Raw genomic sequence first — 57,671 nt, forward strand, 5'->3', positions numbered from 1 at the left:
GCACGGGTGAGAAGAAGTGCATGCCGATGACGTTCTCCGGGCGCGTCGCAGCCCGCGCAATCTCTGTGATGGGAATCGAAGACGTATTCGACGCGAAGATGCAGTCCTCGCGGGCTACTGCTTCAAACTCGCGCAGCACTTGATGTTTGATGGTCAGGTCTTCGAATACCGCTTCGATCACCAGGTCTACAGTGCGAAAGCCAGTATAGTCGGTTGTGCCGGAGATCAGATTCAGTCGCTGCTCGGCGGCGCGCGCGTCGAGTATTTTCTTCTGGCGCTTTTCGGAGAAGTAGTCGTAGCATGCTTTCAAGCCGCGTCCCAAGCTGGCGTGATCTTTATCTTTCATGCGCACGGGGATGCCTTTCTCAGCGGCCACCATGGCGATGCCGGAGCCCATGAAGCCGCTGCCGAGCACGCCCAGTTTGTTGACTTCACGCGGTCGGATGTTGGCATGGCTGACGCCTGTATCTTTCTTGGCCGCCGTGATGGCGAAGAAAAGATTCATGAGCTGTCGCGCGACGGGCGAAACGGCCAGTTGGCCAAACAGGCTGGACTCAATTTCCAGTCCTTTTTCCAGTGTGGTGGCGATGCCGCGTTTGACGGCCTCCAGCGCTTTGAGCGGAGCTGGGTAGTGTCCGTGCGTTGTCTTCAGCACCAACGCGCGCGCTCGGTTGAACAGGAGAGAGCGTCCAAGAGGATTTTTTTCGAGCAACAGATTGATCACCGGATGGCCGCCGACCTTGCGTTTGGGTCGCCAGCCTGACGCCAGTTGCAAGGCGCGTTGACGCGCGGCAATGAGGAGCGTTTCTTTCGGCACGACTTCGTCCACGAGGCCGATGCGTCGAGCTTTCTGTGGGTAGACGTTTTTGCCGGTGAGGATGATGTCGAGCGCGGCCTGAATGCCTATGAGTCGCGGCAATCGCTGTGTGCCGCCGGCGCCGGGCAGCAAGCCCAACTTCACTTCGGGCAGGCCCAGCACTGTCGCGGGATCATCGGTGGCGATGCGATAGTGGCAGCCCAGCGCCAGCTCCAATCCGCCGCCCAGGCATGAGCCGTGAATGGCCGCCACGATGGGCACGCGGGCGTTTTCAAATCGGCTGACGAACTCTTGACCGCGACGACTCATGGCCGCGGCTTGGCCTGCCGTCTGGAAAGTCAGAAAATCGTTAATGTCGGCGCCGGCGATGAAATTATCCGGCTTGTTGCTGATGAGCACGACGGCTTTGAGGGCCGGCTCCTGCTCGATGCGTGTTAACAGGGCTTGGACCTCGTCAACCAGCGAGAGCGAGAGCGTGTTGACCTTCTCGTCAGGCTTATCAATGCGCACAATGCCGACGCCATGCTCATCAATCTCGAATGAAAACGTTTGTGTCATTGTCGGTCCTCATCGTTATTCATGACCACAACAAAACATCATTGCACGGGGCGGTGAGTCAGCCAAGCATTCTCAGTTGCCGAGGCGTGAGCAGCCACTGAAGGGTGGCGCACCGGCCATGCCTCAAGCTGTTCACCGTCAGCTTGCATAGGCCGCCCTTCTTCATGGTGAGCTGCAGCCGCTCATCGCCGACCAGCAAGGTGGAGATGAAACTGCTCAGGTACGGCTCATGGCCGACAAGCAAAATACTATCGGCTGATTTGCCGTGACGGCTCAGTTCCGCGACCAGCTCAGCCGGATCACCGGCCGGTGTCAGCGCCGTTGTGGTGATCAGTTTATCTTGCGCGTCGAACACTGTGGCGACGATCTCCGCCGTATGTCTGGCTCGCTGATATGGGCTTGTCAGAATCAGATCAAACGACAGTCCGAGGGCTTTCATGCCGTGAGCTGCCTGGACCATTTTCTTTTCGCCCTCAGGCGTCAGCGGCCGGTCGCTATCCCGATAGCCGGGCGTGCCGCGTTCAACGGCAATCGCGTGTCGGAGAATATACAGCTCCATACTCACACCGTTGCCTTCTTGGACCGTGATTCAGTTGAGATACGCAGATACTGGTGATTCCAAAACTGGAACAGCTCGTCGGCTGATTGCACATAGGTTTCAATCAACTGCGCGCGTCGCTGGGCCAGCCATTGCTCCACGGCCGGCAACGTCAGTTTTTCTTTTCGCAGAAACGCTGTCAGGTTGGCGGTCAGCACTTCGATATCCTGAACATCTCCCATCATCGTTTGATAGTCGTGCATGTGTTTGAGCCGATCCTGTGTCACATCCACCAGCAAGGGTTGGAGCACTTCGACCATGTAGCGAAATCGTTTGAAGGCCACGCGCGTGCGATGAATGGTGGCCGAATCGGCTGGGTCAACAGCCCGTCGTCGCTCGACGACCTTGGCGAACGCGCGTTCGACAGCGTTGATAATGGCCACAAACGGATCGTCTGATGGAGCCGGATGGCGCGCCATCTGGCGCAACTGTTTTTGCAGCGTTTTGACCGATTTTTCCAGCCGCGCGAGGCCCAGCTTTTTGACTTGCTTGCCAAGTCGTTTGATCAATTGCCGCTCGCGTCGCGCCAATTCGTCATGGAATCGCTCAAGTTCAGGGAAGTCAGCTTGCAGGGATTGGATCGAGAGCAACTGCACCTGCGTATCTCGGAGTGAATCGAACATATCGAGCCGTCGCTTCAGCGCGCGGCGCGTTCGTTTGAGCCGAGCGTCGGCAATGAGATGACTCACCAGATCAAGCAGCGACATCAATCGGCGCGTGGCCACACGCAAGTCGTGAACGGCCTCTTCGGAGAACTTCTTCTGGCATCGGCGCACCTGCCGCTCATATTTGCGCCAACGTGTCGAGAGCGCGTTGACCAGCAGGTCAACGAGCTCAGCAGCACGTTGATGGGTTGGCTCCAGAAGTTGCATCGTCAAACCTCTAGCCCGTCATTTGAGCACCAGTTTTTGCATTGCCTCAATGGCGCGTTCGATTTTGCGCAGGTCCTTACGGCGGCCTTTTTCTGGTCGTACCGAGAGCTGGTCTAAGATGGCCGTGAGTTCTTGCAGCGTCGCTCGACTGAGCGTTGATCGCCCGCTGGCGCCGGCGACGAGGTCAATGATTTCCAAAAGATCATGTTCGACATTGGTCAAATATGTCTGCACCGTCTCTTGGGTCATCGAGCGCAAGTGGTGGAGTCGAGCCAAGCACTCTTTTTGCTGATCGGTCAACTTTTCGGGCGGCCTCTTGGCGACAGCCGTTTGCGTGCCTGATGGGTTTTTTGATTTCATGAGCCGGCTCCTTGACTGGCTTCAACCAGGTGCGGATTCAGCATGATTTCAATCTTCGCTTGCAGTTCGTTGGCGACGGCACGGATGGAGCGATTCCCGTTGATGGTGTCGAAGTGGTAGATGGTGCGCATGGCGCGGAGTTCACGCTGAATTTGACGTTGATACCGGATGAAGCATTCGTACATGTCGCCTGAACGCCGGATGTCCATGCCCGACTCCCAATAATCCAGTGTGGCGTTTTTGCGAAAGTTTCGCTCAGCCAGAATTTTGGGCGAGACCTCCAAGTAGAAGACGGCGTCGGGCACGAGCGCAATGCTGTAGACATCGCGAATCCATTCAGGATGAGCGCCACGCACAATGGCGCGCGCCATCAGCGTGTAGATGTAGCGGTCGGCCAACACGACAAATCCCGAACGCAACGCCGGGATGATGGTGTGTTCCAATTGATCGGCGAAGTCGGTGGCGTAAAACAGGCACAGCGTCAGCGGCGATAGGATATTGCCTTGCATCGCTTCTTCCAGTTCCGCTTCCACCAGCCGCGAGCGTTTCAATCCAACTTCCGATGTGGCGTAGCCGAGTCGTTCCAGCCAGTCGCGCAGCAGGGCAATTTGCGTCGAGCGGCCCGAACCGTCTGCGCCTTCGATCACAATCAACGTGCCTTTCAACTGCTCGACGTTCACGCCGGGGATGCCGGTGCCATAGAAACGTTTCGGCGTCATCGCGGTATCCTCCATTTATAGCGAGGCAGGTCAATGCGCTGTTGCACGATCTGTCGCACGTCGCGGTGTTCCAGCTCAGGCGCGCGATTGGCGTCAATGATCACAAAGTTGAACTCCTCGGCCATGTGCCAGTACTCTTGATAGATTTTTTCCTGAAATAGCTTGAAGCTTTCATACGGGTCAGGGGACAGATTCATATCCATGCCGGCCTCATAGTATTTCAACTGAGGACGTCCTTCCAGAATGCGGCTCAGCGCGACATCCATCGGCACATGAAAGAAGAACGTCAGGTCGGGATGGCGGGCAAAACTATAGAGCTTGCGCAGCCATTGGCGGTCGCAGCCACGCGCCGCATCGCGCGCAAACGCCGTGTAGATGTAGCGATCGGCCAGCACAATGTAGCCGGCGTGCAATAACGGTAGAATCTGTCGCTCATATCGGTCGGCAAAGTCGGTGCAATGAATCAGCGAGAACGTGGTCGGCGTGAGCAAATGCCGTTTCTTCCCTTTGGTGGTCGCTTTTTTCACCAACGTGGACGAATTCCATTCGGTGAAAAAAACCTTGTAGCCCTCCAATTCCAGCCAGCGTTTGAGCAGATAGATTTGCGTGGACTTGCCCGAGCCATCAATCCCTTCGACAGCGATCAGTTTTCCTGGCATGTCACTACGTGACGAGCTGAGACGCATAAGCCGCTCCTTTAGTCTTCGACGACAAACTTCACACCGAATACTTCTTCAAGCAACGTCGCTTTTCGTTGCAGAGCCCATTTCTCCAACAGCATATCACCCTCGCCGTGGAGGCGCATGATGAGTTTGGGTTTTTTGTATTCGAGGGTGAACTGATGGACTTTGCCGGCGTGTTCAGTATCCAGCGCGTCGGCAATGCGCAAGAGCGCGGCCAGCTTGCAAACAACGACGCGGTCCTTCGCCGACAGATTGCGATAGGGTTCATGCTTAAGCGTGGGAAACGCCTTGCGATGATAACGGGCGACGTTGGCCACAATGGCGCGTTGCGCATACGTCAATCCGAGCAACGGCGTGGCCATCAGCAAATAGTATGAGTGCTTGTTATGGCCCACGATGTGCACGAACTGCCCGATGTCGTGCAACAGCGCGGCGACCTCTAGCAGCAGGCGACTCTCTTCGTCCAGACGATGCAACGACTCGGTGGCATCGAACAACCGCGCGGCAAAGTTGGCCACCGTCGTAGCATGTGATTCATCAAAGGCGTATTTTTGACCTAGCCGTCGGGCTGCTGCCAGCACCTGTTCGCGGTGCAAATTCCGACGACCATTGCGCACATCCTGAGCGATGTCGAGCAGTAAACCATCTTTCAGGCCCACATGCGGGATCATCACCTCAGCGACGCCGGCTTGTTTGAGGATCTTCTGTAACACAATCGCAGCCGGCATGATCACGTCAGCGCGGTCGGGACGCAAGCGCAGGGTGCGCATTCGCTCTTCGTAGCTCAGACTTTGTAGTTGCTTGATGATGGCATCCAGTTCATCATCCGTGATGAGGGTATTCTGCTGGCGATTGAGCAACGTCTGCCGCAGATCACCCAGCGTTTCAATGTTGCCGCCCGTGCCAACGCACACGTCAATTTTCTGCTGACCGATTTCTTTTCTCAAGCGGCGTCGGGTCGCATCTACGTACTCGCGCACCAGCGTGTTGAATTGTCGCTGCCCGCGCTGCTTTTCTTCCAGCTTTTGCAGCAAGCGCACCGTGCCCATATTGAAGCTTTCTGTGGCGATGATCTGCCCATTAGCGGCAAGTGTCACCTCTACGCTACCGCCGCCAATATCAACCAGCATGGCCAGTTTGTTTTTGAGATTGAGAGCTTCATTCACCGCCAGATGAATCAGTCGCGCTTCCTCCTCTGGATCAATGACCTGAACCTCAATGCCTGAAGCCTGCGTCAGGCGATCAATGACAATGTCGCGATTGAAGGCTTCGCGCATGGCGCTGGTGGCCACAGCGCGGACCCGCTGGACGTTGTGCGCGTCAATAACCTTGCGGAATCGAACGAAAGCTTCGATCGCCCGCTCCAGCGTTGGTTCACCGATCAGTCCTTGCGTGAACACATCCTGACCCAGTCGAACAGGCTCACGCAAACTTTCCAACAGTTGCAGACCCCGGCTTCCGTTGACGCTTCCAACGACCAGCCGCATGGCATTTGAACCGACGTCAATCGCAGCAATGGTTGGCATGGATGCCCAAATATAGCATAAATTGTGTTAAATCGGTGTTACACGAACAGGCCTCAAATCCCAAAGACCAGACGGCAAACATCAGAGCTCAGAGAGAATTGAGGGGCTGGCAGCTTCCTGTTTGAACATTTACATCGTTTTAACAACACCTTAATTGGATCGTTACATCCGCCGATTAGAATGCAAACCTTAGGGCAAAGCCTGTGAGGGTCAGCAAACACATCGAAGGTGAAACTGATGTATGAAAATTTCCGTGACGCAGACTGAAGCCGGCTTACAAGTCAGGTTGTATAGCGACTCAGCGCATTTTGCCGTGGCACTGGAGACGATGAAGTCTCACATTCCCCGTCATCATCGGCGCTTTGACGCTGCGCAAAGATGCTGGATGATTGATCCTCAGGGTCAAGGCCGATTGGAATCATGGCTCAGTTGGATGCGGCGCGAGCTGAAGGCTGAGGTAGTTTATCGTAGCCCACACCATCGTTCTGACTCGCTCGATCAGCGCTCGTCCCTGACGCCGGCTTACGCAACCTTGCATTTGTTGCCGACCGCCCCACCGGAACTTGTCAAAGCTGCATACCATTGCCTTGCCAGGATCAATCATCCGGACGTGGGCGGTGATACTAAATCCATGCAGCAGATCAACATCGCTTACGCCCATATCAAGCAGCATGGCATGAATCCTGACCGCACGACATCACGTTGAGGTATATGACGGGAATTTACACATCCGTAACATGGAATTCATCAGGCTGTAACATTCGCGCCATAGAATGAGCGCCTTAGGAGATTCCAAAGACTCAGGAGGATAGTCAGGTGAACAAGCAACGCATCGTTTATAGCCTTCTTCTGCTAGGGCTGGTCGTGTTTCCCTGTCGTGCGCAAAACACGTTGGTTGGTGATATGCCGGCTAAGGGCAGCGCCACCGGAACGCTGGAGGGTGTGGTGCTGGATGTTTCCAACGGCCAAAAGCTGCCTCGCGTGGATATTGAAGTAGTAGGTCAGGGCGTAGTCGGGCAGACCGACCTGGATGGGTACTTCAGTGTGAAGCTTCAGCCGGGCACGTATCAGATTCGTGCCTCACGAACCGGTTATCAAAGTCAGACGATAGAGTCGGTGGAAGTCACCGCTCGACAGGTGGCCAGCGTGGAATTTGCCTTGAGTCCTCAAGGACAGGTCTTAGGCGAGGTGGTCGTGACAGCGGCCGCTAGTATAGCGGCCAGCGAAATCGTCATGCTGGCTGAACGAAAGGCGGCCACAACCATTAACGATGCAATCAGCGCCCGAGAAATCAAGGCGGATACCAGTTCGCATGCCGCAGGCGTGTTGCAACGCATGCCGGGCATCACAGTCGCTCAAGATAAATATGTCTTCGTGCGCGGTCTGAACGAACGGTATAGCAACACGGTATTGAACGATGCGATGCTGCCTACAACGGAGCCAGACCGGCGCGTCGTGCCGATGGATTTGATCCCAACGTCGCTGCTGGATAATGTGAAAGTCCTCAAGTCATTCACTCCTGATCAGCCCGGTGAATTCTCTGGCGGTCTCGTCAAAATTCAGGCAACCGAGTTTCCCAGCACTGGCACGCTGAAGGTCTCCGCGTCCTACGGATTCAATTCACAAACGACATTCGATGACATTCAAACCTACCCCGGCGACCGCCTCGATTGGCTCGGTTTCGGCACGGGTCGGCGCCGATTGCCGGCGATCATTCCCAGTCAATCGTTGACGCGCTTTGGCCCGGATGACCTGACGCGCTTTGGCCGGGCGTTTGAAAACATCTGGCAACCACGACGCGGCAATGCGCGGCCTAATCAAAGTTATGGCGTTTCCGGCGGCACAACGATTGGCCGATGGGGTTTGGTCGGCGCGCTCAATTACAGTAACAAGCTGCAAAACCTCGATGAAAATCGCGTCTTCTACGTTCGGGTTGGTGACCAGGTCGTGCCGCGCAGCATCTTTGCCAATCATCAGTTTTTGAGCGAGCGCGGCTTGCTCCGTGAGCTCAGTGGTCTTCTGCCAGAGGAATTTCTCAAGCCGGAATTGCTACGCGGCTACCAATCCAGCAGCAATACCGTCAGGTTGGGGGGCACTGCCAATGTCGCTTATAAATTCTCCAACAATCACAAACTGCTGCTGAAGAATTTCTATACTCATGACGGCACGGATCAGGCCCGAACATATCAAGGGTGGTATGAGAGCCGCTACGCGGTGATCCGCAATCAGCGGCTGCGCTATCAGGAGGAGACCATCTACTCCGGCCAGCTCTCCGGCGACCATTTGTTCTCGCGCTTGGGCGACAGTTTGGTGACCTGGCGGTTGAACTATGCGCGCGCCACGCTGGACGAGCCAGACCTGCGTGAGACAATCTACGAGCTTGACGACCCGGCCGGCCAATTCCGCTTCTTCAGTCAGTTGCAAAGTGGATTGCGGTTGTTCAATGCGATGGATGAGAACATTCGCGAACCGGCGGTGGATTGGAGCAAATTCGTCTTCCTGAGCAATGGCAAGCTGACACTCAATCTGAAGGCCGGCGCGGCCTATAGCAATCGTGATCGGAGCTTCAACTCCCGACGCATCCGATTGATTGCCACTCGGCTGCGCGGCATCAATTTGTTCCTGCCGCCTGAGCAATTGCTCGCGCCGCAGAACATCCGTCCGGATGGCTTCCTGCCGTTTGAGGAGACACGTCCAACAGACGCCTATCAGGGGATTCACGACATCACGGCCGGTTACGCCATGGCCGACCTGACCATGAAGAAATGGCGCTTCATCGGCGGCCTACGCGCCGAAAGGTCTAACCAGCGCGTAGACACGTTTGATCCATTCACGCCGAATCGGCGACCCGTCACGGCTGGCCAAAAAGAGACTGATCTGATGCCCAGTCTCGCCGTTGTTTATGGACTTACCGGCCAGATGAACCTGCGAGTCAGCTTCAGCCAGACTGTCGCGCGACCTCAGTTTCGCGAGCTCAGTCCATTTGAATTCACAGACGTGACGGGCGGCCCGTCGCAACGCGGCAATCCTGAACTCCTGCGTTCGACGATTCGCAATTTTGATAGCCGGTGGGAATGGTTCATCAGCCCCCGCGAAGTGCTGGCTGTGAGCTTCTTCTATAAGCGCCTCATCAACCCGATTGAGCAGATCATTCAACCATCCAATGAAACGACGATCCTCTCCTATCGCAACGTGAACGCCGCCAACAATTGGGGACTTGAATTCGAGGTGAGGAAAAATATGGGCTTCTTGTCATCCCGATTGGAGAACCTCAATGTCACGTCTAACTACACGTTTGTTGACTCCCAGGTTGATATTGGAAAGCAAGGCCCATTGAATGTGCTGACCACGCTGCGACGCCCGCTGGTCGGTCAATCCCGGCATGCGTTTAACTCGTCGGTCGGATACGAAATACCGCGCTGGGGCATGGAGACCCGTGCTCTATTCAACTACATCGGCAGCCGCATCACGGATGTCGGCGGATTCGGATTGCCCGACATCATCGAAGATGGCATCCCCAGTCTGGATTTTTATGTGTCCAAACGATTTTTAGGCGAGGCTAAGAATCTCGAATTGAAATTCTCGGCGGAAAATCTCATCAACCGCGAGATTCGATTCAATCAGGGGAACCGGCCGTATTACTACTTCCGTCGTGGTCGCACGTTCAGCTTGGGGCTCTCATACACGCTCTTTTGATCTGCACGCTGACATGTTCATGGAGGGGTGAAACGTAAAATTGCAAGTGCTTCACTCATTTCAATGCTCACAATGAAATCTTGATCATTCACTTTTTCTAGGAGGAGAAAACGCATGAAACGACAACTACTGGGTATCGGGGCAGCGCTCGTGCTTGCGCTTGCCTCAACTTCTATTCAATTCATTGTTATGGCACAGGGCAACGTGCTGGAGGGACGCATCAGCACCAACACTACGTTGACACCGAACCGTGAATACACACTCAATGGAATCGTCTTTGTTGATCCTGGTGTGACATTGACCATTCTGCCCGGCACGACGATCAAGGGCGGCGACCGCAGCGCGCTGGTCATTGAGCGCGGCGCCAAGCTGATAGCTGAAGGGACGCCGACAGCGCCGATCATCTTCACCAGCGCGAAAGCGCCTGGCTCGCGCACGCCGCGGGATTGGGGCGGTGTGTGGATCAATGGACGCGCGCCGATCAATGTTCCCGGCGGCGAAGACCTCGGTGAAGCCGGTCTGACCGGTGTCTACGGCGGCGGGCTCAATCCAGACCCCAACGACAACAGTGGTGTCATTCGGTACGTCCGCATTGAGTTTGCCGGGTTCCCTGTGGCGCCTGATCGTGAATTGAATAATTTCACTCTGGCAGGCGTCGGCGCTGGTACGACCATTGACCACATCCACGTCAACCGGGGCGGCGATGATGGCGTCGAGTTCTTTGGCGGGACGGTCAATGTCAAATACGTTCTGATCACCGGCCCTGGCGATGATGGATTCGATTGGCAGACCGGATATACGGGCAAAGCCCAGTTCGTGGTGGTGCAGCAAGATGCTGAGGTTGATGTGGCAGCCGACCGGGGCATCGAAGCCGACAACAACGAACAGGATAACGAGTTGCTGCCGCGCTCCAATCCGATCATTTACAATGCCACAATCGTTGGCGACCCGCGGCCCGGTTTGGGCGGCGGCGCCGGCGTTGTGTTGCGACGTGGCACGGCGGGCACAATGCGCAATATGATTGTGACCGGCTTCAAGCGGGCTGGCATTGATGTGCAAGGTAGCTCCAGTCAAGCGCAACTCAGCAGCGGCCGATTGGTCGTCTCCAACAGCATCGTGTTCGGCAATAATCCCAATTTCGCCAGCGGCGCGACGGCCACCGCCTTGGCTCCGCTCAACGCGCAGGTGGATCCACAACTGATTGATCCATTCACACTGGGCAATCCGGATTTCCGCCCGCGCGAGACGTCACCGGCTAAGAACCCGATGATGGTGGCGACCCCGCCCAACGACGGTTTCTTCTCACCGGTGAACTTCCTTGGCGGCGTTGATCCGGAGAATGACTGGACCAAGGCGCAATGGATCCGCATCAACCTCAGCTAACTCGTGACTCGTGGGCCGTGGTTCGTGGACTGTGGACCGTGAACCGGTTCGCTGTCCACTGTTCACTCACCACGGATCACGAATCACGAATCACCGATCCACGGATCACGAATCACGAATCATGATTTACCATTCACGACTCATGTGGGTGCTCCTGAGTTTGCTGCTCTCGGTGAGCTGCGGCCACGTTGCTGGTCACAAACCACTCCCGTTGCTGCACGCTCAACCGAGCGCAGAAGTACTCGCTCAACAGATTCTGCTTGGTATCGCCAATCGCGATGAGCAGGCTTTGCGGCAGTTGGCGCTGACCAAAGACGAGTTTTGTCAAGCCGTATGGCCGGAGCTGCCCTCCGCTCAAACGCCGAATATGACCTGTGAGTGGGCTTGGAATGCGTTCCTACCAAGCGATGTGGCTGGCTTGCGCCAGATTCTTTTGGAGCACGGTGGCAAGTCTTACAACCTGGTTCGCCTGCGATTCGCCAAAGGCACAACGACATACAAAAGCTTCAAGGTTCACGAAGACACGCGCATGATCGTCGTTGATGACGGAGGCAAAGAACAGGAATTGAAACTCTGCGGTTCGATCCTCGAATATCAAGGTCAATACAAGCTGTTCAGTTTCATCATTGATTAGCGACGTATGTTCAGAATTCGTTCATCCATCTCTCCGCATTATTTGCGCTCCACTCGTTATAACCAAGCCCTCCTTTAATCCCACCTTTACCCGTGTCCGACAGGAGGCCGGTTTGCTCCGCCGGCCTCCACTCTTGTGAGAATGTGGCATAGGCGTTCCCGCCTGTGCTCCGTTTTCATTCTTCATGGCGTGCAATCGCATAGGGGCGATTCCCGTGAAAATAACATTTTGTGGCGAGCGTAAGCTCATGGGCAATTTTTGAAAAGAATGTTGCGCGGCAATGAGGCCGATTCGCCGGATCAATCCCGATTCACCACCAGCCGCTACCTACGCACTCCCCAGCACCGATGAGGCCAATTCGCCGGATCAGCTCCGATCAACCATCAATCGCCCATGTAGCGACTGCCCGTTGGCGACGCTTACTGCGGCCTCAGTGGGATGCACAGAACATGATTTACTCATTTTTAACACAGGCGTCACCAGGTTGTAATGGAGGGCGTATAGAATCCCCGCCTTGCGCAAGCGATTCAACTTTTCAAACCAATTACAGGAGGGAGATATTCTATGCACAAGACAATCTCACATCTGGCAATCGGCGTCTTGCTGGCGGTGACACTGGCGGTCATCTTGCCGGCGTCACTGGCGCAGGATCAAACAGACCCGCTGTCGAGCATGGTAGCGGTGACGCTCAAAGATTCAGCGGGCACAGGCGCCACCAACGTCGCCGATTTCGTGAAAGCGCGTGTCAATCAATTTGCGCGCGGCCATCTTTCACCCACAATCCAGTTTCCACTGGCCAACGCAGCGACTGACAGTGTGCGAGCCTTGCAGGGGCTTCACCACAACGTCGTCATCAAATGGCTGGACAATCTAACGTTCAGCAATGCAGCCGATGCGCCGCGGTTTGGCGCCAATTGTGATTACCTTGCTTACTTTGGTGATGGTTGGAACGCCACGCCGGGCAGCGCGCCACAGTACAATGGCAGCGGCAGCGCCGGCTGGGTTTGGGTCAACCACGAATACATCTCTGGCGAGCCGGCGAACACAACGACGGCGCCCACGAATCAACATCTGACGCTTGCCAAATTCCTACGAGCGCGCGGGCTGCTGACCAACGACATCACCTCCAACATCTGGTCACAGGCTGATGTGGATACGATCACGCGCGCGCACAAGCGCCAGCTTGGCGGTTCATGGTTCCGCGTCGTGCAGGACCCATCCACCGGCGAGTGGGTCGTGGATAAGAATTCACGAAACCTGCGCTACGACGCCACCAGCAACACGTTGGCGCGAGTGGCCGGACAGGGGCTGTTGACCCGGGCCAATGATGACAACGGCAATCCTCTACCAGAAGGTGTGGTGCCCGGCATTACCGGTGATTGCTCCGGCTTGCAGACGCCCTGGGGCACGATCATCACAGCCGAAGAAAATGTGCAGGATTATTACGGTGACCTGGAAGCATGCTGGACCAGCCAGAACCGCTTCGTGCCCGGCCAAGGCTTCGATCCGGGCCGAAACATTTCGCCGATTATTACGCCCAGCCCTGCCTCTGAATTCGGCCGGCTCTCCAATCCAAATGAACGGCATAGCCGCGAGTACTATGGTTACCTCGTGGAAATTGATCCCGGTGTGGCGCCCAACGAGTACGAAGGCAAGACGACGCCCGGTGTCGGTCACAAGAAACTCGGTTTCTTCGGTCGTGCCCGATGGGAAAACGCGGCAGTCGCAGTTGACGGCCGTTTTCAACTCATTCCCGATAGACCCATCGTGATGTATGCCGGCGACGACCGCCGCAGCGGCCGCATCTACAAGTGGGTCACGCGCGACAACTACGTCCCCGGCATGAGCAAGGCTGAGATTCGCGCCTTGCTCGAGAACGGCAAACTCTACGTGGCTCACTTTGCTGGCTTGGACAATACCACCGGTATCACGTTGCTTGGCGGTGGCACACCTACAGAGGAGAATCCGGGCCTGGGCCGTTGGATTGAGCTGAGCGTCAACAGCACTGACATCGCTCCTAACGCCGCCGCGCTGGGCAATCCGAACAAGACGGTCGGCGAAGCGTTGCGTGATGTGAATTGGAACGGGATCGGCGGCTTCCCTACCGATGACGATGTGCGTCGTGCCTTGTTCACTGCAAGCAACAAGATCGGCATCATGGAACTGAATCGCCCAGAAGACATCGAGTGGAACCCGAAAGACCCCAGTGGCACGCCCCGCCTCTATGTGGCCTTCACCAATCACACAGGTCAGGTCGCCCTCGATCAAAATGGCGTCTTGTTTGATCCAGCCACCCATGCCACGAGGGCTCCTCGCCGTACGGACCGCGCCGGCTCAATCTTCATCATCGAAGAGTCCCAACCGAACAATCCGGGCGCGTCGCGAACGTTCCGCTATTTCGCTGCGTGGCTCGGCACGCGCGGGCAAGGCGCGTTTGATGCGGCCAATCCAGATAACATCATGATTGACAGAGATGGCGGTGTCTGGTTCGGCACGGATGGTAATTACGGAACCAACGGCACAGCCGACGCGGTGTATTACCTGGATTTGAACCCGTCGCACAAAGCAGGCCTCGGCGGCATTGTCAACCCGACGTTCGGCAAAGCCATTCGAGTTGTGGCTGGACCCAGCGATTCAGAAGCCACCGGACCGGCCTTTAGCTCCGACATGCGAACGTTATTCTTTAACGTGCAACATCCAGGTGAGACCATACCGAGCACCTGGCCGCAGACGCGAAGCAGCGGCAAGCGCTAACACAATGAAGGCACGGATGAGTGCCAGTGAGCAAAATTGAAACTGGCCTCATCCGGCTCACCCGTGTGTGAGGTGGAGGGCAATATGAAAACGCGAATGTGGCTTAAGGCAGCCTTTCTACTGCTATGCGGATGGTTGCTGATTAGCGATGTCACTGGCCATCGCATTGTTGGGCAGGATAACTATGATCCGCTGGCGCGAGCCATCGCCAGCATCGGTCAGACCGTCAACTTGGAAGCCGTTGTGCCGCCGCAGTGTTATACGAAGACGGCGGGCGTCGCCAATCCATGCTGGACGTGTCACACCGTACCCATGTTGGTCTCCAACAATTTCCTTGTGGATTGGGAGCTACAAGAGGAATACGCCTTCAGCGATTTTGCTCTGACCAACCGATGGACAAACCTGTTCGTGGATCGCTCCGAAAAGATCGCGGCCATCAGCGATCAGGAGGCGCTCCAGTACATCCGCGAGGATAACTATACACCGTTGCAACGCGCACTGAGTGGGCGCTCAGACTATCCTGGCTATGTACCTGATCTGGATTTCTCGCTCGGCTTCGATGAGGAAGGGTTTGCCAAAGACGGTAGCGGCTGGCGCGCGATTCGCTACAAACCGTTTCTCGGCACGTTTTGGCCGACCAACGGCAGCACCGATGACGTCATGATCCGGTTACCGCGCGCCTTTCAAACCGACGCTGACGGCAAGCTGTCCCGCGAGATCTACAAGATCAATCTGGCGATCCTCGAAGCAGCCATTGCCGGCAATCCACTGATGTCCGACAAAGAACTCATTCACCCGGTTGAACCGATCAACGAAACGCTGGTGGGGATTGACCTGAACAAAAACAACAGACTGGATATTGCCACTGAGATTGTCGGACTGCCAGCGCGTTATGTCGGCGGCGCCAGCAACGTGGTGGTGACACGCGCACTGTATCCTCAAGGCACTGAGTTCCTGCATACGGTTCGCTACATTGACCCTGATAATCCCACGCTGCTTTCCACGCGGATGAAGGAGGTCCGCTACTCTCGCAAAGTCCTCTTTCTGGATACGTGGGCGCTGCTGCGGGCCTACGAGAAAGAGTTCAATGATAAACAAGAAAACGTGCTGCCCATCTTCGCTGGATCACCGCTGGTAGGGCTGCGCAACAGCTTTGGCTGGCAATTACAAGGCTTCATCGAAGATGAACGCGGTCGCCTGCGATTGCAAACGGAAGAGGAGCATCGCTTCTGCATGGGCTGTCACAGTGCTGTTGGGGTGACCGTAGATCAGACGTTCACGCTGGCTCGCAAAGTGCCGGGGGCGGCAGGCTGGCGGCATCAAGACCTGCGTGGCATTCCCGATGTACCACAAGCCGGTCATGCCGAGCCAGAGATTCTGACCTATTTCAAACGGGTCACCGGCGGAGATGAGTTTCGTAGCAATCAGGAGGTTCTGGACCGCTTCTTCCCCAGCGGCCAGCTCGATGAAGTCAGCGTGCGGCGCGCCGCGCCCGGTGGCGATCAGGACATCACCTTCCTGATTGCACCCTCGCGCTCACGAGCTTTGCAATTGAATAAAGCCTACATGGCGCTGGCGCGCGAACAACGCTTCGAGTTGGGCCGAGATACATTGCTTGCGCCCGCAGTCAATGTCCATACAGAGATCGAAAATGGATCAACCGAGCTGAACGCAACCGGCAAGGTTTTCCAAGATGGTCGTCTGTGGCTGGATTGGTCTCAGGCAATGTTCAAGCAAAAACGAAATTGATGGATTCAACCCTGGCATGGATACCCGCTTTGTCTGCATTTCCACTGCTCCTACTTTGAGCCCGTCAGCGCCTTCATGGCACATCAGTATTGACGGGTCCCGCCTCTAGACTGCTTTTTTCCTGTATCCGCCCGAGCCTCCCGGTGACCAAACGCGCCGGGAGGCTCACCTCCACGATTTGATTCAGGGCTTGCGCGATGTTCACACCGTTTTAACGATCAGTTTACACATCCGTTACAGGCCGCAGGTATAATCCATCACGATTCTGTCTTTGCGATCGAATGGATTTGTTGGGTGGTCGCGGAGTGCATGCCTCCCCTACGCCTTTTGCTGGCCACCCATCAAATCGTATCCGCAGGAACTGTCCATCGGGTTCTTGCCACCAAGGATGACTGCCACGAAGGATGAAAAGCAAGCGCAGGTTCAAGAGCAGCTCTTTGAATCTGTTGATCAGTTAATTTGTGCCTATTCTCATTTCAGGAGAATTGCCCCTATGCTTGGTGGCAGGCCACGAAGGATGAGAACGGCGCACAGGCGGGAATGCCTGCGCCACATTTGTGCCACATTCTCAGGGGACGCTACACCATCTGGCGTCGTCGCGCCGGCTCTGTCTGCGAAACCGTTAACGGGATGAACCGGTAGCCCACGCCGATTAACGTCTGAATGTAATTGTGTCCCGATTGCAAGCCCAGCTTGCGTCGCAATCGGCTCACGTGTACATCGAGCGTGCGCGGATCATGCGTCGCGCGTCCTTGCCATAATGTGTTGAGCAGAAACTCGCGTGTCAGGACCCGGCCAGCATTAGTCATCAGTAAGCGCAGCAAGAGAAATTCCTGGCGCGTCAACTGAACCGGCACACCGCCACACTGCACGACAAAGCCTTCATAGTCCACGTACAGGTAGCCATCGAAGTAAAGCGTTTGACCAATTCCTTCAACAATGTTCGGCTTATGCATCGTTATGGTTACATATCACAGCTTTGTAACAAGCGATTAAATATGATGTTACAGAGGTGTAACTTTTAGCGTCTGGTTGTGAGGATACGGATTGACCAAAAGTTAACTTGGATTTAACATGCCGACCTTATAATCACGCGGTGAGGTAAAAATCAGTATGAAGAGAATTCTTCCGTTGATGGTGGCGCTCGTTGTGAGCGTCAGCGGAGCGAGTCTGAGTGGGTGTCCAGCGCCGCAAAATAATCAATCACAGGGTCCAGCCAAGCCGGTGACGGTCAAGGGCTCTGACACGATGGTGATTCTGGGCCAGCGATTTGCCGAGCGCTTCATGAATCAGTATCCGGGCACGACAATCCAGATCACCGGCGGCGGCTCCGGCACCGGCATTGCCGCATTGATCAATGGCAGCACCGACATCGCCCAAAGCTCGCGTCCAATGAAAGAGACAGAGAAACAACAGGTCAGAGAAAGGCACAACAAAGAGGTCATCGAAACGCCGGTGGCGCTCGATGGACTGGCGGTATACGTGCATCACTCGAATCCAGTGAACGAGTTGACGCTGGCTCAAGTCAAGGCGATCTACACTGGCAGCATCACCAACTGGAATGCCGTCGGCGGCAAGAATGCCCCGATTGTGCTCTACAGCCGCGAGAATAGTTCCGGCACCTACGAATACTTCAAAGAGCATGTGTTGAACAAAGAGGATTTCGCTGCAACCGTTCAACCACTGCCTGGCACGGCTGCTGTCGTCAATGCTGTCGGTAAGGACCCCAATGCCATCGGCTATGGCGGCATTGCTTATCTGGAACAGGTCAAACCCCTGCGGCTGAAAAAGGACGATGCCTCGCCGGCTATACCCCCAACGCAGGAACACGTTCTGGCAAAAACCTATCCGATCAGTCGTGATCTGTATTTCTACACGGTGGGGAAGCCGAGCAATCCGGTGGCAATTGATTTCATTCGCTGGGTGCTCTCTGAGCAAGGACAAGCCGTCGTCAGAGAAGTAGAGTATTTTTCACTGCCGGAAGAACGGCGTCGAGCGATTCTGGCGCAGTGGTAAGGTTCAACCGATCATGACCGAGCAGGCAACCATCGCCCTTGCTGTGCAAGCGGCTCACAGTCGTCGCCGCCATATCGTCAATCGGCTTGCGCAGACTGTCATTACCCTGCTGGCCTTGACGGCGATTGTGACGATTGTGCTGATTTTCGTCTTCGTGTTTCGCGAAGCTCTGCCGATTTTGACGGACGCCCGCATTCAGCAGGAAGCCAGCTTATCCAAGCTGTTTCTACCCCTGGCCGAGTTGCGGGAGGCGACACGGTTTATGTGGCAACCCATCGGCGGTGTGGTGGCCAAGTACAGTCTGGTCCCGCTGGTGGTCGGCACGTTGAAAACGACGATAGTGGCGCTGGTATTCGCCGCGCCATTGGGCATCATGGCCGCCGTCTACACATCGGAATTTTCGCCGTCCCGACTGCGCGAATGGATTAAGCCGACAATCGAACTCCTGGCCGGAATTCCCTCGGTGGTGTTAGGGTTCTTCGCGCTGATTGTATTGGCTTCCTGGATGCAAGGCGTGTTTGGTTTTCAGTTTCGCTTAAATGCGATGACGGCTGGGGTGGCGCTGGCGCTGGCCGTTGTGCCCATCATTTACAGTGTCAGTGAAGATGCGCTGACGGCTGTGCCGCGCAGTTATCGCGAAGCCAGTCTGGCGCTGGGCGCGTCCCGCTGGCAGACGGCTGTTCATGTGGTGGTGCCGGCGGCGTTGCCGGGCATTTTCGCCAGTGTCGTGCTGGGTTTTGGTCGCGCCATCGGTGAAACGATGATCGTGCTGATGGCTTCGGGCAATGCTGCTGTGACGTCGTGGAGCTTGACCGATTCCACACGCACGCTGGCCGCCACGATTGCTGCTGAACTTGGGGAAGCTGTGCTGGGAAGCCCGCATTATCACGTACTGTTTTTCATTGGCGCCTTGTTGTTCATCGTGACATTCTTAACCAACTCGTTTGGCGCTTGGGTCGTTGGTCGGATGCGCCGGCGATTGACCGGAGGGGTCTCATAACACGTCGGTATGTTAGCAACGCCCACGATTCATAACCGCACGCATAGGTCATCGGTCTGGCAAACGCTGAGCGAACAAGCGTCGGTGGGATTGCTGGCTCTGGCGACGCTGATCATTGTCAGCATGTTGGCCGTGATCTTAGGCAATGTGATCATTCACGGGGCCGGCCACATCAGTTGGCAGTTTTTGACCGAGCCACCGCGCGAGGGTATGACGGCCGGCGGTATCTATCCGGCGATTGTGGGGACCCTCTTCCTGGTATTGCTCATGACGGTTGCCGCTGTGCCCATTGGCGTCGCCACGGCTGTTTACTTGACAGAGTACGCACCAAAAATCACATTGACGCAAGCGCGCCACCATCTCAAAGACGCGCGGGGCATGCAGCGCCTGCGCGCGCTGGAACAACTCTTCCAGGTAATGTTAACGCAAGTGACGCGGGCCGCCGTCACCACCCTGGCGGGCGTGCCCTCGATTGTATTCGGTCTGTTTGGCCTGGGATTTTTCATTCACTACGTAGGAGACAATCTGGATCGAAATCTGTACGCCGGCGAGCTGGTATTTGGGAAGCCCTCAGTTCTATGGGCGGCCTTGACGCTGGCCGTGTTGACGCTGCCGGTCGTCATCGTTGCCACGGAAGAAGCATTGCGCGCCGTGCCACGAGACGTGCGTGAAGCCAGCCTGGCGCTGGGCGCCACACAATGGCAGACGATTCGCCGCGTCGTTTTGCCACAGGCTCTGCCGGGTATCTTGACCGGCACGATCCTGGCCATTAGCCGCGGCGCCGGCGAGGTGGCGCCGATTCTGTTCACCGGCGCGGCTTATTTCTTGCCCCAGTTGCCTACACGCCTGAATGATCAATTCATGCACCTCGGTTATCACGTCTACATTCTTTCTACCCAATCGCCGAACATTGAAAAGACGAAGCCGATTCTGTATGCTACTGTGCTGGTCTTATTGGTGTTGACGTTCTCGCTGAACTTGGTCGGCGTGATGATTCGGATGCGCATTCGGCAGCAGCTTCGGGCGGGACAGTGAAGGAGGAACCGTGGAAGTTACTTCAGTCAAGGACACAGCGGGAATGCAGGCAAAACCACAATTGGAGAGCACCCAGGGAAGCTTGTTGAATATGCCGCTGGTCATGCCGCGAGAACAAAAGGAGATGGCGGTCACGACGACCAAGGTCAAGGTCGAACGCTTCAATTTCTTTTACGGCGATAAACAAACGCTTTTCGACATCAATATCGGCTTCCCGGAGAAACGTGTCACGGCGCTTATCGGCCCGTCTGGCTGCGGCAAATCCACGCTACTGCGCTCGCTCAATCGCATGAACGACACGATCCCTGAGACCCGCATGGAGGGTAACATCTGGCTGGACGGTCAAAATATCTGCGCTCCTGATGTGGATGTCGTGCGGTTGCGCCAGCGCGTGGGCATGGTCTTTCAGAAGTCGAATCCATTCCCAAAGTCAATCTTTGAGAACGTCGCCTATGGACTGCGCGTCAACAAACTCTACCAGTCGCGCAGCGAATTGGAAGCGCTGGTAGAATACAGTTTGCGACAATCGGCCCTGTGGGATGAAGTGAAAGACCGGCTGCATGAATCGGCGCTGGCGCTGTCGGGCGGTCAGCAGCAGCGTCTGTGTATCGCCCGCGCGCTGGCCGTGAGACCAGATGTGCTGCTAATGGATGAACCGGCCTCGGCGCTTGACCCCATCGCCACGCAAAAGATCGAAGAGCTGATTCACGAATTGAAGCGCAATTACACCATCATCATTGTGACGCACAACATGCAACAAGCTGCCCGCGTCTCAGACATCACGGCGTTCCTCTGGCTGGGCCGACTCATCGAAGTGGATTCAACGGTGAAAATCTTCACCAATCCCGGTCAGAAGATGACTGAGGACTACATTACAGGAAGGTTCGGATGACAGATCACCACCGCAGACTTGACGACGATTTGGATGTGCTGCGCGACAAAGTTTTGCTGCTCGGTGGCGAGACAGAGGCGGCTGTGCAGAAGGCCATGGCGTCGCTGGTGCAGCGCGACTCCGACCTGGCCCGCGAAGTGCTCATCTACGACGACGTGATTGACAAAATCGAGCTGGAGATTGACGAACTAGCCATTGACATCCTGGCGTTATTTAATCCGGCTGCCCGCGACTTGCGATTGGTCATCACCGCGGTCAAGCTGGCTCCAACGCTGGAGCGCATTGCTGATCATGCTTGCAACATCGCTCGCCACGCCATTGACTTGAATGATGAGCCACAATTGAAACCATATATTGACCTGCCCGCCATGGCCGAATTAGCCCTCCAGATGCTGCGCTCAGCCATGGATGCGTTCGCGATGAGCGATGCCAGCGCCGTGCGTGGCATCATCACGCAGGACGATCGCATTGACGCGCTCTATAGGCAGCTCATTCGTGAGTTGCTGACGTACATGATCGAAAATCCAAAAACGATCACGCAGGGAATGAATCTGCTCTTCGTGGCCAAGCATCTGGAGCGCATCGCTGATTATGTGACGAACATCGCTGAGCAAATTGTTTACATGGTGGAAGGCCGGGTCATCAAACACATGCCGTTAGAATCATGAAACGTCGCGTCCTGATCATTGAAGACGATCCCGACATCAGTCGTTCGATCCAATACAATTTGGAGCGCACGGGCGAGTACGACGTGCACGTCGCCACATCCGGCGAGCAGGGTTTGGAGCGGCTGCTGCGCCATCCGCCGGATTTGCTCGTTCTGGACGTGAATCTGCCGCACATGAGCGGCTTTGAAATTTGCCGCCGCCTCCGTCGGGATGAGGCCACCATGCATATCCCTGTTGTGATGCTGACGGCGCGGACAGCAGAAACCGATAAGGTTCTTGGACTAGAGCTGGGCGCCGACGACTATGTGACCAAACCGTTCAGCATGCGAGAGCTGATAGCGCGGATCAAGGCCATCATGCGACGAACACAACCTGACCAGCCGTCAGCCGATTTCAACGACGGAGTGCTCCACATTCAGTTTGACGACTTCAAAGTGACGGTGGCTGGTCGAGAGGTCAAATTAACGCGCAAGGAATTTGATTTGCTCAAAGCGCTGGTGCAAAACCAAGGTCGCGTGCTGACCCGTGACCGTCTGCTCGACCGTGTCTGGGGATTGGAGTATCACGGCGCCACGCGCACACTGGATGTGCACATTCGCCGGCTGCGACAAAAGCTGGGCGCTGCCGGCCAGGCGATCGAGACGGTGGTTGGTGTCGGCTATCGGTTCCGCGCGCAGCAGGCCGCCGCGTCTGATGAACAACCTTACGTGAAGGCCATGACATCATGAGTTGGCTTGTCGGCCTGACGTTGTGTGTATTGTTCGGCGCCGTGCTCATTGGCGGATGGCTGGTTCATCACCGCGTGCGCTTGCCACTGGCTCGGTTACGCCATACGCTGCGCACTCTCGGCGTCCCGTGTGATGATTCTGCTGAAGCAACGCTGCGGACGGCCACAGAGCAGCTCAAGGATTTGGCCAGGCATGCTCAACAAGCGGAAAAAGATTTAGCCCTGCTAAGCTCACTGATTCTGCGCACGGACGATGGCATCATCGTTGTGGATCGTCACCTGCGCATCGTGTTAGCCAATCGGGCTGCGGCAGCCCTGTGGGGGCGCGCGGAGACCGGATTGGAGGGCAGCCGCCTGGCCGACCTCGTCAGAGACAAGCAGGTCTATGACGGGTTCTGCAACGCAATCGAGCAGCAGCAGCCGTTTCAAGGCCGGTTCGAGCGCGCTGAAGGCCATGATCGTCAGGTTTTTGAGCTGCACATTACGCCGCTGGATAATCAGCACGCAGCCGGCGTCTTCCTCAATATCACGCGCGTGGAGCAACTGGAGCGCGTGCGGCAGGAGTTTTTGACCAATGTATCTCATGAATTACGCACGCCGCTGACCTCCATCATGGCTTACGTGGAAACGCTGCTGGACGGCGCGCTGGATGATCCTGAGCATCGCGTTGAGTTCCTTCGTGTGATCGAGCGTCATGCTCGCCGACTGCATAGCTTGATTGACGACATCTCCGATCTGTCCGCGATTGAATCAGGAGAAATCCGATTGGAAATGACCGAGGTGAACCTGCGCTCGATTGTGGCTGAAGTGGTCCAAACGCTGCAACCGCGGGCGCAGCGCAACGACGTGCATCTGGTCAATGAGGTTCCCTTTGAGCTTGTGGTGAAGGCCGATCATAAACGATTCGAGCAAATTCTCATCAACTTGATTGACAATGCGATCAAATTCAATCGGCCCGGCGGGTCTGTGTATATTCACGCGCAGCGGTGCGACGATCAAATTATCATCTCGGTCAAAGACACAGGCATAGGCATCCCGGCGGCTGATTTGCCGCGCATCTTCGAGCGGTTTTATCGTGTGGACAAAGCGCGCTCTGTCGAAGCTGGCGGAACCGGATTGGGATTGGCCATCGTCAAACACCTGGTCAAGGTGCAAGGCGGTCGCATCAACATCGAGAGCAAGCCGGACGAAGGAACCTGCGTCAGTCTCACCTGGCCTGCCGCCAACGTGGCCGAAGCCGAAATGTCAGGCGTGGCTTGAAGGCTCTGAAACTGCGGGTCGAGATTGATGCCAATTGCGTAGGGAAAGACCATGTTCATGGAGCGAAAAGGATGGCGGGACCTGAGCTGACCGAGCGGCAGTGTGTGAGCTTCACTCGGCATTTACTTGGGCTGGCGGCAGCCGTCCCCAGCGGGTAGCCAGACGTGCAACGTCTGGGTGGGCATCATCGCCAATCCATCGCGCGTTCAGCAGCGCCACACGTTCCCTCATCGGCTCATTCATCCTGTCTCTTCGTTGGCCACACACGCGCTGCTCTAGTGCGTCTCCGGCGCGCCACTATTGTTCAGTATGCTCTTCCAGACGTGGCACGTCTGGCGACCTTCGCATGCGCCGCCGGCGTGGTCAATGACGCCGACATGCTCGCTCGCGCGATGCAATGCCAGGCGCATCGGCCACTGAACAGTGAAGCCGGCGTTATTGCCGAACGAGCGTGTTCTATTGAGGTTCGCCTTTTCTCCAAACGGACTGCATGTTATGCTTGCTAACCATGCTGCCAGTGCTCGATCAAATCGGTCGTCCTTTGCGCAGTTTGCGCATTTCAGTGACTGACCGTTGCAATCTGCGATGTCAATACTGCATGCCGGAGGAAGACTACGTCTGGCTCGAGCGCGACCAGTTGTTGAGCTATGAAGAAATCGCCGAACTGACCACTATCTTCACCGAGCTTGGCGTCGAAAAGGTGCGACTGACCGGCGGCGAACCGCTGTTGCGGCGTGATCTGGACCGATTGATCCGGCTGCTCGCTGGCAATCCCCGCCTGCGTGACTTAGCGCTCACCACCAACGGCGTCTTGCTAGCAGAACAGGCTCACCGGTTGCATGAAGCTGGCTTGCATCGGCTCACTGTGAGCTTGGACACGTTGCGGCCTCAGCGGTTTCGTGCGTTCACGCGCCGTGACCTGCACGGGCGCGTGCTAGAGGGTATTCGGACAGCCAAAGCAGCCGGTTTCCACCGGATGAAAATCAACGCGGTCATTATACGCGGTTTTAACGACGATGAGCTGCCAGACCTGATCGAGTTTGGCAAGCAGGTGAACGCTGAAGTTCGCTTCATCGAATACATGGACGTTGGCGGCGCCACGCGCTGGTCAATGGATCAGGTCGTTACGTCGCATGAAATGCTCCGTCTGCTCTGCCATCGCTACGGGCCGATCCAGTCCTTACAGGAGCAGGACGCCGCGCCAGCTAATCGTTATCGGCTGCCCGATGGAACGACCTTTGGCATCATCTGTTCGATGAGCCAACCGTTTTGCCGTTCCTGTGATCGAGCGCGCCTGACAATTGATGGCGTTTGGTTCCTCTGTTTATATGCGCGCGATGGCGTTGATCTGAAGCGATTATTGCGCGGTGGCGCATCACGAGAAGAGATTGCGAGAAAAATTGTTGATGCGTGGCAAGCCCGCATGGATCGCGGCGCTGAAGAACGCTTGCAGTTGCGCCAGCGGGATATTCTGTTTGCCGTTGATGAGCTGCGCGCCGACCCACACCGCGAAATGCACACGCGCGGTGGATGACGCTCCCTGCGGGCGGACCGTCGTCATCGGCTTGATCTGCGTCGCTATTGTTTTTCGAGGATGTTCTCTGCGGGCGGGGTGTTGATCCCGTCGAAGGCACGGTTGTTGAGCAGGCGCGACGCGGTTTTCCCGACGTAGTCTGAAGCCTTGTAAATCGTTCGTATTGGCAGCATGCCCAGCAAGCGATAATTGCCAACTGAATTCAATCCAGCTGAGGCGATACATCCACATTGTGAACAATCCGGATTCCCGCCGAATTGACACGGCGAAATGCGAGTTTTGAGGTCGGCAGTGAAATTGACTGTCGTGCGGGCAAACATACAATCAGCAGGCGAGGCGGGCGGTTGGCGAAATCCTTCGATGACCTCATCGGGCAAGTAGAGCTTGGGAAACTCACGGCGCAACCGATCTAAGTCGCTCAACACCTGTTCCCGCTCCTGCGGCGTGAGAATTTCCTCATCTTGCGCGCCGACTTGCGGCGTGAACAAGCTGAACCAGATGCGTTCTACTTCGGGGCGAGCCGACCAGAACGATACAAATTCGTCAAAGTAGGCAGCGCGGGTCGTCATCTGATGTGTCACCGTGCAATGGACTGTGATCGTGTGTCCGACAATATGTTTGAGGATACGATCATAGGTGGCCGGCGCGCGGCGACGATCGTGATCCGGTTGCAAACCATCAATCGAAACGATCAGATGGAGCCCTTTGATGCCGGCCCACTCAGCCGGAATCGGACGCACGGCGCTGGTGACCACTTGTACATCCAGTCCCATCTCGCTTAGGCGAGGCAGTAAAACATTCAACTCGCGAAATCGCACCAGCGGCTCGCCGCCCACAATAGAGACGTGCAGTGGGCGACACTTGCGTACCAGCTCCAGCACGCCATCAATCAACGGCTGCCCTTGATAGTCGGCCACTGTTCGCAGCGGGCCGACCGCGCCCAAGTGAGCCGGTTCATAGGCATAGCAACCAGGGCATGCCAGCGGACATTCCCGCGTGATTTCAATGGAGAGCGCCGGATACCGACCACTCAGGATCGCCTGCCAAGATCGTAGCAGTGTGATGATTTTCATGCTGAGTCACTCCTTGATGGAAGACGCGGTTCTCTGGTGGTCAGCGTCTTACTGACTCAATGGCGGCCTCGTGTTCAAAGTCTCCGTCAATCAAATTCTGCTCGTTGAAGACGCGGGGGTAGTGCCGCTTCAGTTCGGCAACCATCGCCTCGAATGGCACGTCGGCAAATTGCCCACGGTCTCGTACATATTCCATGTGCACCTGGCCGTTCGCATCGAACGGGTGAAAAACGGAATCGTGACGGCCATCAAACTCTAACGGCTTGACGCCGAATCGCTCGCACAATGAACGATTGAACGCAGGCGTCGCTTTGACCCAACGCCCCTCCAACCACAACTCGGTGTAGCCATGAAAAACGAACAGGTCTGTTTGCAGCCACTGCCGCAGGCGCTCTGTTGCCAGATGATTGCGAACATCAGCAAAGCCCAACCGACTGGGGATCGTCAACGCACGCGCCGCAGCAGCCAAGAGCACAGCCTTTTCAATGCAAAACCCAAATCCTCGCGCGAGCACGGCGCTCGCTTTCATCATCTCCGGGCGTAGCTCGATGTGATAGGGATCGTAACGAATCTCGTCGCGGACGCGATAGTAGAGCCGCACGGCTTTGTCAATATCGCTGCTTGCCTCGCCAACAGTTGACTGCGCGAATTGAATGACGCTAGGCGTATCCCAGTCAATGAACGGCGTCGGCTGCAAATAAATCTGATAGCCGTCCGGCATCTTGGCAAAGCCATCAACGAGGTTATGTCCCATTCATCTGACTCCAGGCCCGAAGGTGATGGTATACACTACGCTCAGGTATGGTGTCCAGTGCGTGATCAACAGTGTCATGAGCAAGCGCCACCGTGACCAACAAGAGCCTGTTGGTTATGCGTCGCGCAGCGACTCGATTTTGCACAACTCTCGTTGACGCAGCCCGTCGTTTTGACTCAATATAGCCGGCGACATCGCAACACGGGAGGTGACGTTTATGATCAAAGAAATCGGTTTGTTTGTCGTGCCGTTGATCTTTTTGTCGCTGGTCGCGCGCGGGCAAGACCGCATCACGGGCCGGATGTTTGCCACGCGCTCAGAAGTCATCGCGCAGCATGGCATGGCGGCCACCAGTCAGCCACTGGCCACGCAAATCGCGCTGGACATCTTGAAACAAGGCGGCACAGCCGTTGATGCGGCCATCGCTGCCAATGCGGCGCTGGGACTCATGGAGCCGACAGGATGCGGCATCGGAGGCGACTTGTTCGCTATCATCTGGGACGCGAAGACGCAAAAACTCTATGGGCTGAATGCCAGCGGTCGCTCGCCGCGCAGCCTCACGTTGCAGCACTTTCAGTCGCTCGGCCTGAAGCAAATTCCTTCATACGGTCCGCTGCCTGTATCGGTGCCCGGTTGCGTTGATGGCTGGTTCCAGATGCACAAGCGATTCGGCCGATTGCCCATGACAACCATCCTCGCGCCCACCATCAAGTACGCCCGGCAAGGATTTCCGGTCAGCGAGCTGATCGCCTATTACTGGCAGGGCAACGCCACTCAGTTGGCCAAATATCCGGGCTTTCAGGAGACGTTCATGCCCAATGGCCGCGCCCCGCGCAAGGGCGAGATTTTTCGCAATCCTGACTTGGCTCGCACGCTCGAACAAATCGCCGAAGGCGGGCGCGACGTCTTTTATCGAGGCCAGATCGCCCGCACGATTGACGCTTACATGAAACGAAACGGCGGCTTCCTTTCCTACGAAGATTTGGCCGAGCATACATCCGAATGGGTTGAGCCTGTCTCGACCAACTATCGCGGCTATGATGTATGGGAACTGCCGCCCCCCGGACAGGGCATCGCCGCTCTGCAAATGCTCAACATCCTGGAAGGCTACGACATCAAAAGTTTCGGCTTCGGCAGCAAAGAGCACATTCACTATCTGGTTGAGGCCAAGAAGTTGGTATTTGAAGATCGCGCCAAGTTCTACGCCGATCCGGCATTCAATCGAATCCCGGTTGATGCGCTCATCTCAAAAGCCTATGCCAATGAGCGTCGAAAACTGATCAGGCCGGATCGCGCAGCTCGACACTACGATGCCGGCCAGCCAGCGTTGCGCGAAGGTGACACAGTTTATCTAACGGTCGCCGATCAGGACGGCATGATGGTCTCGCTCATTCAGAGTAACTTCCGTGGCATGGGTTCGGGCATGACGCCGGATGGTTTAGGATTTGTCTTGCAAGATCGCGGCGAACTGTTCAATCTGGAGCCGGGGCACTTCAACTCGTATGCGCCGGGCAAGCGCCCGTTCCATACAATCATCCCGGCATTCATCACCAAAGACGGGAAACCGTTCATGAGTTTTGGCGTGATGGGAGGCGACGTGCAACCGCAGATGCACGTGCAAATCATCATGAACATTGTGGACTTCGGTATGAATATCCAAGAAGCTGGCGATGCGCCGAGAATCTTTCACACCGGCTCATCTTCTCCGACCGGCGGCCGAATGACCGATCAAGGCGAAGTCCTCTTGGAAACCGGTTTTCCTTACGAAACTATTCGTGAGTTAATCAAAATGGGGCATCGGATCGGATACAACGTCGGCGGCTACGGCGGCTATCAGGCTATCATGTACGATGCCCAAAACAAGGTCTACTACGGCGCGTCGGAATCGCGTAAGGACGGCCAAGCCGCCGGCTATTAGCTCGCTCGGTTGTGTGATAGCAGCTTGCTCATGAGATGGCAACGCATTTGAGCGCCGCCTCGATGAGGGAGCCGGTGGCGCCTCTTGAAGGCCCGATGGATTGCGGATGACGACTCCCAGACGTTGCGCGTCCGGATACGATCGTGCGGGCGGCTGCCGCCGCTGCTTCCACAGCTCGCTCAGTTCAAAACGCCTAAACATCAGTGTCTCCATCAGAGACTTCATACCAATTGGGCGCAGAAAATCGGACACCGCCGCTTGGAAAGCTCTGCTCCTGCTTTCCATCTCGCTTCATCAAACATGACCTTTTTCCGGTGGTATCAGAAACAGGAATAGAATCGCACACATCTTGTTCGTTGCCGTGCCCGCACGGCAAGCGCATCACTGCGATATTGCAAACCTCTTGTGTACCACTGTGGTGTTGCAAACGTCTTGCGCATCACTGCGGAGTTCCAAGCCTCTTGCGCATCAATCAGAGAGCAGGTTGAGGGTACATACTTTCACGTTGCAGACTTCTCGCGCATCACTGCGGAGTTCCAAGCCTCTTGCGTATCAATCAGAGAGCAGGTTGAGCGGCTTGTGCGTGAATCGTCTGGCGCCGGGGCCTGAATACATACCAACCGTGTGACCATTGCCGACAAGTTTGTACTTGTACGTCACCAGCCCCTCCAATCCCACTGGGCCGCGCGGATGCAGTTTGCCTGTGCTGATGCCGACCTCCGCGCCGAATCCATAACGATAGCCATCGGCAAATCGCGTCGAAGCGTTCCAGTAGACGCCGGCTGAATCAACTTCGGCGAAAAACTGCTCAAACGCAGCACGGTCTTCGGTGACAATCGCGTCCGTGTGACGCGAGCCGTAAGCGTTGATGTGCTCAATGGCTTCTTCGAGTGAATCAACGACTCTGACAGCGAGAATCAGGTCGCCATACTCTGTTCGCCAATCCTGGTCAGTGGCCCGTGATATGTTGCTCAAGCCGCATTGTTCAATGGCGCGCTCGTCGCAGCGGACCTCAACGCCGCGTTGTTGCAAGGCGCTGACCATCTCTGGGAGAAATGCTTGGGCCACGTCCCGATGAACAACCAGCGTCTCGACAGCATTGCACGCTGAGGGGTACGAGAGCTTGGCATCGAGCGTAATGGCACGCGCTTTGTCCAGATCAGCCGCGCGATCCACATATACGTGACAAATCCCTTCGGCATGCCCCAACACGGGAATGGTCGTGTTACTTTGAACGTAGCGCACAAGCGCATTGGAGCCTCGCGGGATGATGAGGTCAACGAGGCCGTCAGCGCCAAGCAGCACCGCGACATCCTCGCGGTCTTCCAGCAACGCCATCGCATCGGCTGGGATGCCAGCAGTGATGGCAGCCGCGTGGATGATCTCAAACAGCGCGCGATTGGAATGTTGCGCTTCATGTCCGCCTTTGAGTAAAACGCTATTGCCGCTCTTGAGGCACAGTGAAGCAATCTGCACCAGGGCATCCGGGCGAGACTCGAAAATGACGCCCACGACGCCAATCGGGCAAGTCACCCGATACAGGCGAAGTTCTTCATCCAGCTCAGTGGCCAACGTGACACGTCCAACGGGATCGTCCATGGTCACAAGCTGCTCGATGCCGGCGATGATGTCGCGCCATTTGGCTTCGGTCAGTTCAAGCCGATGATAGAGCGATTCAGTCATCTGGCCAGCTTGAACCAATGATTGTGCAGCTTCCAGGTCCTTGGCATTAGCCGCCAGCACGCGCGCCTGATGCTCGCTCAATTGCTGCGCAACCAACCGGAGCGCCCGATTTTTCTGATCGGTCGTTAATCGCGCCATCCGGCCTGCCGCCGCTTTGGCTCGTTTGGCGATCTCAAGAACAGTGGATGTCATCGTTTTGTCGGCTCTGGATTGCATCGTTAGCGCCTCTCCAAAAACGCAATGTTGTCGCGCGTGATGAGCGCGTCGTAGTTCCGGTTTTCGATCAATTCGTCTATTTTGGTGGAATGCGCGCCGGAGATTTTCCGCGCTTCGGCGCTTGAATAATTGACGATGCCGCGTGCAAACTCGCGTCCTCGCTCATCCAGGATGCTGACTACATCGCCGCGATCAAACTGGCCTCGCACTTCGGTGACGCCGGCTGCCAGCAGGCTGGCTTTGCGTTCCAGCAGCGCGCGCCGGGCGCCTTCGTTGACGACCACCGCTGCTTTGACGCTGGTGGCAAAGGCAATCCAGCGTCGTTTGCCGGGCAGCCCTGGCTGCGGCAAAAACAGTGTGCCCAGCGGCTCACCGGCAAACACACGATCAATGACAGCAGGAATTTTGCCGCCGGCCAGCAGCACGGCGCAGCCCGATTGCGTGGCGATGCGAGCCGCTTCCAACTTAGTTTTCATGCCGCCGCGGCCCAGCCGTGAACCGCTGCCGCCGGCCAATTCTTCGAGATCAGGTGTGATTTCTTCAATGACAGGGATGAGCTGAGCATCGCCAATGTCCTTCGGGTTGGCTGTGTAGAGACCTTCGACGTCCGTTAAGATCACAAGTAAGTCGGCTTCCATTTTGCTGGCGACCAGCGCGGCCAGCTTGTCATTATCGCCGAAGTTGATTTTGACGTAAGGCGCAGCTTCGAGCAATTCTAGTTCGGCTGTGGAGACGGTATCGTTCTCGTTGATGATCGGCAGAGCGCCCAGTTCCAGCAACGTGGTCAGCGTGCTGCGAAGATTTAAGTACCGGCCGCGATTGGAAAAGTCTTCTTCGGTCAGCAGCACCTGAGCGACCGTGATGTTATGGCTGGCAAACGCATCGGCATAGAGCGCCATGAGCCGGCCTTGACCCACGGCCGCGCAGGCCTGCTTGAGCGGCAACAGGTGTGGGCGACTCTTGAGTCCTAAGCGTTCAACACCCAGTCCAACAGCGCCCGAAGAGACAAGCAACAGCTCGCGATTTTTGCACTTGAGTTCAGCCATGGACTCGATGAACGAGTGGAAACGACTCAGCGCAACTCCGCCTCCATCACGCATGAGCACCGCTGTGCCGAGCTTAATGACGATACGTCGCGCTTGCGAAATGATACGACTGCGCTCAGTGGTTGAAACGGACGATTCCATAAGCGCAGGATTATAAGCCAAGACCCGTGTTTGACCAACCGATTTGCTCGAAGCGGTTGGCGCTGCCTCATAAAGTGGTAGACCAGATGGCTTGGTCCCCGCCTCTGACGCTTCAACAGGAGAAAGCCATTTGCCTATCGTGGTTACCGTGCGAGCCTCACGAACAAACAGGCTGGCCTCACGCTAGGCGCGGGCAAACATTGGGAGCACTACACCTGCAATCCGGACAGAGCTTGCCTTGACACTGCTTGCGAGTCGTTCGTAGAATCTTTTGCCAAACAGCTTATACACGAGCTCAAAAGGGGTTATCTGTGGAGCCATTCCAGGAACAGCGTGAGAGCCAATCGTTGCCTGAAGCAGCGGGTGGTAACATTTCTTCAATTCCTATCAACCCACCGGCCGCTCCTGATGAAATGGGACGCTTGGGCGCATCACCGCCTGCGGCCCATCAGTCAACTGCCTATCTGCGCGAGGGGGCGCCACAGGTGTCTATGATCAGAACGGCCTTGGCGTGTGTGGCCGGCTTGCTCATCCCCGGATTGGGACATCTGCTCATTGGACGATGGGGCCGCGCCGTGTTGTTAGCGCTGGCCATCGGTGGCATGTTTGCCGTCGGCCTATTTTGGATGGGCGGACGACTTCATCAGCCTGAACCGGGCGAGCCGCTCTCTTTCTTCCCGTTCATCGCCAATGCCGGACTGGGCGCTATCTATGCGCTCTGCTACGCCTGGAAGGTGGGCTTTGAAGCTAATGCAGCCGTCCCAACATACGAATTTGGTAATACGCTGCTGTTTGGTTCGGGCCTGTTGAACTACCTGGTGGTGCTCGATGCGTTCGATATTGCCGTAGGGAGGAAAGACTAATGCAGTTGGTGGCGATGATGCTGTTTGCTTTTTTCGTCTCGGTCGTGTTTGCCATCATCAGCAAGAGCACGCCCAGTGAACGGTTCTGGTATGGCACGAAAATTTTCTTCGGATTTATGGGCATTGGCTTGATGGTCGCCTATCTGATGTATCCGTTCAGCTAAGCTAAATGGGGAGCTTAACGGCAGAATTGCATACAGGCCAAGGCTGTTGGGTGGATGACGATGATGATTACCTGATCAATTGGTTAGAGTCCCCGCAACGATGCCAGCGACGACTGAGATGAGGCAATACATCAGGCCAGTTTATTCAGAGAGAATGTGTTCACCACCGGAGTGTATCAAAGTTGAAGTATCCCAGTTTTCTTGAGGAGGACAATCATGAATCTGAAATTCGGTCATGACGCTCGAGCGCGCGTCTGGCGCGCTCTGATTGGCCTGCTGATCGGGTTCTTCGGTGTAACGCACGCGATGGCCCAATCACAGGCGAGCACCGGTCAGATCGTAGTCACAGTGCTGGACCCCCAAGGCGCTGCGATTGTCGGCGCGCAGGTGACGGTCAGCAATCCGGCTACTGGTTTGACACGAACGGTGCAAACAAACGATGTAGGACAATTCCGCTTGGTCTTGCTGCCTCCGGGAACGTATGACGTCACCATCGAGGCGACCGGCTTCCAGCGTGTCGTGCAGAAGAATGTTGTGGTCAGCGTCGGAAGCAGCGTTGATGTCAACGTGGTCATGAGTGTCGGGTCGGTCAGCGAAGTGGTCGAGGTGCAAGCTACCATCGGCGTGGAAACGACGCGGCAGGAATCGGGCGCTGTCGTCAATAACATCGCCATCCGCGACCTGCCCATCAACGGTCGGCGGTTTCAAGATTTCGTGACGCTGACGCCGGCCGTGCAAATTGAGCCACAACGCAACCAGATTTCGTTTTCCGGCCAGCGCGGCATCAACAGCAACATCTCGATTGATGGCGCAGATTACAACAATCCGTTCTTTGGCGGCATTCGCGGCGGCGAACGGTCAAACAACGCGTTCACTATTCCGCAAGAATCGGTGGGCGAGTTTCAAGTGGTGGCTGCCGGCTTCAATGCTGAGTTTGGACGCTCGTCAGGCGGCATTGTCAACGTCATCACCAAGTCGGGCACCAATGAGTACCATGGCAGCGCGTTCTATCAGCTCCGCCATAAAGAACTCAACAGCAAGGATGCTCTTGGTCAACTGGCACTGGGCACACAGCATCAATTTGGCGGCTCCATTGGTGGGCCGATCGTGCGTGAAAAGATGTTTTTCTTTGGCTCGGCTGAGTTTCAGGAGTTCAGCACGCCGCGACGGGTGCTCTTCGCTCGATTGATTGGCGTGACCCCCACCCCTGAAACACAAGAGGCGTTCAATCTCTTCAAATCGTTGGAAGGGCCGTTCACCCAGACCAATGATGCGCAAGCCTTTCTGGTGCGCACGGACAATCAATTCGGGCCCAATCATCGCCTAGCAGTGCGCTACAATTTCAGCAACAACAAGGCGCTCAATGCCAATGCGACCGGTGATGCCATCAGCCCATTGACCAATCGCGCGCTCAGTAACAACGGCACGGAGAAGGACCGAACCAATACGATCGTTGGCCAATTCTCTTCGATCTTCACGCCAACGGTGATCAATGAGCTGCGCGTGCAGTACTCCCGCGAACTCCGTCCGCGCGAAGCCAATGCGCGCTTGCCCAACGTGGACACAGCCATCGGCAATTTCGGCTCACGCAATTTCCTACCAACGACGCTGACCGACTGGCGGTTTCAGATAAGCCAAGCGTTGACCTGGAATGCGGGACGTCACAGCTTCAAGTTTGGCGGCGAGTGGAATCATACATTCGCCGATCAAATCTTCGGGTTCAACCAATTCGGCGCGTTCGTTGTGTCGGGCACGAATGTGGATGCGATCTTGCGCACGCTGTCGCGCACGCCCGGCGTAGCCACCGACAATCGTTTTGACGATGCCAGCGTCGTCTATCGCCGGCAGCTTGGCAATCTGGCCTTGAAAGGCGAGATGGATGAGATTGCCGCGTTCGGTCAGGACAGTTGGCGGATCCGTAACAACTTCACGTTGTACTATGGCCTGCGTTACGAAGCGCAACTGAACCCCGAGCCTGAAGTCAACAATACGAGCGTATACGAGCTGGTGCGCAATTTCAATTTTCCGCGTGGCCGCATTGATCCGGCGCGCATTCCTGACAACACTGATCAGTGGATGCCGAGACTTGGTTTTGCCTGGGACCCGTTTAGCGAAGGCAAGACCGTCATTCGCGCCAACATTGGTATTTACTACGCGCGTACGCCGCTGCTGTTGATGGCCAGCCCGCTGAATAACTTCCGATTGCCGCCGGGCGACCTCTCGATCCAGCTACCGTTGGCTGTGCCCGCTGGCAATCCGAACAATACGGTCTACCGGCAGTTGCTCGCTATCGGCGTAGACCTGAACCGCTTCAACCTGGACAATCTGCCGATCATCTCTATCGAAGATGTGCAACGCGTCGCATCGGCTCTGGGATTGCCGGCGCCGAATCCGTTCTCAGGAGCGAACCTGATCACCTGGGCGCCGAATTATCGCAATCCTCGCGCCCTGCAATGGAGCGCCGGCGTTGAGCATGAGTTGTTCCGTGGGTTCACCACTGGCGCGGAATTCAGCTACGTCAACACAGTCAACCTGCAGCGCAGCATTGACTATAATCTGCCTGTGCCGATTGTTCGCGCCACTGACAGGAGTCAGCGCCCCTTCTTTGGGCTGCGCTCGCGCGCGCTGTCGCGGCCAATCCCCACGCTGGGCACTGTGCTGGTGCGTGAATCGTCTGCCCATGCGCTTTATCGTGGGTTTACGTTCCGCGCCGGATTGCAACGCTCGCGCATCCAGTTCCAAGCGTTTTACACGTTGTCGTGGAATTACTCAGATGACGACAACGAGCGAAGCGCCACCGGCCAGGAAGACACCAATGATGCTTACAACCTTCGACCGGAGTATCACTACTCCCGATTGGATGCGCGTCATCTGTTCTCGTTCAACGGCGTCTACAGCCTGCCGCTTGGATTCGATATAGGAGCCATCTGGCGCGTTCGGTCGGCTCGGCCACTCAATCCGTTGACGGGCGCCGATACCAACGAGGACTTCTTCACCAACGACCGTCCGATGAGGACACCGGGCGAGCTGTTCTTGCGCAATTCATTCCGTGATCGCGCCACGCAAGCCTTCGACCTGCGCATCCTGAAAGGGTTCAACCTGTGGAATGAGCAGCGCAAGCTGCAACTCTCGGTAGAATTCTTCAACTTGTTCAACTCAGACAATGTGACGTTCGGGAGTCAGTCGGCCATTTACGGACTGGGCATTGATCCGGCTACAGGACAGCCGGCAGCAATTGACGCCCGGTTCCGACGGCTGCGCTTGGCTGATGGCAGCTATGATCCCAATAACACGCCGGGCACGCCGTTTCAGGCGCAAGTCGGCGTGCGCTTCATCTTTTAAGCGACGGTTGCCGTCAGGCGCTGGTTAAGTTTGATGAATTCGGGCGCTGTTGGCGAGGGTGGCCAACAGCGCCCGAACTGGGGCTTGGGAGAAGGCCACTGCCGATTGATGCTGGCGCAAACAATCGGTGGTCATCTTGTCATCCGTGCCTTCAGCGCGCCGGCGGTGTCTTCTCGGTTCTGACATTACGGCTTTGTTATGTGGTTGCCGACTCGCCTCGCTTGCCGCGAGACGCGGGCGGCTGAGTTTTTACATGTTTCAGATGACAATCTGTGCCTGCTCGGCTACAATGCCTTTCCAAGGCTCAATACTGGCGGATACGAAACTTGTTTTGGAGGAAACATTATGCGAGGCAAGGTTAGCATTCTCTGGCGTCTCGTCACACTTGCCGGCGCCTTCTTGATCACATCTGCGGTGGCGATTGCCCAATCAGGAACAGGACAGATCGTCGGCAACGTCACCGATCAAAGCGGTGCGGTGATTCCAGGCGCTACGGTGACGGCGACACGTCAACAAGCAGGGTCTATTACGACCCAGACCGACAACAATGGAAATTATCTATTCGTCAATCTCATTCCCGGCAAATATTCGGTGACCATTGAAGCGCCGAATTTCAAAAAAGTCACGCTGACAGACATCCTGGTCGAAGTCGGCAGCGTGGTGACGCGCGATGTAGTACTCGAACCCGGAGAGATCACGGATGAAATTGTCGTGACCGCTGCCGATCAGCCAGCAATCGAAATTGGCAAAGGGCCGTCCGTGGGAGACGTTGTTGATGCGCGGCGTGTGTTGGACTTGCCGTTGAATGGCCGCAATCCGCTAGACCTGATTCAAATCCAGAGCGGCGTGGTCTACAACAACGTTTCGGGCACCCGCACGACCTCCAACAACATCCGCGTTGATGGCATCCAGGCGCAAGATAATTTCATTCAGGAAAACATCAACACCTCGTTCATCGCTACAACAGCAGATGATGTGGCTGAATTCCGCGTGACCACGTCGCCGGTGGACGCCGAATTCGGCCGTGGCGGCGGCGCACAAGTGGATGTGGTGACCCGCTCAGGGACCAACGAATTTCACGGCGCTGTCTGGGAATTCCATCGCAATACGGTCTTCAATGCCAATACATTTTTCAATAATGCCATCCCTAGAAGAGCCGACGGTAGCGAAGTGGCGCCACGTGACGTGCTGCTGCGCAATCAATATGGATTTCGCCTGGGCGGGCCGATTTTCAAAAACAAGACATTCTTTTTTGGCCTCTACGAGGGCTTTCGTGAGAGCACTGGCACAAGCATCACCCGCACGGTCTTAACGGCGACGGCGCGACGGGGCATCTTTCGTTACTTCCCTAATGTCCCCAATGGGAACATCACCAGCGTGGCTCCCACGGTGGATAATGTCGGCAATCCGGTGGCCCCAGCCGGCCTGACGCTGGCCGATTTGAAGCAAGTGAATCTGTTCACACTTGACCCGCGACGCGCTACGGCCGACCGCAGCGGCATCATGCAACGGCTCATTGATGCCACGCCGTTGCCCAACGATTTTTCTGTTGGCGATGGTCTGAACACGGCCGGCTTCACATTCTTCTCACCACGCAGAACCAAACGTGACCAATTCACCATCCGCATTGACCATTCGTTCAACGACAAACACCAGCTCTATGGCATCTATCGGCATCAGGAAGAGACCAACTTTGGCGCGATTTTCTTCCAGACATTCCCCGGCCTCGGACAAGACCGGCTGCCGTTTGAGCCACAGAGTTTTTCGGGCACGTTGGTCTCCAGCTTGAGCCCGACGTTGGTGAACGAGTTTCGCTTCGGGCTCCAATACGCCCCGGTAGGCTTCTTCCCGCCTGAGGAAGGGGGCCTAGCGGCCGTCGGTGGAAAGTTGCCCACGTTGCAGAATTTCCCGATCTCGCTTGGCACTGCTTCATTCAGCAACCCAATTAATAACTTTGAAGAGCAGTACCGGGTCGCGCCGTTGTTCCAATACACCGACACGCTCACTTGGACGCGCGGTGACCATGAATTCAAATGGGGTGCCGAAATTCGCTTCATCAGAGCGAATTCGACCGATACGTTTGGTGTCCGCCCATCGGTTGATTTGGGCGAGGCACCAGCCAGTCAGGTTCAGCTTCCAACCGATGTCAATCCGGGCAATTCTGGTCTTGCACGCGCTATTCTCTATGATCTGACCGGTTCGATTGCCCGCGTGGATCAACTCTACCGAACGCCGGATGGCAAAACGCTGATACCGTTCCAGGGCGAGAATTTTGGTTTGCGCAATCGGCAGTTTAATTTCTTCTTCCGTGATCGCTGGCGCGTCAAGTCGAATTTGACGCTGATCATGGGATTGCGCTATGAGTACAACACGGTTCCTTTCGACGTCCACGATTTCCTTGTGCAGCCGACACTGGGGCCGGGACGCACGCGGTTTGAAGCTGCGCTCGGCGTCTCCAATCGCACAGGAACGTATGCGGACGTCTTCCGTGGGGACTCTCCGATCATTGATCCCACCACCATCGGCCCGGTCGGCTTTGAATTGACCGGACCGGGACAGCGCACCAATTTGTTCAAAGACGACTACAATAATTTCTCGCCATCGCTGGGGATTTCCTGGAGTCCGAACACGAAACTGTGGGGCTTGCGGCATCTGCTGGGTGGCGAAGGCAAGAGCGTGTTGCGCGCCGGTTACTCGATTGGTTACGAAGCGTTCCCATTGGTGCTGTTTGCTCAGTTCAGCCGATTCAATCCGGGCATCACCACCGGTCCGTTCATTCAACCGGCTGCCACGCCGGATGCTGTCAGTCGGTTGGATAATCCAGTAGGCGTCACACTACCGGTTCCGTTGGCCGATACGCGGGCGCTCCAGCCGCTCGATCTGCAACGACGTGACAGTGGTTTCTTCATTGATGAAAACTTGCGCTCGCCTTATGTGCAGAATTGGAACATGTCGTGGGAACGAGAGATCGCCAAGGACACTGTTTTGGAACTGCGTTACGTCGGCACCAAAGGCACCAAGCTGGTTCGCACGGCCAATATCAATGAAATCAACTTAGTGGAAAACGGTTTGGCCCGCGAATTTGCGCTGGTGCGGCAACAACTGCTCGACAGCGGCGACCCGTTTGGGTTTACGCCCCGCGCATTTCCTGCCGGGGTCACAGCGTTGGCGCAAATTTTCCGCACGCCGGCTCGGTTTTTGGGCCTGTTTGGCGGACGCGATCAACTGCTGATTGGCGACTTCGTTCAGTTAGCCTTTCGGATTGACCGGGAGCAAATATTCGGCGCGGTCGGCGCGTGGCTTTCGCGCGCTGGACTGCCGGTAAACTTCATCAGCGCCAATCCGGAATTTGCCAGCGTGCTGTACATGTCCAACTACTCGAATTCAACCTATCATGCCGGACAGGTGGAGCTGCGCCGTCGGTTCTCCAATGGCTTGCAGTTCCAAGGCAACTACACATTCAGTCGCGCGCTGGGCGATGGTTTTGACGACGGCACGGATCAGTTCGGATTCACCGTCAACTTCCGCACCCTTCGCAATCGCAGCATCGAAAAAGGCCGACTCGTGTTCGACCGTGAACACGTCGTCAAGCTCAACGGCATTTATGAGCTGCCCATCGGGCCTGGCCGACGGTTCTGGAATGGTGGGCCGAGGGTGATTGCCAAAATGCTCGAAGGGTGGCAGTTGAGCGGCATCTTCCAAGCTTACTCAGGGCGGCCGCGGGTCATCACGGCAGGCCGCTTCACGCTGTATGGCGCAGGTGGATTCAATGTGCTGCCGGCCAATCCGGCGCCCGGCTTTAACATTCGCAAGTTTGCCGGCAAAGTCACCCGCCTGCCTAATGGAGTCACGTTCTTCCCCGGTGTGACCAATCCGCTGGATCGGTTCGGCCTGAATCGTTCGCTCGTGGACGCTAAAGGCAATGTGATCATCACTACGCCCGAAGGCGGCACTGGCGGAACACTGGGTATCGGCTCCATTTCTGACCCCGGTGAAGTTTTCTTCGATGCTGGTGTGATCAAACGAACCAACGTGACGGAGACGATCAACGTCGAGTTCCGCGCTGAGTTTTTCAATCTGTTCAATAATGTCAACTTCACGTTTAACCCACTGCGCGGCGGCGGCGGATTCGTCTCCAACATCAACAGCGTGCAGTTCGGACGACTCAACTTCCAGTCGAATGATCCGCGCATCATTCAGTTGGCACTGAAGGTTAACTTCTAAGAGCTAGCCAACCGATTATCAACCACGCAACGCGAAGAGACGCTCCGGTCTCTTCGCGTTGTGTTGCGTTGACGCAGCTCCTTCAGCAAATCACCTCCCGAAAACAGCCACAGAGGGGGCAGAGGGTTTTCGGCAGACGCTGTGACCTCGGTGGCTTCATTTTCATCGTGCGTGGCGAGCCTCGGCTCATAAGCGACTCCCTTGAAAATCGCCGGGAGCGCATGCCTGCGGGCGTGCCGGAGCCCGCAAGATGCGGGCGCTCCCAGGTTTTCATGGTTCGTGGCGAGCGCGGATCTCACGGACGATTCCTGTGGACTAAATCAGGCCGTCGTTTCAGCAATGTGAGCAAAACCGCCCGTACACCCTGCGCATCGGCGCGACTGCCTTCACCCCGGATACTTCGCTTCGATCACACTGCGCAAGCCACCGCGGGGCGTGAACTCGCCGCGCACACTCATGGAGACCGGCTGACAGGCTGCCACCAGGTCGCGCAGAATGCGATTGACGGCGTTTTCATAGAAAATTCCAAGGTTGCGGTAAGCGAGCAAGTACATCTTGAGCGATTTCAGCTCGAGACACCATCGGTCGGGCACATAGCGAATGGTGATGGTGCCGAAATCAGGGAGACCTGTTTTGGGGCAGACTGCCGTATATTCGGTCGCTTCAATGGTGATTTCATAGTTCGGATATTGGTTCGGCCAGCATTCAATCCGTGGCAGTGGCGTCGTCAAACCTGACGTGGCATGTTCCTCGGTGTATTCACCAACAATTGGTTCGTCCATACGCCTCACCTTCACAAGTCAGATTCATCACGTAGAGCCTGATTATCAATTTTCTGCCGCAGATAATCGGCGGCGATTTCCGGCGGCGTCGGGTTGATGAACAGACCGGCGCCCCATTCAAACCCGGCGATGCGCGTCAATCGCGGAATGATTTCAATGTGCCAATGGTAGTCATATTCGATTGAGCTCCAATGATCGGCGTAGCCAGCTCGCTTAAACGGTGGCGGCGCCGTGTGCAGCACGAAGTTGTATGGCGGATCATTTAACAGCTCCTTGAGGCTGAGCAAGGTGACTTTCAACACGCCGGCCACGCCGGTTAATTCGGCGTCGCTCAACCGCGTGTAATCATGCAGATGGTGCTTGGGTAGCAGCATGATCTCAAACGGAAAACTGGAAGCAAACGGCGCCCACACCAGAAACCGATCGTTCTGGTAAATCACCCGCTCGCCCAGGCGGAGTTCTTGGTCAATCACATCGCAGATGAGGCATCGCTCTTTGGTGCGGAAATGTTGCCGGCAGACGGTGAGTTCCTCCTTGATCGTCGGCGGCACCATCGGCGTGGCGATCAATTGCGAGTGCGTATGCTCCAGTGATGCGCCGGCGGCCAGCTTGTGATTTTTGAAGACCAACACATAGCGCAATCGAACATCGCGATTGAGGTCGCGGATGCGTTCACGGAATGTCAGCAGCACATCGCGCACCCAATCAATGGGTAAGTCAGCCAGGCTGAACTGGTGTTCCGGCGTCTCGATGATGACTTCATGAGCGCCGGCGCCGCTGACCACATCAAAGATACCGACGCCATAGCGAATGGCATTATCTTCGATACGCAACGCGGGAAATTTGTTCGGAACCACCCGCACGCGCCAGCCGGGTTGATTCGGCGGGCTGTCGTCCGGTCGAATAGCGTAGATTTCCGGCGGCGTCTTCCCTTCGCTGCCCGCGCAAAACGGACAGGCCACCGCGTCTTGAACAGGTTCGGGTTCATAGAGCAAATAATCACTGGGCCGCCGCGCCCGTTCCGGCACAACCACAACCCACCGATTCCTCAACGGATCAAATCGCAATTCGCGCATCTCATCTCCTGGCTTCTAGCTTCGTTCTGAGTCTGGCTTCTACCTTCTGACTTGTTGCTGCCGCAAGCACACCATCTGGTTCTCAAGCTCCAACCACCGCTCCGCACGCATGCCACCAGAATGCAATAGCTGCCACGCTCACACCATCCAGTTCTCCAGCTCCAACTCCTGACTGGGCACGCTCAAGATCAAACTGCCGCCGTGAGGGAACCGCTCGATTTCATGTGTATCAGCAATGATAACTATTAACTCGAACCGGTCGCCGAATGAGACCCCTAATGCCGCCAACGGAACCTTGATTTCAGCGATATCTCGGCAAGCCGCATCGGCTCGAACTTCTCCTGGCGCGACCTCCAGGCCGATCTGCTGATGGCCTGAGTAGAGTTCCAACCTCAGCCGAGATGCAGTCAAAGCTTCCACGGCTGGTCGGTCAAAATCAACGCGGAAGTAGGCATGCTGAAGATCGAAGCCGAAAAATAATCGCGACAATCGGCTGACGGCACGTTGCATCGAGCCATGCGTGCGCAAACTTAACATCCCGGCTGACAGCCATTCAAAATAGTCGGAATCGTACCCGTCAATCCGGGGTGTCATGAAAGCCGTCGGCTGGCGCTGCCAGTCGCCGCGATAGACCATGATCGGCGCATCCAGATAGGCCGGCCATGGCTGATTCAGACCTGCGTACACATTCTTCAAATGAGTGCGGAATAAGGCGTCAAACACGGCGTCCTGTCCGCTCGAATGCGCGGGGCCAAACCACCAGAACCAATCGCTCCCTTCAGCCGCCAGCAATGATCGGCGCGTCAGTTCCGGCAGGCAGTCTGTCGTTAGCAGGGGCGCTGCCGCCGCTCCATCGCTGGAGCCGGTCGCCCGTTTGCGCACAGCTTCACGCGCCCGCTTCAGGTAATCCCATGCGCGATTTTTCTCTTCATCGCCAATCCACGTTTGAAAATCGGCGCCGATCCACGAGCCAGGATGCACGCTCTCCAAACGCCCGTGCCGCGTCGTTGTTGTCAGGCACTCGGAAAACGTGGTGGCTTCGATCCACTCCGCTTGATCTATACGCTCGTAAAGCTGCGTGAGGAAATCGTAGCCATTGGCCGCATAGTGCTCCCAAGCGTTTTCGCCATCGAGAATGATGGAAACGACAGCATCGGGCATCGCCTGATGAATCGCCCGCAATCGCTTCATTAAATCATGCACGGCCTCCGTCTCATTCCAGCGTTGGTAGACGAAGCCGATTAAATCCGAGAGCGTATGATCGCGGAAGAAGAGCGCGATCTCTTTGTGGCCGACGCGATACCAATACGGTTGATAAGCCAGCAATCCGGCATCGCGGCGAGCCGGATGCTCCTTGGGTAACGTCAGTTTTGATCGGCGAAGGATGCTTTCATCTGTGGCGGCCCATCGCGCACCGTATTCGCTCAACACCACCAACGCTTCATGACTGACGCCGCCTTCCGCAGGCCAGAATCCGTTGGGGACGCGGCCAAACGTTTTCCGGAAACAGTCAACAGCCAGCGCCGTCTGGCTGCGCGCGTCATCGGGATACGCAAAATGCAACTGCGGGAGCGTCACGCGGGGTGTTGATTGCGCCGCGCTCCGTGTATCGCACACGAGCGGAAGAATCGGATGATAGTAGGGCGTTGCCGAGACTTCGATCTTGCCGCGCTCCCACAGCGATTGATACAACGACAGCGTCTGTTGACACAACTCGCTGATGAGCGCCAAGAGCGTCTGCTTGTCGTCTTCTGTATAGCCGCGTTGCTTGCTGACCAGCCGTCGAATCGCTGGGCGATGACGCTTGAAACTTTCGCCGAGCCAGGCCAGATGAAAGTGCATTTGCAGGTCTCGCACATCGGCATGTGAAAAAGGCTCTCGCCGCGTTTGCTTCAGATAGAGTTCCTTGTATCGCGGCATCGGCTCGATATAGCGTTCGGCATCTACCGTGAAAAATTGTTCGCGCACAAATTGCCGCTCATCCTCGGTCATCTGCTCTGGCGGCTTTTGGAACAGACGGAGCCACTCATCACGAGCATGACCCTGCGCGTAATCGCTGATGGCTTCGATCAATGATGGCGTCAGATTAAACGTCATTCGCAGCCGTGCGAACGGCTCAATCAGATGAGGCATCTCGTAATAATCTTTCGTCGTGTGCAGATAGGCCCAGGGCAGATGGTACTGCCCCGTGGCATAGTCTTTATAACTGGGTTGGTGCATGTGCCACAGCAATAGCAGTTTCATATCTGTTGCGTCGTCATCAATGTGCGGCGATGGGCGAACCTGCTGAACCTGTTTGCAGTGGTTGGCTCATTGCTGCGCGTCGGCTGGCTTACGCTGGTCTTCATTGGCTCGGCCTGGACATGCGCGCGGACGCTGCGCCTTGCCATTGGATACGCGTGATCCATCCACTCAGTCATGGTTTCAGGCGATGGCTTTCTGGCTCCGCTGCGCCAACACGCGCTTGACTTCTTGCAGTAGCTCGTCTGGATCACCTGACTTGACCAGGTAGCGTTCAGCGAGCCATGAGGTATAGTCATCCTGAAATGAAATGTAAGCCGAGCACAACACAACAGGCACTTGGGGATGCTGACGGACAATCCGTCGTAGCACATCCAGCCCATTTTCCGCTTTCAACTTGATGTCCAGCACGACCAGGTCTACGGCCTGTTGATCGAGCACCTGTAAGCCCTCAGCGCCGGTTTCCGTTGCGATGACATCATAGCCTTCCTCTTTTAAGAGGCCCTCGTACATCAATCGAATATTGGCTTCATCATCAATCACCAGAATTGTGGCCATTGTGTGCCTCCTTCATCGAGGGGATCTTCACATGAACAGCACATCCACTCCCCGGTTCGCAGATGATGCTGAGATTGCCGCCCAAACCTTCAATGATCTCTTTTGCTGTATAGAGACCCAGACCGCTGCCGGTTGGTTTGGTCGTGAAAAACGGTTTGAATAGGTTCTGCAAGGCCTCTTCCGGCATACCCTGCCCGGTGTCAGCGACACGAACCGTGAGCCATCCGTCATCGTCACCTGCTGTTTCCAGAAACAGGGAGCCGCCGTTGGGCATCGCTTCGATCGCATTGTTGATGAGATTCTCTAAGCAATTGTATAACTGCCGCCGATTGGCCAGCACCATCGGCGCGTCCGCTTCCAGTCGGACGTGCGGCGTCACTTTCAGCGCATGCCACAACCGCTCTTTCTCCTGACACAATACGCTGATCAATTGATTGACATTGACAGGTTCTTTGTCGGACGCATATCGCGCATCAACAAACTTGACGAAATCCTTGAGCATCTCCTCCAATCGGGTTGCCTCCTGCACAATCGCCTGCGTGTAGCGAGCATGCGCCGTATGCTGGCCCAGCTTGCGATTGAGCAATCGCGCCAGCCCGCCGATAGCCACGACGGGATTCTTCACCGAATGCGTCAGTTGGAGGATCATTTCACTGGCTGCGATGTCTTCTCGTAGTTTGAGGATCACAGCTTGATTATGTTGAACGAGCTGGTTGGTCTGCTGGAGCCTTTGCAATTGCTGTTGCAACTCAGTATGCGCCAACCCGCGCTCCAAGGCCAGCGCGATCTCTTTGGCGACAATCCGCATGGCGCGCAAATCTTCAGGCATCGCATCGCGGCGGGTCAGAAAATTATCCAGCAAAATCACGCCCAGTGGACGTTCCACATGCGTAAAGAGCGGCAATATCCAAAACGGCGTCTGCTGATAGAACTCGCGTAGGCGTGGCGCAATCTCCATCTGCGGATCAACCCGCATGACGTAGGCCTGCTCAAACGCTTGCTTAAACGGCGGGTCGTCCACAGTGAACGTCAATTGATCTAACCAATGCTGAAACTTCGCCCGCTCGCGCTCATAGTCCAACGTTTCGGCCGGCGCGCTGATCAGGTCAATGGCCGTCAATCCCTTGCTGAGAATATCATTCCAAATCCGATTGGCTTCTTCTTCATCGCGCGGGCCGAGCGCGAACGTTCCCCGCAGCGATTCGCCCTGCATCAGCAGCGCCACACCGCGGTTGAATCCAAAGCTCGTCCCCGCGGTGAAGGCAATCAACCCACGATGAATGATCTCATGAGGATCGAGCGTCCACCCCAACGTGTCAGTCAAATGCAAAAGGATGTTCAGAATTTCATCGCGTATTTCCAACGCCTCGCTCAACTGCGTCCACTTGTGGCTGCGTTGAATCGTTTCGTCGGCCAACTTGACCGCCACGTCTAATTCACGCTGCGTCACGGTGTAGCTTTCGCGCATGCGCGTCAGTTCATCTAACAACGTGAGCATCACGCCAAACAAGGCTCCCTGCTCTCGTTGCAGTTGCTCTAGATCACTGCGGAAGTAGTCGCACGCAAGACACTTCTTGACCAATCGCGCTTTCACATCCTGAATCAACACCGTGTCCTGCGGACTGAGAAAAGGACACACCGATGGATCATCGGCGATGAGAAAACAATACGTGTCATTCACCTTCGGCATCGCCCTTTATCTTACCACGAAGCGAGAAGTCGCGCACAGTGGATTGAGGATCGAGCTTGGTGAGGCTGGAGTTGGTCAGATACGACACCGATCACATGGCCAGCCCATCAGCATCGCGAGCGAGCATCGCCGCGCCAACCAAACAGGAATCTTGTCCCAGTTGCGCCATAACAATCTGGCAACACGCAAAGGCCAATGGCATGGCTCGCTTCTTCGCTTCCTGGCGAATCGGCTCGACCAGCAGATCACCAGCGGCGCTCATGCTCCCGCCGAAGACAACCATCTCGACATTCAGCAGATTGATAATGCCGGCCACCGCCGCGCCCAAAAACGCGCAGGTTCGACGCAGCACTGACTGCGCCAGTTTGTCATGCTGCCGCGCTGCCTCGACGATGCGTTGAAACGTCAACGTACCTTCCATGTCTCGAGCCAATGGCGACACAGAATAAGCAGGATCAGTGAACAACCGCTCGCGCACGCGGCGAACGATGTTGGGTCCCGACGCCACCGTTTCTAAACAACCGACACTGCCACAGGCGCATTGCAGCCCGTTCATGTCAATCGGCACGTGACCGAACTCGCCAGCATAACCACGGCAGCCGCGATGCAATTGACCATGCAAAATCAAGCCAGCGCCAATGCCTGTTCCCATCGTAATGTAAAATACATCGCGACAGCCACGGGCAGCGCCACAACACATTTCACCATAAGCGCCGGCGTTGGCGTCATTATCAAAGATGACGGGCAAACCTGTTGCCTTGCGCAACTCAGCGGGCAAATCCAGTGAAGAGACATCCAGCAGATTGACGGCGCGCTCCGGGCGATTCGTCTCCACGTCAACCATGCCCGGCCAACCAATCCCAACCGCTTTGACCGATTGGTCGGCTTCCGGCGAGGACTGCAAAGCGTTGATCGTGTCAACGAGTTGATCAACGAAGACACGCGGGTTGCGAACTTCCGAGATCATCTGCCGTCGGCAACGGATGTGGCCTTCACCGTCAATGAGCGCCCCGCGAATCGTTCGCCCGACATCCAGGCCGATATATAGTGTGTCAGCGCGTGTCATATTCAAAGCGGATATGCAACGTCACTGACGCGGCTCATCCTCGCGCAGTGACATTGCTCAGATCGTAAATCCACCGCCAAGACCATGAGAATGACTCACCAGCAGACGCAGCATTGATGGTTGAAGCAGTGAGTGTTGATTTATTGACGAACCATTGAGTCAACGATCTACAGGTCCTCGTAGTCAATTCGCATCGCATGCATCCTTGGCGGCAGATGTTTGAGGTGGTCTCTAGTAGATGACGCTAATCCCCTGAATCACCAAACTGCCGGGGCACGTATCTGTGGACGCAGCGGCTGAGCGAAACAGTCCTACAATAACTGAATCGCCCGGACGCAGCTCGGTGACGCCATCCGGCGAGGTGATGAGATAATCTTTCGCTTCGGATCGGTTTGCCACGGCCGACGTATTGAGCACCGTCCCGCCCACAGCCGAAAGACCGCTCGAGGCGCCTGCGCCCTGGATGTGCGTTCGTCCCGCACGCGCAACACTGATGTAGTTGGGGCGCAACTCAATGCCACAATTGGTTGACGGCGAATGCCAGATGACCCGGATAATGATCGCCGTTCCCGGCGTGTAATCGGGTGGTACCGTAAACCCAAACGAAATGTTTGGCGTCCCCTCATTAGGTAAGGCTATGCCTGCAAATGCGCCGAATCCCGTGTTAAATGTTCCTTCTCGCAAAAGCACGCCGTATGGATTGATGTTAATAAATCGCGCCACGCTAGCCGGCCTGTCCACTTGCGACTCAGCAAGGCTCGTTGTCGCTTCAGCAGCCTTTCCCTTGTCTTGCGCGGCTACGGTTAACTGGAACGGTTGAACAATCCACAGTGTGAAAATCAAGATCAATGTGAGAAATTTGATCAAGGATGTTGTGTTGTTGCTCTGCATAGCTCCTCCTGGGTTAGTTGTTGGCGCTTACACGAGTGCGTGCAAGCTGATTGTTAAACATGTCGTTGCTGCACCTGCGGGGCAGATTATCTCTTGGTAGGATGTCATCCGTCAATGACTAACTCGTCGGAGAAGACCGGCCGTTACGACGCGACATTGGATGCGGAGATGGACACGCTGGCCTTGTGCAATCGGCTGAGCGCCCACCGGGCCTTGGCGCGGACACCTTCGTCCTCATCTCTCAATCGGTTTTGCAGCGCTTCCTGCGCCGCTGGATCACACAGGTGGCCGAGCGCCTCCGCGGCAGCGAATCGTTTATTGCCGCTACTGGCATCGAGCATAGCAATCAATTCGGGAACTGCCTTCGCGTCAGAGAGCCGCCCAAGCGCCAGGGCTGCTTCACAGGCGACAAACGTATCTTCACTGTGCAGCAGGTCCAACAGCACGGAGGTAATCTTGCGGTCACCGATCAAGCCGAGCGCCTTAGCGGCAAACCGCGCTGTCAGGTAGTCGCCCTCATCCATGGCATCGTGCAGCAGCTCAATGATCGGCCCAGTGGCTTGCTCGCCCAGCTTGACCAGCGCTTTGACGGCCTCAGCTTTCACCGTCATGCTCGAATCACGCAGCGCTTCAATCAACGCCCACAACGCACGCGGGTCGTGTGAAAACGCCAGCGTCCGCACAGCATCGAGTCGGACTTGCTCGTTTTCGTCCTTCAACAACTCGACTGGATCAACAGCCACCTGACCGCTGGTCAGTTGGTTCACGATTCGTTGCGAGATGCGATCCTGAACAACCAGCGCGTTGTGCGTCGCCGTATCAATTTTCTCGCTCCAGATCAATCCGCCTGTATGTGCATCAATCAGTTGAGAAGTCACCCGCAAACGATCGCCTGCTGAGAGGTAATTGCCGGTGAGCACCAACTCGACTGCCAATTCTCTGCCCACTTCTATTGGATCAACCGGCCGGTTTTGGTACTTGGCAACTGTCTGCGATGACCTAACCACGAGCGATTTGATCTTGCCCAGCTCAGTAATCAGGCTATCGGCCAATGTAAGTCCATAAAAATCTGCGGCTGGGTCGCCACTCAAGTTGCGAAACGGCAGCACAGCCAGCGTCTTCATCGCGCCGCGCGTCAACGAGAAGTCCCGTTCGTGTCCTCGCTCATGTTCGATGTGTGATGGCTCAGACAACAAGCTGAGGCTGGGCCGCGTCTCCCAACTGATGTCCCGTCCGAGCAACTGCTCGATGCGTCGTTTGACGGCTCCCAGTAGCGTTTGCCGCTGCGGCCTCACATAGGGAACGGCCAGGATCGAAGCCGATGGCATTGATAGCAGGGCTTGCCGCAGGTCTTGCAATAATTGCGGCATGGATTGATAGCGATCGCTCGGTCGCTTGGCCAGCGCCCGGTCAATCACGGCGGCCAGCGTCGCCGGCACTTTTTTGTTCAGCGCCGTCACCGGCGCATGCTGTTGGTGGATGACGGCGTGCATCGTCTCAACCTGTGAGTGGCCTTTGAATGGCATCTGTCCTGTGGCCATTTCATAAAGCACCACTCCGAACGAAAAGATGTCGCTGCGATGATCGGCTCGCTCGCCACGAGCCTGTTCTGGCGACATGTAGGACGGCGTGCCCAGCGTCGCTCCCATGCGTGTCAGTTCGACTTCGCCACCGCCTCGCGCCGCGCCTTCGGAGACCAGTTTGGCGAGCCCAAAGTCCAACACCTTCACTTGACCGCGTGGTGTGATCATCACGTTCGCTGATTTGACATCACGATGGACGATCCCTCGCGCATGCGCCGCAGCCAGCGCGTCACCCACCTGTAAGCCAATCGAGAGCAGGCTTTCGCAATTCAATGGATGCCCACCGATGACCTGTTTGAGCGTTTTGCCGGGCACATACTGCATGGCAATGAAGTAGACTCCCTCGGCTTCGGCGATTTCATAAATCGTGCAGATGTTGGGATGATCGAGCGCCGAAGCTAATCGCGCCTCGCGCAACAGTCTGGTGCGCGATTCTCTGTCAGCCATCAACTCAGGATTGAGTAGCTTCAACACGACGACACGGTCAAGCACCGTATCATAAGCTTTGTAGACAGAGCCAGCGCCACCACGGCCGAGTTCTTGCTCTAAACGGTAATGGGAGATTGTGCGCGCCATACTCTTACCTCGTTCAACCAGATTGTACGAAGAGCATGGCAAGATTGCAATTAAGGTGAAGCTGAGCCGGCAAACTTCATGGTAACCGGAATCGGTTCCTCTGAAGTCTGCCGGCTATCGTGTGCGCTGAACCTGACGAGGCGCTACGGGCGAGGTTTTGTGGACGAGCCGCTGCTACGAGGCACCGTCGGGCCTGGCGCCGATGGCCACGCCGAGGGTGACTTCATCGGTGGTTGATAGATATGACGAGGCGTTTTCTCCAAGCCCTCACGAGGGACCTGAATCACGGGCGAGCGCGGGCTGGATTTCTGAGGTGGTTGCGCAGTTGGTGGCGAGCCGCTTGGCCAGCTTGGTGACGACCGCTTGTACACCCGTGGATCCTGTGACGGCGGAGCGGAAGGAAAGGTGTCAGGCCGAGGTGATGGTGAAGACTTGTACCTGGGCTGATCCTGCTCAAAGGGTTGATCCCACCTCCTTGGTTGATCGGTCACCTTCGGATACTGACGTGGTTGTGGACGAGGCTGCATCCGCTGCCACAATTCAGGCGAGGGCTTTTCCGAGCGAGACCTCGGTTCGTATTGCGGTGACTCGCTCTTGGGAGCACGTTGCGAAGTTGGCGCGTTGTACTTGTCATCACGACCGGGCCGAACCTGGGGCGCACCCGTGCGAGGCGCATTGTATTTTTCATCACGACCTGCCTCTGTGGACGTGCCAACGCCCGGATACTCGCCTCGAATGATTGGGCTGTGCTTCTCATGATTGCCATCCATTCGCGGTGTCAGGCCAGCCTTCGGATTATGCTCGTCGCGCATTTGCCCCTTGAACGAGCCCCGAATCGGTTCAGGCAAAGCCTTCTCGCCATCCGTTCGCGGCGTTAGGCCGGCTTTCGGATTATACTCGTCGCGCATTTGCCCCTTGAATGGGTTTCGGCTTGGGTCGGGCAACGTGCGTTCTTTGAACGGAGTCGCAACGTCTACCCGACCTGACGAGCGCAGCTCGCCGATCGGCTGAGGCTTTACGCCAAGCTGGCTCAGCTTCAAGCGAGTCAGATTGAATTTACCAATGCGTGACTCGCCAGCCAGTTGCTCACCGCCAACCTGCTCGCCGCCCGGCGCGCCGCCCGGTCCGGGATTGAAGATGTGATCCTTCTCAATTATCAAGTTCGTCATCGGGTCCGTGCCGCTGATGGCCTCACCGTACTGCTCATAAGGGATACGCACATCGCCAATATCCGAGTAGCCAATCGAACCGGATGGCACAAACACCCACGAGCGATCAATCACAACGACCGATGGACAAGCGCCGCCATAGAAGAAACTGTAGCCAGGCGGCAACGGAGCCCAACCAATATAATGCGGGCCGTAGCGCCACGTGACCCACGCCGGCGCCCATACGTATCCGGGAACCCACACCCAGCCATAGATCGGTAATAGCGTCCACGCGCCGTAGTGGTAGGGAATCCAACCAAAATCGTCATAGGACACCCACGTCCAGCCGAACTCAGTATAAACCCAGTAGCCGTTGCTGTAGGGTTGCCAGTACCGGCCAACGCCGACAGGATACCAGACCTGACCATATCGAGGTACATAAATCCAGCGTCCGTATGGACGCAATCGGTGATAGAAAAAGTCGAAGCTGATGCGGAAACCCCAATCAGCTTGGACCGGTTCGGTCAAATTCAGTGCCGGACTGCCTCCCATGAGAAGCGTCAACGCCAGTGTTAATCCTATAATCCGCTTCGTTAATCCTATAATCTGCTTCATTTTTCCGACCTCCCTTCCATTTCATTCTTCGGGGGCTATCCACATTATAGAGCAATCTCTATGCCACAGGCACGAAGTATCAGCGTGACTCATCATCAATCACATCCGCATCGTTCCTCTCAGTCTGCTCTTCGCACAATTGCTAAGCGTTAAATGATTTCTGAAGTTTGCCACAAACACCAAGTTATTCGGCGCGATTTGAACGAAGCATGAATGTCTGATTTCCGGGATTCATCAGATATGGCTCATACACGATTTGGTGAATGAGATGGCCCATATAGAGCGGGAGTCTATACCGGCAACGGTGTCGGCGTTGGCAAGTGTCTCCGCAGAAGCAAGGCATCGGCAAACGGAGACTCTGAGAATGCCACTCAACCCAACCAAAACTTGAACCGAGTGAGCTACAGCAGCAATGGCAGCAAATGCCCACAAGAAGGCAACCACACGTGCAATGCCTGGGCTGAAGTGTGGCGTTTTGAGCCAAACAAGCTGCAGGTGCGGCGGCAGCCGCTCACCAGATGGTAACCAGACGTGCAACGTTTGGGCGAGGCTCATCCCCAAGCCCCGTGCGCCTTTGAAGAGGCGCAAGATTCATCACAGCTTCTGTAAGGCTGGTTGGGTGTCCCTCGGTTCACTGCGCCTCTGGCGTCTTGCTAGCTGCGCCGATGGCGCGAAACTATTGCCGACACGCGACCCCCTGATGAGACAAATGGCTTTGAAAAATGGAGCCGCCGAGCTGTGTAAACCGCCAACCATCGTAGTGGGCGTGCGACCCACTATCGGGGCGAAGCCCGGCAGAGCCGCCGAGCTGTGCAAATCACCGAGCACCGCAGTGGCCTCGCGAGTAACGCCCCACTCGGCGCAGTAGCCCTGCTCGCCCTGTTTGATGTCTATCGTGACGGAACGCCGAGAGCAGCTTCTCTTGGCTGCCCGTCCATCCTGTGCCAATTCGCTTCTTGCTTGTGGGGCGCTCGTCTCCCGATTGGGATAATCGTTTTTGATGAGCTGCCTGAACGAGCACGATCTAGAGTGTCGGTTGCAAGCAACAGGAGATGAAAGGACGATTGATTCGCTATCTGATTATCTCACTGCTGTTTCATTGAATCAGCCGGAACAGTTACATGGGGCGATTCAGACTGAGTGAATGACGGCAAACAAAACTGTCCCGCAGCAGAGACACATCGAGCCATCCGCACCAGCAGTCGCTCTTTGTCTCTCAACCTGTTGCTTGCGGCTCGCTTAGCAGCAGCGGAGTACAGCAGCACCCAGTCCGTTATGCTCTGGCACGATGGTTGCTCAGAGGTTGGAGGGAGCAATAAAATGGCAAGCCAGTATCACCAGATTGATCAACACCGTTGGCTAGAACCGATGCGTGTAGATCACAACGGAGGCGTCGGCGGGCTTTTAAGCTACGGACTCATGCCCAATTCATATTTCTCTTCATAGTGCCCCTTACCCTCCTATCATACCGGCTACCACTCAAGCCCCCTTCCTTACACGCGGGCTCGCATGGGTCACCAAGCGAGCCCGTCCCTTTTTATCCGAAGCGCATTGAGCCACGACATCTGCTCTGTCTTCAATAGCGATGTGCATCTGTGATCAGTTTGTCCGGTTGTCCACTCACTACCTGCACCAGTGAGGTGCGCGCCAGCCGATTGTCGCCGGCACGCGACAGCCTGCTCACAACCTCCCCAAGCCTAACTTCAAGTTTCTCATCAGTTGCTGCCATCACCCCCAGTCTGAGCCTTGCGCCCGTCTCACCGACAGCACCCTCTCCTGCCAGATTCGTCCTTCGTCAACGACAATACTCAGCAAGGTAAGTGAGTCCATCCATCCATCCGCCCCAATGCGCTATCTGCTTGAAAGTGGCTGAACTTGCTCGTGCGCTCGGTGTTCTGCCTGTTGTTACCCGCCTTCTGGCACAGTGCTTGCTCACGCTTTAGACGGATGCAGTTATGAAGATGACTAGAGGCGATACATAGTCAAGTTTGTTTAGCCCCGACGGCGGATGGATGTTAAACCGGGCTCTTCTACTCGCCGTCGGGTGCTTCCTTTCTCACGGTTGTCTTGTCCCTTGCCTGATTTCATCACCCGCTGCACGCTCAGGCGTTCCGCTGATCAAGCACGGCCTGGCGCCTCATTATGAACATGCCTCTGGAAACACTGACAACAACTTCGCATGGACGGAGAAGAACAACGCCTGCTACTTCACAGGCTCCTGGTCACGTCTAAGAAATCAACCAGCAGAAACCTACCTCAAAGAAATCGGCTATCGCACCGGTACGTCACTGAGTTGACTTCGCTGATACTCAGCGTATTTGGCTAGGGTGATTTGAACAACATTCTCGACAGTAAAGCCGAATTCTTTCGCCAGGTCATTCATCGGCGCTGATGCGCCGAAGCGATCCAAGCCGATTTCATATCCATACGAGCCGGTGTAGCGCTTCCATCCGTGCGTCGAGCCGGCTTCCAGCGAGATGCGGAACCGCGCCTGTGGAGGCAAAATCTTATTGCGGTAGGCCTCAGGTTGTTCTTCAAATAATTCCCACGAAGGCAAATTGACGACGCGGACCTTGAAGCCTTCCAGGCGTTCGGCGGCTTGCAACGCCAGATGCACTTCCGAGCCTGTGGCAATGTAGATGATGTCGGGCAGCTCATCTTCAGCACCATACAGAATGTAGCCGCCGGCACGCAAATTCTCCGCGCTGGGATAACGCTGTCGGTCAAGTACGGGCAGCGCCTGACGCGAAAGAATGATCGCCGTCGGGCGGTGTTGTTCAAGAGCAACCTGCACGGCTGTGACTGTCTCCGTAGCATCAGCCGGGCGAATCACTACGAAATCAGGGATGGCTCGTAACGCGCTGAGGTGTTCAATTGGCTGGTGAGTCGGCCCATCTTCCCCCAGGAAAATAGAATCGTGAGTAAATTCGTGAATGACTCGCAGCTTTTGCAGCGCTGCCATTCGCAACGCCGCACGCTCGTAGTCGGAGAAGACAAGAAATGTCGCGCCAAATGGAATCAATCCGCCGTGCAGCGCCAATCCATTGCAAATTGCTCCCATGGGAAATTCGCGCACACCGAAGATAAGGCAGCGTCCGGCAGGCGTCGTCCGACTGAACTGACCGACAGCGCGGCGGAACCCAGCAGTCATATTGGATGGCTCCAGATCAGCCGAACCACCGACTAAGCCCGGCACTTGGTGAGCCAACTCGGTCAGCACATCACCAAAGGCTACGCGCGTAGCCAACTTATCCTTGCCGGTGCAATCGGGATACCGCAAGTCAGGGGGAATCTCGCCGCTGAGCATCTGCTGCCAGCGACGGCCATCTTCCGGGCGCTCTCGCATAAATGTTTCCACCCGCTCCTTCCATGCTTGTTGCCTCTGGCGCAACTCAGCATGCCGGGCGCGCATGTGGGTAACCACCGATGGCGGCAGATAAAACGTTTGGTCCGGCGGCAAGCCTAATTTAATTTTGGTGGCACGAATTTCATCGGGCGGCAGTGGTTCGCCGTGCGTCTTTTCACTGCCTTCCATCGTGGCGCAGCCCCGGGCAATCGTCGTGTGCCCGATGATCAGCGATGGGCGATCGGTTACCTCACGCGCATTGATGATGGCTTGACGGATTTCATCATGATTGTGACCGTCAATCTCCTGAACATGCCACTGGAATCCTTCAAATACCTTGGCGAAATCCTCGCTTGAGGCGTGCTCGGTGGGGCCGGATAGTTGAATCCGGTTCTTGTCATAAAAGACGATCAGCCGACCAACGCCCAAGTGGCCGACCAAGGAAGCCGTAGCCAGTGTGATCGGTTCTTGAAGGTCACCGTCGCTGGCAATGACGTAGGTGAAATGGTTGACGAGGTCTTGGCCGAAGGTCGCTCGCAGAATCGCCTCGCCAATGGCCATGCCGGCGGCCATGCCGAAGCCTTGACCAAGAGGTCCCGTTGTTGCCTCAACGCCCGGCGTCAATTCACGCTCTGGATGGCCCGGCGTGCGACTATGAAGTTGACGAAATTGCTTCAAGTCCGACATGTCCAAATAGCCTATGAGCATCAACAACGTGTACAACAGCACGGACTCATGACCTGCCGACAGAACAAACCGATCTCGATCAAACCACAACGGATCATCGGGGCTGTAATTATAGAACTCGCGGAACAAAACATAGGCGAAATCAGCCGAGGACATCGGCCCGCCCGTGTGTCCTGAATTCGCCTTGCGCACTGCATCCATGATCAATCCTTTGATGACGTTGACGCAGTATTGATCCATCTCAGGTGTTGTTGCGACTGCATCAATCCCACGGTCTGGCGCTGTTGCTGGTGTGTGTTGATGATTCATCCATTCCTCCTCACCGTAAGCTCAGTTTCAAGTGATCGTCATCGCGCGTTAGGTTTTCCATTCGCGCGTTAGCAAAATTCCTCCTCACCATAAGCTCAGTCTCACGTGATCATCGAACTTTTCAAAAATGCTGCTGACTAACTGCGTCTGGTTTTGTTTGTTGATTGGTTTGACAGGCAATCGCCCGCTCTGAGTAAC

The 57,671-nt window shown here is 56.1% G+C and carries 42 protein-coding genes (1 of these 42 only partly in view); 19 read left to right on the forward strand and 23 right to left on the reverse strand.

Going from position 1 to position 57,671, the window contains the following annotated elements:
- The 7 genes in view from fadJ to NZ823_14375 are tightly spaced (at most 58 nt apart) and all read right to left on the reverse strand, a layout consistent with a single transcriptional unit that may run on beyond the window.
- Positions 1-1,375, reverse strand: partial view of a fatty acid oxidation complex subunit alpha FadJ gene (gene fadJ / locus NZ823_14345; GenBank protein ID MCS6806307.1) — the 5' portion only. 755 nt of this gene lie to the left of the window's left edge; the window shows 1,375 of its 2,130 coding nt (coding positions 1-1,375); its start codon is at positions 1,373-1,375; its stop codon lies off the left edge, out of view.
- A 58-nt stretch (positions 1,376-1,433) separates the two neighbouring features.
- Positions 1,434-1,934, reverse strand: a complete 501-nt coding sequence (gene sixA, locus NZ823_14350) for a phosphohistidine phosphatase SixA (protein ID MCS6806308.1) — start codon at positions 1,932-1,934, stop codon at positions 1,434-1,436.
- A gap of 2 nt (positions 1,935-1,936) precedes the next feature.
- The gene (locus NZ823_14355) at positions 1,937-2,845 is read right to left on the reverse strand and encodes a CHAD domain-containing protein (protein MCS6806309.1); all 909 of its coding nucleotides are present in this window, start codon (positions 2,843-2,845) and stop codon (positions 1,937-1,939) included.
- Between the two features lie 18 nt (positions 2,846-2,863).
- Positions 2,864-3,205: a hypothetical protein gene (locus NZ823_14360; protein MCS6806310.1), complete on the reverse strand. Its 342-nt coding sequence runs from the start codon at positions 3,203-3,205 to the stop codon at positions 2,864-2,866.
- Positions 3,202-3,924 (reverse strand): thymidylate kinase, encoded by a 723-nt coding sequence (locus NZ823_14365; protein ID MCS6806311.1) that lies wholly within the window; start codon positions 3,922-3,924, stop codon positions 3,202-3,204. Before NZ823_14365 ends, NZ823_14360 begins: the two co-directional genes overlap by 4 nt.
- Positions 3,921-4,610 (reverse strand): dTMP kinase, encoded by a 690-nt coding sequence (tmk, locus tag NZ823_14370; protein MCS6806312.1) that lies wholly within the window; start codon positions 4,608-4,610, stop codon positions 3,921-3,923. Before tmk ends, NZ823_14365 begins: the two co-directional genes overlap by 4 nt.
- Positions 4,611-4,621: 11 nt before the next feature.
- Complete coding sequence (locus NZ823_14375; protein MCS6806313.1) at positions 4,622-6,133, reverse strand: Ppx/GppA family phosphatase; 1,512 nt, start codon at positions 6,131-6,133, stop codon at positions 4,622-4,624.
- Between the two features lie 241 nt (positions 6,134-6,374).
- On the opposite strand from NZ823_14375, the gene NZ823_14380 reads away from it, so the two are divergent.
- The 6 genes from NZ823_14380 (at position 6,375) to NZ823_14405 (ending at position 16,349) form a co-directional block, all read left to right on the forward strand.
- Positions 6,375-6,839 (forward strand): J domain-containing protein, encoded by a 465-nt coding sequence (locus NZ823_14380; GenBank protein ID MCS6806314.1) that lies wholly within the window; start codon positions 6,375-6,377, stop codon positions 6,837-6,839.
- Positions 6,840-6,949: 110 nt separating this feature from the next.
- On the forward strand, positions 6,950-9,829 hold the full coding sequence (locus NZ823_14385) for a TonB-dependent receptor (protein MCS6806315.1): 2,880 nt from the start codon (positions 6,950-6,952) through the stop codon (positions 9,827-9,829).
- 114 nt (positions 9,830-9,943) lie between these two features.
- Complete coding sequence (locus NZ823_14390) at positions 9,944-11,212, forward strand: hypothetical protein (protein MCS6806316.1); 1,269 nt, start codon at positions 9,944-9,946, stop codon at positions 11,210-11,212.
- Between the two features lie 121 nt (positions 11,213-11,333).
- Entirely contained in the window at positions 11,334-11,846 is a 513-nt protein-coding gene (locus NZ823_14395; protein MCS6806317.1) for a hypothetical protein, read from the forward strand.
- A 564-nt stretch (positions 11,847-12,410) separates the two neighbouring features.
- Positions 12,411-14,600: a DUF839 domain-containing protein gene (locus NZ823_14400; protein ID MCS6806318.1), complete on the forward strand. Its 2,190-nt coding sequence runs from the start codon at positions 12,411-12,413 to the stop codon at positions 14,598-14,600.
- Between the two features lie 84 nt (positions 14,601-14,684).
- Positions 14,685-16,349, forward strand: coding sequence for a hypothetical protein (locus tag NZ823_14405; GenBank protein MCS6806319.1), 1,665 nt, complete (start codon positions 14,685-14,687; stop codon positions 16,347-16,349).
- 578 nt (positions 16,350-16,927) lie between these two features.
- On the opposite strand, the gene NZ823_14410 is transcribed toward NZ823_14405, so the two are convergent.
- A complete protein-coding gene (locus NZ823_14410) occupies positions 16,928-17,305 on the reverse strand; it encodes a winged helix-turn-helix domain-containing protein (protein ID MCS6806320.1) in 378 nt (125 codons plus the stop codon).
- Positions 17,306-17,462: 157 nt separating this feature from the next.
- Between NZ823_14410 and NZ823_14415 the strand changes: the two genes are divergently transcribed.
- The 7 genes from NZ823_14415 (at position 17,463) to NZ823_14445 (ending at position 23,947) form a co-directional block, all read left to right on the forward strand.
- Positions 17,463-18,365, forward strand: coding sequence for a phosphate ABC transporter substrate-binding protein (locus NZ823_14415; GenBank protein MCS6806321.1), 903 nt, complete (start codon positions 17,463-17,465; stop codon positions 18,363-18,365).
- A 13-nt stretch (positions 18,366-18,378) separates the two neighbouring features.
- Positions 18,379-19,365, forward strand: a complete 987-nt coding sequence (gene pstC / locus NZ823_14420) for a phosphate ABC transporter permease subunit PstC (GenBank protein ID MCS6806322.1) — start codon at positions 18,379-18,381, stop codon at positions 19,363-19,365.
- Between the two features lie 123 nt (positions 19,366-19,488).
- Positions 19,489-20,400: a phosphate ABC transporter permease PstA gene (locus NZ823_14425; GenBank protein MCS6806323.1), complete on the forward strand. Its 912-nt coding sequence runs from the start codon at positions 19,489-19,491 to the stop codon at positions 20,398-20,400.
- A gap of 124 nt (positions 20,401-20,524) precedes the next feature.
- Positions 20,525-21,292, forward strand: a complete 768-nt coding sequence (gene pstB / locus NZ823_14430; protein ID MCS6806324.1) for a phosphate ABC transporter ATP-binding protein PstB — start codon at positions 20,525-20,527, stop codon at positions 21,290-21,292.
- A complete protein-coding gene (gene phoU / locus NZ823_14435) occupies positions 21,289-21,960 on the forward strand; it encodes a phosphate signaling complex protein PhoU (GenBank protein MCS6806325.1) in 672 nt (223 codons plus the stop codon). Before pstB ends, phoU begins: the two co-directional genes overlap by 4 nt.
- On the forward strand, positions 21,957-22,688 hold the full coding sequence (locus NZ823_14440; protein ID MCS6806326.1) for a response regulator transcription factor: 732 nt from the start codon (positions 21,957-21,959) through the stop codon (positions 22,686-22,688). The genes phoU and NZ823_14440 overlap by 4 nt, the downstream gene beginning before the upstream one ends.
- The gene (locus NZ823_14445; GenBank protein ID MCS6806327.1) at positions 22,685-23,947 is read left to right on the forward strand and encodes an ATP-binding protein; all 1,263 of its coding nucleotides are present in this window, start codon (positions 22,685-22,687) and stop codon (positions 23,945-23,947) included. The genes NZ823_14440 and NZ823_14445 overlap by 4 nt, the downstream gene beginning before the upstream one ends.
- Before the next feature lie 275 nt (positions 23,948-24,222).
- Here the strand turns inward: NZ823_14445 and NZ823_14450 are convergent, their stop codons facing one another.
- Positions 24,223-24,357 (reverse strand): hypothetical protein, encoded by a 135-nt coding sequence (locus tag NZ823_14450; GenBank protein MCS6806328.1) that lies wholly within the window; start codon positions 24,355-24,357, stop codon positions 24,223-24,225.
- A gap of 98 nt (positions 24,358-24,455) precedes the next feature.
- On the opposite strand from NZ823_14450, the gene moaA reads away from it, so the two are divergent.
- Entirely contained in the window at positions 24,456-25,481 is a 1,026-nt protein-coding gene (moaA, locus tag NZ823_14455) for a GTP 3',8-cyclase MoaA (GenBank protein ID MCS6806329.1), read from the forward strand.
- A 44-nt stretch (positions 25,482-25,525) separates the two neighbouring features.
- Here the strand turns inward: moaA and NZ823_14460 are convergent, their stop codons facing one another.
- Positions 25,526-26,554, reverse strand: coding sequence for a radical SAM protein (locus NZ823_14460; protein MCS6806330.1), 1,029 nt, complete (start codon positions 26,552-26,554; stop codon positions 25,526-25,528).
- A 40-nt stretch (positions 26,555-26,594) separates the two neighbouring features.
- On the reverse strand, positions 26,595-27,308 hold the full coding sequence (locus NZ823_14465; protein ID MCS6806331.1) for a transglutaminase family protein: 714 nt from the start codon (positions 27,306-27,308) through the stop codon (positions 26,595-26,597).
- Between the two features lie 301 nt (positions 27,309-27,609).
- Here NZ823_14465 and ggt point away from each other — a divergent pair, with 301 nt between their 5' ends.
- Positions 27,610-29,226: a gamma-glutamyltransferase gene (gene ggt, locus NZ823_14470; protein MCS6806332.1), complete on the forward strand. Its 1,617-nt coding sequence runs from the start codon at positions 27,610-27,612 to the stop codon at positions 29,224-29,226.
- A 552-nt stretch (positions 29,227-29,778) separates the two neighbouring features.
- Here ggt and NZ823_14475 read toward each other — a convergent pair.
- Both NZ823_14475 and proB read right to left on the reverse strand, forming a co-directional pair.
- The gene (locus NZ823_14475; GenBank protein ID MCS6806333.1) at positions 29,779-31,125 is read right to left on the reverse strand and encodes a glutamate-5-semialdehyde dehydrogenase; all 1,347 of its coding nucleotides are present in this window, start codon (positions 31,123-31,125) and stop codon (positions 29,779-29,781) included.
- Positions 31,126-31,127: 2 nt separating this feature from the next.
- Entirely contained in the window at positions 31,128-32,312 is a 1,185-nt protein-coding gene (gene proB / locus NZ823_14480; protein ID MCS6806334.1) for a glutamate 5-kinase, read from the reverse strand.
- 311 nt (positions 32,313-32,623) lie between these two features.
- On the opposite strand from proB, the gene NZ823_14485 reads away from it, so the two are divergent.
- The 4 genes from NZ823_14485 (at position 32,624) to NZ823_14500 (ending at position 40,905) form a co-directional block, all read left to right on the forward strand.
- Positions 32,624-33,175 (forward strand): hypothetical protein, encoded by a 552-nt coding sequence (locus NZ823_14485; protein MCS6806335.1) that lies wholly within the window; start codon positions 32,624-32,626, stop codon positions 33,173-33,175.
- A complete protein-coding gene (locus tag NZ823_14490) occupies positions 33,175-33,339 on the forward strand; it encodes a hypothetical protein (GenBank protein ID MCS6806336.1) in 165 nt (54 codons plus the stop codon). Before NZ823_14485 ends, NZ823_14490 begins: the two co-directional genes overlap by 1 nt.
- Positions 33,340-33,555: 216 nt before the next feature.
- On the forward strand, positions 33,556-36,681 hold the full coding sequence (locus tag NZ823_14495) for a carboxypeptidase regulatory-like domain-containing protein (protein ID MCS6806337.1): 3,126 nt from the start codon (positions 33,556-33,558) through the stop codon (positions 36,679-36,681).
- Positions 36,682-37,026: 345 nt separating this feature from the next.
- Positions 37,027-40,905: a carboxypeptidase-like regulatory domain-containing protein gene (locus NZ823_14500; GenBank protein MCS6806338.1), complete on the forward strand. Its 3,879-nt coding sequence runs from the start codon at positions 37,027-37,029 to the stop codon at positions 40,903-40,905.
- A gap of 386 nt (positions 40,906-41,291) precedes the next feature.
- On the opposite strand, the gene queF is transcribed toward NZ823_14500, so the two are convergent.
- The 10 genes from queF to tkt form a co-directional block, all read right to left on the reverse strand.
- A complete protein-coding gene (queF, locus tag NZ823_14505) occupies positions 41,292-41,687 on the reverse strand; it encodes a preQ(1) synthase (protein ID MCS6806339.1) in 396 nt (131 codons plus the stop codon).
- 11 nt (positions 41,688-41,698) lie between these two features.
- Positions 41,699-42,763 (reverse strand): galactose-1-phosphate uridylyltransferase, encoded by a 1,065-nt coding sequence (galT, locus tag NZ823_14510; GenBank protein ID MCS6806340.1) that lies wholly within the window; start codon positions 42,761-42,763, stop codon positions 41,699-41,701.
- A 138-nt stretch (positions 42,764-42,901) separates the two neighbouring features.
- On the reverse strand, positions 42,902-45,007 hold the full coding sequence (locus NZ823_14515; protein MCS6806341.1) for a glycoside hydrolase family 57 protein: 2,106 nt from the start codon (positions 45,005-45,007) through the stop codon (positions 42,902-42,904).
- Positions 45,008-45,187: 180 nt separating this feature from the next.
- Entirely contained in the window at positions 45,188-45,562 is a 375-nt protein-coding gene (locus tag NZ823_14520) for a response regulator (GenBank protein MCS6806342.1), read from the reverse strand.
- The gene (locus NZ823_14525; protein MCS6806343.1) at positions 45,540-47,252 is read right to left on the reverse strand and encodes an ATP-binding protein; all 1,713 of its coding nucleotides are present in this window, start codon (positions 47,250-47,252) and stop codon (positions 45,540-45,542) included. The genes NZ823_14520 and NZ823_14525 overlap by 23 nt, the downstream gene beginning before the upstream one ends.
- 91 nt (positions 47,253-47,343) lie before the next feature.
- Positions 47,344-48,318 (reverse strand): ROK family protein, encoded by a 975-nt coding sequence (locus tag NZ823_14530; protein ID MCS6806344.1) that lies wholly within the window; start codon positions 48,316-48,318, stop codon positions 47,344-47,346.
- Positions 48,319-48,549: 231 nt separating this feature from the next.
- Positions 48,550-49,209: a hypothetical protein gene (locus NZ823_14535; protein MCS6806345.1), complete on the reverse strand. Its 660-nt coding sequence runs from the start codon at positions 49,207-49,209 to the stop codon at positions 48,550-48,552.
- Between the two features lie 143 nt (positions 49,210-49,352).
- Positions 49,353-51,368 (reverse strand): protein kinase, encoded by a 2,016-nt coding sequence (locus tag NZ823_14540; protein ID MCS6806346.1) that lies wholly within the window; start codon positions 51,366-51,368, stop codon positions 49,353-49,355.
- A gap of 143 nt (positions 51,369-51,511) precedes the next feature.
- A complete protein-coding gene (locus NZ823_14545) occupies positions 51,512-53,131 on the reverse strand; it encodes a hypothetical protein (GenBank protein MCS6806347.1) in 1,620 nt (539 codons plus the stop codon).
- Positions 53,132-55,400: 2,269 nt separating this feature from the next.
- Positions 55,401-57,404 carry a transketolase gene (gene tkt, locus NZ823_14550; GenBank protein ID MCS6806348.1) on the reverse strand — a complete coding sequence of 668 codons (2,004 nt, stop codon included), beginning with the start codon at positions 57,402-57,404 and terminating at the stop codon, positions 55,401-55,403.
- Between the last annotated feature and the right edge of the window lie 267 nt (positions 57,405-57,671).

The sequence above is a fragment of the Blastocatellia bacterium genome (assembly GCA_025054955.1).
In the GTDB taxonomy this organism is placed as follows: domain Bacteria; phylum Acidobacteriota; class Blastocatellia; order HR10; family J050; genus JANWZE01.

Bases quoted from the DNA above. Each gene is read 5' to 3' on its own strand.
- queF (MCS6806339.1), bottom strand. From the start codon at position 41,687: ATGGACGAACCAATTGTTGGTGAATACACCGAGGAACATGCCACGTCA.
- NZ823_14390 (MCS6806316.1), top strand. From the start codon at position 9,944: ATGAAACGACAACTACTGGGTATCGGGGCAGCGCTCGTGCTTGCGCTT.
- pstB (MCS6806324.1), top strand. From the start codon at position 20,525: ATGGCGGTCACGACGACCAAGGTCAAGGTCGAACGCTTCAATTTCTTT.
- NZ823_14545 (MCS6806347.1), bottom strand. From the start codon at position 53,131: ATGAAGCAGATTATAGGATTAACGAAGCGGATTATAGGATTAACACTG.
- tmk (MCS6806312.1), bottom strand. From the start codon at position 4,610: ATGCGTCTCAGCTCGTCACGTAGTGACATGCCAGGAAAACTGATCGCT.
- NZ823_14360 (MCS6806310.1), bottom strand. From the start codon at position 3,205: ATGAAATCAAAAAACCCATCAGGCACGCAAACGGCTGTCGCCAAGAGG.
- NZ823_14460 (MCS6806330.1), bottom strand. From the start codon at position 26,554: ATGAAAATCATCACACTGCTACGATCTTGGCAGGCGATCCTGAGTGGT.
- ggt (MCS6806332.1), top strand. From the start codon at position 27,610: ATGTTTGCCACGCGCTCAGAAGTCATCGCGCAGCATGGCATGGCGGCC.
- NZ823_14410 (MCS6806320.1), bottom strand. From the start codon at position 17,305: ATGCATAAGCCGAACATTGTTGAAGGAATTGGTCAAACGCTTTACTTC.
- NZ823_14495 (MCS6806337.1), top strand. From the start codon at position 33,556: ATGAATCTGAAATTCGGTCATGACGCTCGAGCGCGCGTCTGGCGCGCT.
- NZ823_14440 (MCS6806326.1), top strand. From the start codon at position 21,957: ATGAAACGTCGCGTCCTGATCATTGAAGACGATCCCGACATCAGTCGT.
- NZ823_14425 (MCS6806323.1), top strand. From the start codon at position 19,489: ATGTTGGCCGTGATCTTAGGCAATGTGATCATTCACGGGGCCGGCCAC.
- NZ823_14395 (MCS6806317.1), top strand. From the start codon at position 11,334: ATGATTTACCATTCACGACTCATGTGGGTGCTCCTGAGTTTGCTGCTC.
- NZ823_14355 (MCS6806309.1), bottom strand. From the start codon at position 2,845: ATGCAACTTCTGGAGCCAACCCATCAACGTGCTGCTGAGCTCGTTGAC.
- NZ823_14515 (MCS6806341.1), bottom strand. From the start codon at position 45,007: ATGAAACTGCTATTGCTGTGGCACATGCACCAACCCAGTTATAAAGAC.
- NZ823_14365 (MCS6806311.1), bottom strand. From the start codon at position 3,924: ATGACGCCGAAACGTTTCTATGGCACCGGCATCCCCGGCGTGAACGTC.
- tkt (MCS6806348.1), bottom strand. From the start codon at position 57,404: ATGGATCAATACTGCGTCAACGTCATCAAAGGATTGATCATGGATGCA.
- NZ823_14400 (MCS6806318.1), top strand. From the start codon at position 12,411: ATGCACAAGACAATCTCACATCTGGCAATCGGCGTCTTGCTGGCGGTG.
- NZ823_14380 (MCS6806314.1), top strand. From the start codon at position 6,375: ATGAAAATTTCCGTGACGCAGACTGAAGCCGGCTTACAAGTCAGGTTG.
- NZ823_14415 (MCS6806321.1), top strand. From the start codon at position 17,463: ATGAAGAGAATTCTTCCGTTGATGGTGGCGCTCGTTGTGAGCGTCAGC.
- NZ823_14530 (MCS6806344.1), bottom strand. From the start codon at position 48,318: ATGACACGCGCTGACACACTATATATCGGCCTGGATGTCGGGCGAACG.
- galT (MCS6806340.1), bottom strand. From the start codon at position 42,763: ATGCGCGAATTGCGATTTGATCCGTTGAGGAATCGGTGGGTTGTGGTT.
- NZ823_14535 (MCS6806345.1), bottom strand. From the start codon at position 49,209: ATGCAGAGCAACAACACAACATCCTTGATCAAATTTCTCACATTGATC.
- proB (MCS6806334.1), bottom strand. From the start codon at position 32,312: ATGGAATCGTCCGTTTCAACCACTGAGCGCAGTCGTATCATTTCGCAA.
- sixA (MCS6806308.1), bottom strand. From the start codon at position 1,934: ATGGAGCTGTATATTCTCCGACACGCGATTGCCGTTGAACGCGGCACG.
- NZ823_14375 (MCS6806313.1), bottom strand. From the start codon at position 6,133: ATGCCAACCATTGCTGCGATTGACGTCGGTTCAAATGCCATGCGGCTG.
- NZ823_14405 (MCS6806319.1), top strand. From the start codon at position 14,685: ATGAAAACGCGAATGTGGCTTAAGGCAGCCTTTCTACTGCTATGCGGA.
- NZ823_14450 (MCS6806328.1), bottom strand. From the start codon at position 24,357: ATGCGCCTGGCATTGCATCGCGCGAGCGAGCATGTCGGCGTCATTGAC.
- NZ823_14490 (MCS6806336.1), top strand. From the start codon at position 33,175: ATGCAGTTGGTGGCGATGATGCTGTTTGCTTTTTTCGTCTCGGTCGTG.
- NZ823_14465 (MCS6806331.1), bottom strand. From the start codon at position 27,308: ATGGGACATAACCTCGTTGATGGCTTTGCCAAGATGCCGGACGGCTAT.
- moaA (MCS6806329.1), top strand. From the start codon at position 24,456: ATGCTGCCAGTGCTCGATCAAATCGGTCGTCCTTTGCGCAGTTTGCGC.
- NZ823_14500 (MCS6806338.1), top strand. From the start codon at position 37,027: ATGCGAGGCAAGGTTAGCATTCTCTGGCGTCTCGTCACACTTGCCGGC.
- NZ823_14520 (MCS6806342.1), bottom strand. From the start codon at position 45,562: ATGGCCACAATTCTGGTGATTGATGATGAAGCCAATATTCGATTGATG.
- NZ823_14525 (MCS6806343.1), bottom strand. From the start codon at position 47,252: ATGCCGAAGGTGAATGACACGTATTGTTTTCTCATCGCCGATGATCCA.
- phoU (MCS6806325.1), top strand. From the start codon at position 21,289: ATGACAGATCACCACCGCAGACTTGACGACGATTTGGATGTGCTGCGC.
- NZ823_14475 (MCS6806333.1), bottom strand. From the start codon at position 31,125: ATGCAATCCAGAGCCGACAAAACGATGACATCCACTGTTCTTGAGATC.
- NZ823_14540 (MCS6806346.1), bottom strand. From the start codon at position 51,368: ATGGCGCGCACAATCTCCCATTACCGTTTAGAGCAAGAACTCGGCCGT.
- pstC (MCS6806322.1), top strand. From the start codon at position 18,379: ATGACCGAGCAGGCAACCATCGCCCTTGCTGTGCAAGCGGCTCACAGT.
- NZ823_14445 (MCS6806327.1), top strand. From the start codon at position 22,685: ATGAGTTGGCTTGTCGGCCTGACGTTGTGTGTATTGTTCGGCGCCGTG.